Below are 41651 nucleotides of genomic sequence, written 5' to 3' on the forward strand. Positions count from 1 at the left end.
GCGATGCTCTCCCAGCTGAGCTAAGCACCCCAAGAAAGCGAGGCATTCTACAACATCTTTTTGAAGTTTGCTCGAAAAAAATGAAGAAATTTTTATCTTTGTTAGGGATTATTTTTAAGCAGATTAACTAAGTGATTGATTCACCGTTTAAAGCCTGATTAAAACCATTTCTTCCAACGGAATAAAATTAATAATATCAGAGCTACAACAGTCAGCATGATGATGACATCAGTAAAAGCATGACTATCATTCGCGCCTGGAATGCCACCCACATTAATCCCCAATAAGCCTGTCACAAAGCTTAGAGGTAAAAACACAGCCGCAATCACAGACAGCACATACATACGTGCATTGAGTTGTTCAGCGGTTTTACTATGCAGCTCTTCCTGAACCAATACAGCCCGTTCACGCACAGCGTCCAGATTTTCGATGTAACGAATCAGCGTGTCACTGATTTCATGAATCTGAATCCGATCATAATCAGATAACCAGGATATCTTCTCCAATGTCAGGCGAGCCAGGGCATCCCGCTCTGGTGCCAGATATCGGTGCATGCTAATCACTTGTCGACGCAACTGAGCAATATTATCGTGTAAGTTTTCTGTATTGCCTGCCAAGACAGCGTCTTCGTAGTCTGCAATCATATCTTCGAAACTGGCAATCGTATCTGACATGCCATCGACGGTCAGATCAATCAGCTTAATTAAAAATTCAGCACTGTCTTTCGGGCCGATACCTTGATTAAGTAATTTATCCAGCTCAGCAGCAGAAGACGACATTTCACGACGTGTTGTCACAATAATATGTGGGTCAATCCAGACACGAATAGAAATCATATCGTCACAATGAGCGTGCTGATTATGATTGATGCCACGTAAGGACATCAGCAAACCATTATTTATTGACGTCGTGCGTGGGCGTGTTTCATCTTCCAATAAGGCATTGGCAATAACGCTGTCCAGCCCAGACTGCTCAAGTAACCAGCGTTCTGCATCAGGATGGGTATAGTCAAAATGCAACCAGAGCACACCATGATCAGCTTGCCATGCCGGCAGATCCGTCTCATTCAGTTCGCTGCTTCCACCTTGACCATCCAGTAAATGTGCAAAAGCTAAACCTGATGAATTGGACATAACACGGATATTCCCAAGCAATTGAAAAAGTGAGCTTAGCATAACAGGGGAGTGGTAGAGCCAGACTAGAGCTCAAAAAGTTTTATCTCTTGAGACAATAAAAAAGGGAGCCAATGATGCCATTGACTCCCTTTAAAACTAAATAACTACGGCTATTTAGCGAAGTGTTCTACTGAACAGATTTAACGCCAGTTGATAACCGATTTGTGCCGTTTGTGCATCATAACGACCACCATCACCTTCATCACGCATAAACGCATGTTCGGCATTAAACTCATGCCAGGTAAAGGTGATATCCGTTGCTTTTAATTCCTGGTAGATTTTTAACAAACCATCAGCAGGCACATGGTTATCCTGTTTACCCCAAATCATTAATAACTCACCTTTGATGTCATCCAAGCGTTCCATGCTGTGCTGGCCAGGTTTGTTGGGGATTTTCTGAATATGTAAATCTGTGGCGTAGAAACACGCGGTGCCTTTAACTTCAGGTTGTAAAGCGGCACGGAAAGCCAGATGACCACCAATGCAATAGCCCATGGCACCAATGTGACCGTTACACCATGGTTGCGTTTTCACATACTCAATCATGGCGACGTTATCAGAGTCATAACCCTGAACATCTTTCGCTTCTTTATCTGCATTGCCTTTGTCACGACCAGCATCATCATAGCCCAATACAGTGCCGATAGGATTCAGCTCATGAAAGACTTCTGGTACTAACACGGCATAACCGTGGCTGGCCATCAATCTTGCGGCACGTTCAATGGGGCCGGTTTGTTGAAAAATTTCAGAGTAGAACAAAATGACTGGGTAACTACCTTCACCTACCGGGCGGTGAATATAAGTACGCATCACGCCAGTAGGGGTATCAAGATCGACAAAGTGGCTTTGAATTTTCATAGTAGGCTCGCTAGATTGCTTGAATGTCTGAAGAACGAAAGCACGCTATTGTACAAGAACTTGTCTGCTTCATCATGGCTGACTTCAGCCGCAAATTTATTAGCATCATTTATTGTTTCTATTAGAGTGCATATCTTCAGATTGAAAAAGTGAAAAATAGTTAATTTTTAAAAAGTCAGGGTAAAAACCTCCCGAAGCGCCTAAGCACCGATTCATTTTTTATAACTGGTTTAATCTCTGTAATTTTAGGAATATTTCCTATATTTACTCTGTGCGATGCGTAGTAAATTTGCGTAACCTTATGTGAATTTTTGTGAACATGCTCGCAGAGTTTACCCAGAACTTGTGACAAGCAATCTTACTGCAAACCATCACAAAACATAAGGTGTAGTTAATCTGGCAGCTTATCTAACAAGGGGAGCAGGCAATTGAGTGACATAGCCTTACACCATGAATCAGACGTAAGTATTCTGGGTAATTTTGAAGCAACACGTGACTCCATCGTCACCGACCTTTATCGTACACACAACAGCTGGTTAATGGGCTGGCTCCGCAAGAAAATCGGCTGTAGTTTTGATGCCGCTGATTTAATGCAAGATACCTTTTCCAAAATTTTGCAAAAAGAGGATCTGGGCAGCATCAAAGAACCTCGAGCCTACCTGACTACAGTTGCCCATGGCCTCATGGTCAACCATGTTCGACGCAAGGATATTGAAAGAGCTTATCTCGATGCATTGGAAAATATGCCCGAAGTTGATGTTCCCTCACCTGAGTCTCTCAATATTATGGTAGAGACCTTAGCTAAAATAGATGAAATGTTGGATGGCTTACCTGAACGAGTTCGCAGTGCCTTTCTATGGTGTCAGCTCGAAGGACTGTCACACGCAGAAATTGCTTCACGACTCTCGGTTTCAGTCAGCTCGGTTAGACAGTACATCGCTAAAGCACTGCTGCATTGTTTAAACATGGGTAACTAATTATTTTTTATGGCCCGTTACAGTAACGATGTTATCCACGAAGCAACCAACTGGTTTGTTGAACTGACTTCAGGCGAAGCGACAGACACAGATCGCAAAGAATGGCAAAGATGGCTAAATGCTTCACCAGAAAACAGACAGGCATGGCAACAAGTTGAAGCTATCACCAACCGGTTTATGGGGCTGGATTCAAAAACCAGTATCGCCGTATTAAATCGTCCGATTGATACCAAAGACATCAAATCACAAGAACGTCGCCAAGTCATTAAAACCCTCAGTCTTATGCTGGCTGCTGGAACGGCAGGGTGGTATGGCTATAAACAAAAGCCTTGGTATTTATTAATGGCAGATTATTCAACGGCAGTTGGTGAAATTAAACGCCTCACCTTAGACGATGGCAGTCTGCTTGTTTTAAATACTGATACCAAGGTAGCTATTGATTTTAGTAACCAAGCTAGAACAATCAGGTTACTGCAAGGTGAAATCTACATTGAAACGGCACAGGAGCAAGACCGGAATTATCGTCCTTTTAGTGTAGTTACTGATCACGGTACGGTCACAGCTTTAGGCACTAAATTTAGCACTCAAGTTAAGTCTAAACACAGCTGTGTCAGTGTGTATCAGGATGCGGTAGAGGTCAGACCTTGTGATGAGACAGACAACAATGTTGTGGTCAATGCGGGTGAATTAGTCACATTTAATACGGCCTTTTCTCAGCAGAAGCAGCTCATAGATAGGGCATCAATGGCATGGGTAAATGGATTTATTATCGCCGATAAAATGCCATTGGCTGACTTTGTTGATCATCTATCACGTTACCACTCAGGCATCTTACGTTGTGATCCTGCTGTTGCTGATTTAACTATCTCAGGTGCGTTCCCAGTCAATGATGTCAATGCCGCCTTAACCAGCACCAGTGAAGTCTTAGCAATACGAATAGAACGCTATACCCGCTATTTTGTGATGATTAAACCGGCCTGAAACATAAAAATAAGGTGGAGAGAGACTTGAATACAACAAATGAAAATAGTCTTAAGAGGCAAGTAAATACACTTTCTGAAACCGCACACACCTTAAGCCCTGCTTTGATATGGAATGATGCAAATTAGTTATGACTATCTCAACTATTGAACCGTTTAGCCAAACTTATGAAAACCACCATAGTTGGATATATAACTGGCTATGTAAAAAATTGGCCTCGCGTGATGATGCCGCTGATCTAACGCAAGATACGTTCGTCAAAGTATTGCAAAGGGACATGCCAGAAGACATTATCGAACCGCGAGCCTACTTAACCAAAATTGCTCATGACTTGATGGTGAATTTTTACCGTCGAAAATCCTTAGAACAGGCCTATATAGAAGCCATCAGCCAACTGCCCGAGGCTATTACGCCAAGTAGCGAAGAACGACTACTCTTGTTGGAAACCTTGCAAGAAATTGACGAAATGCTCACTACATTGCCAGATCATGTCAGAGAGACTTTTCTACTGTCACAACTTGACGGCATGCGTTATAAAGACATTGCTGCCAAGTTAAATGTTACAGAGCGTACCGTTAAACGCTATATGGCACTTGCCTTCACCCACTGTCTCACTTTCGCTGTTTAACGATGTCCTCAAATTCAGTCAATATTCCAGAGCATGTCATTAAAGAAGTCGTCATGTGGCTAGTCAAAGTACAAGATGACGATCTTACTTCGCAAGAACAACAAACATTACTTGCGTGGCGAAATGAAAATCATCTGCACGAACTTGCTTGGCAGCGTGCTGAAAATCTCGGCATGACTTTTCAGAAAATACCACCTGATTTGGGCAAACAGGTACTTGGCCGCTCAGCAACAATGGATAGGCGTGAATTTTCCAAACATCTTGCTCTGTTGCTGACGCTCGTTCCTATTGGTGGCATCACATATAAATATGCTCCATGGCAAGCCGTCTTGGCTGACATTAAAACTGCTACCGGTGAGCAAACAACAATTCAATTAGCCGACGGTAGCCAACTCATGCTTAACACGGATACTGCTGTCGATATAGCATTTAATAATACTCAACGTTTGCTGAAATTATACCGAGGTGAAATTTATATCAAGACGGCTAAAGATTCAGCTCAAAGACCTTTCTTGGTACAAACCGCACAGGGGCGACTCCATGCTTTGGGCACTGAGTTTGTAGTTCGTCAGCACACAGACTATAGCTATTTAGGTGTTATTGAGAATGCGGTTGATGTTTTACCCAAAGATGACCCAAAGCAAAATCAGATCATTGAAAAAGGTCAACAAACGCGGTTTGATTCAACTGGTATAGAAGCACCATCCCCATTAGAAGATAATGCCAATGCCTGGATAAACGGCGTTATCTACGCCGACAATATGCCGCTCAGCGAGTTTATTAGTTATTTAAAACGTTATCGAACAGGTGTCATCACCTGTGATGAATCATGTCATGACATTTATGTCTCAGGCTCATTTCAAATTAATGATCCTGACCACATCCTGCACGTATTAGAAAAAACTAGACCAATAAACATTGAATGGAGAACTCGTTTCTGGGCAAAAATCAGCAAAAAACAAGCTTAATTTAAAAAATCCTGTCCCTTTTTTAATTCTTAACTGACCTAGTAATTAAGAATCACTTAATTACCCAAGGTTAACCATGTCGAAACGAACAATCTCCAGAGACAACAGCTTTATTAAATTCACCATCATCATTGCGTTATTAGCTTTTTTCTATCTACCGCCACTTTTTGCCGAAACAGTGCAACTCGCTGACAATGAAAAAGGCAATGAAACAGAAAAAGCTAACCGCCAATATAATATTCCTGCTGGCCCACTCTCCAAAGCGTTATCGAATTATACTGGTATAAACGGCTTTACATTCTCGTTTGATCCTAGCCTTACCGAGGGCAAAACCACACAAGGGTTACAAGGTAGCTACAGTCTAGAAGAAGGCTTTGAACAATTATTAAAAGGCTCGGGCCTGATAGTTATACCTGATACAGATGGCGGCTACCTTCTGGCACCAGGCCAAGAAGAATTACCTGCCCTCGGTGATGACCGCTTAATTTTGGATACCGTCCAAGTCAGAGCACAGCGTTTTTATGAAGTGGGGCCACTTCCAGGGCTTGGTCTCACCAAAGAAGAAATTCCTGCTAACGTGCAAAGTATCTCAGCCAAAGAGATAAAAAATGCACGATCATTAAGCATGACGGATTTGTTTAATACGAAACTACAAGGCGTCACGGTGAATGATTACCAAGGTAATCCGTTCCAGATGGATATCCAATATCGAGGTTTCACGGCGGGACCACAAATTGGTACGCCACAAGGACTGAGTGTATTTATAGACGGTATCCGGGTTAATGAACCGTTTGGTGATGTTGTCAACTGGGACTTGATCCCCATGAATGCGATAGCAGGTGTGGATCTATTTCCTGGCTCAAATCCTATCTTTGGTTTAAACACCTTAGGCGGTTCATTTGCCTTAAAAACCAAAGATGGTTTTAACAATACCTCTGCAGATGCTGAGGTGCTTGCCGGCTCATTTGGTCGTAAACAGCTACAAATGGAAAATGGCTGGAACAATGGCACCATTGCCTTTTTTGGTGCGGCTAGTTTATTTGATGAAAATGGTTGGCGTGATAGTTCTCCGAGTGAAGTGAATCAGTTATTCGGTAAAGCTAGTTATCGAGGTGAAAAACTTGATTTACATTTCAGCACCTTAATAGTTGATACCAACTTGGTAGGTAATGGGCTTATTCCAAGTGAAGAATATCGACAAGACAGGGAAGGGGTCTTTACCGCACCGGATACTACGGAAAATAGATTACAGCAGTTTCAGTTAGCTGGTGCTTATCAGGTAAACGATACGTTTAGTATTACGGGTCAGGTTTACCGACGTACCAGTCGTCGTGATTCACAAGGAGCAGATGTTTTCACTGAATTTGACGGTCAGGTAGCTAGGCGTAACTTGAATGAGGGTGAAGAATTTACATGCTTATTTGAAACAACGAATGAGTATGGGCTACCTGATTATTATATTTTAAGCGAAGCAGATACCTTCAATCTCCTTAATCGTGCTTTTGGTGGAGAGCCTGGTAATGAGTTTACTAGTGTTGACGAATTGGTAGCAGCCATTCCAACTGAATATGGCGGTAAATTCAACGATACATTACCCGATGACTACGCAAATTATGCGATAGCAAACTTTTTAGCAAATATAAGTTTAGATCGTGATGTTATCGTTAAGCCAGGGACAGGGCCAGGGCCACAACAACCTGACTTCGACCCCAGTGATGGTTACTATCCTACAATCACCGAAATGACCCAAACAGCTAAAGCATCAGCCTCAGATCCTGCTACTTATGCATTACAAAACTATTTAAATTATTACTATGTTGATTCGGCTGGTGATACCAATTACATGTTCATTGCGCCAGCATTGAATGGCGATAAATGTGTAGGTGATACAGGAGTTGATCCAACAGTTGTTCTTACGGATGAAGGCCTTCCGCAAACTGTTGATGGGGCAGATTATAGTGAAACAAATCCAGGTGTTGTTGATGGTACTCCCACAGCAGTCTTGACAGATAACACTATCGACCAGGTTGTGGATGGTGTATCGCTTCAACTGAACTGGAATACAGATAAACATAAATTTATGGTCGGCGCATCGGTTGATCGTCCTACAGCCACATATGAGTCAACGCAACAGCTGGGTTTATTAACTGCTAATCGCGAATTTTATTATGCGCCCGATGAAATTCGCGATCAGTATCTTGCTTCAGACGTACCTATTGCCAACAATAACTTTGAAGGTGAGCAACTCACTAAAAGCTTATATTTCAGTGAAACCTGGAGTCCGGTTGAAACATGGCACTTTAATCTATCTGCACGATATAACGATACGCAGGGAGAGAATAGAATTCGTTCAAGAACCTATTCAGATGGGTATCTTCCAACCTTGGCTAGATTGGAAGCTCTTCCTGACGACTATAATGTTTGCCGACCTGGGGAAGAATGTCCAACGGGTTACTATATTCCAGATGGGATAGATCTTCTTAACCCAGAAGAAACAGAGTCTTTTAGTTATTACTCACTAAATCCATCGGTTGGTGCAGCATGGCAGGCAACCCCAGAGCTAAATCTTTACGCTAATTTCTCACAAGGCGTGCGTGTACCATCAGTTATCGAGTTGGGCTGTGCATTAGATAAAACCCCTGTATCAATAGGTACGGATGCAAATGGTGAAAAAAAATACATATATAAAAGTTTAAAAGAAAATCGTAGTTGCTCTTTACCTTCAACATTGTCAGGTGATCCCTACTTACCTCAAATTAAAGCTCAAACCGTTGAGGTCGGTGTCAGAGGTATTATTGATAATGATATCCAGTGGAACTTATCTGCCTATCAGACCAACATTAAGGATGATTTGTATTTAGTGTCTTACCCAGACAACAGAAACTTTTTCGATAGTATTGGCGCTACCCGACGTCAGGGGATTGAAGCTGGTTTGTCTGGGCAAAAAGGGAAATGGAGTTTTAGTGTTAACTATTCTTTAACTGATGCGACTTTTCAAGATAAATTTACCATTGCTGGCAATGATAACAGTAGTTCCTATGAAGACTATATAGGTAATTACAACTATAGTAGATTGATTGATGTAGAACCTGGTTCTCGTATGCCAGGTGTCTCTTTACATAACCTCAATGCAACTGTTAATTACCAAGTTACGCCAAAATGGACTCTTGGTCTAACTGCCGTTGCTCACTCATCTAGTTACGTCAGAGGCAATGAAAATAACAAACATCGCCCGGGTGTTGTTTTGTATGACACGACTGATAGAAGAGTGAATGGAGTGCCAGTTAAGGTTGCTCGAAAGGCAACTAACAACCCGGGAAAAGTACCAGGTTATATGGTGTTTAATTTTCAAAGTAATTATCAGCTCACCAAAAACTTTAGCGTTAACCTTTTGGTAAATAATATTTTCGATAAAGAATATTTTAGTGCAGGTACACTTGGACGCAATCCATTTTCGCCCAGTACCTATGGGGCTATTGGTCCCGATGGTTATAACCACAACTCACTTGAATGGAACAGCACAAACTTTGTGGCACCAGGTGCACCAAGAGGTGCATGGGTCAGTGTGAGGTGGTTATTTGATTAGAGAAATTAAAGGAATAAGTTGAGGCAAGTGTGACCGCCTCACAAGGAATTCATCTTCAATCAACGGAAGTTTAAGGCTCTCACCAAGATTGAAGTGAATAGGTGCTTCGGGCAGCCACAAATGCCCGTCTATTTCTTATAGGTGACTAGTCCATTGTGACCTGGACTAGTCCAACTCTTTACTCAAGACATTGTGGGGAAGATGGCTACGTGGCCCAAGATCATTGGCTAATATGATTAAGGATGGCTATGAACATAGTTAATGAATGTGACTGATAAAAATGAAAAGGACATCAAAAGTAGTGAATGGGATTAAAAACAAGCAGAGGCAAAGGCAGTTCGGGATTTCGATATATCAACTTCTCGTTATCTTCGTCATGCTTAGCATCATTTTTATAGCATTCATTAATAATTACGATACGACGGATACCAAACTCACGGCACAAGAGAATGTGCTCCGTCATGAACTCATCGTGATGCGTAGTGCAATCACCCAATACCACAGTGTCATGAACACCTATCCACACTCACTAGAGCAGCTTGTTGATACTGGCTATTTACGACACATTCCTGTCGATCCCATCACCAATAGTCATGAAACCTGGGAGTTAATAAGACACGCAGAAACTGACGAAGTTATTTCTGATGTCCGAAGTGGTTCTCGACTTATGTCATCAAAAGGCACCCCGTATTCAGACTGGTAAATCTATGTTTTACAAATAAATTTAAAAAAGTCTAAAAAATAATTGTCACTTTCCGATTCTCGATTGGCATACCTAATAGAACAACAAAAAAATAATAACTATTAGTCGGAGAGAAATATTGGAACTGCAAGCAAAGGGCCGAGTTCGCCTTAAGAAAAAACTCTGTCGCTGTCTATCTATCGCCACGATGAGCATGGTCGCTGCCATGTCAATCAATCATCTTGCCCTGGCAGAAGATAACGCAGCTGAACAAGTGAAACGTTATGACATTCCTGCTGGCCCTTTGGGCAAAGCTATCTCAAATTACGCAGCTGAAAATGGCGTTAGATTAACCTTTGACCCAGCCCTCGCAGAAGGAAAAGAAACCCAAGGTCTTCATGGTGAATATTCGGTCGAAGAAGGCTTCCAGCAATTATTAAACGACAGTGGCCTGGAAGCCATTGATGATACTGATGGTGGCTATTTTCTGGTGCCAGGACAAGAAGAATTACCTGCACTCGGTGATGATCGCTTAATTCTGGACACCGTCCAAGTCAGAGCACAACGCTTTTATGAAGTCGGGCCACTTCCAGGGCTTGGTCTAACCAAAGAAGAAATTCCAGGTAACGTGCAAAGTATTAGTGCTGAAGAAATCAGAGATGCTCGTTCATTGAGCATGACAGATTTATTTAACTCCAAGCTTCAAGGTGTCACGGTTAATGATTATCAAGGCAATCCATTTCAGATGGATATTCAATATCGTGGTTTCACAGCGGGACCACAAATCGGTAGTCCTCAGGGGTTAAGTGTCTTTCTGGATGGTATCCGTGTTAATGAACCGTTTGGTGATGTGGTCAACTGGGACATGATTCCGATGAATGCGATAGCAGCTGTCGATGTATTCCCTGGTTCTAATCCGATATTTGGGCTGAATACACTAGGTGGAGCTTTTACAATGAAAACCAAGGATGGTTTTAACTTTACGGAAACCGTTTTTGATGTGATGAAAGGTTCTTTTGGTCGTGAGCAATTATTGGCTGAAAGTGGCTGGAATAATGGCACCATTGCTTTCTTTGGGGCAGGCAGCTTTTTTATGGAAGATGGCTGGCGTGAAAACTCACCCAGCAAGGTCAACCAATTATTTGGTAAAGCCAGCTATCGTGGTGAAAAGCTTGACTTGCATTTAAGTACGCTGATTGTAAAAACAGACCTCGTTGGTAATGGCTTAATTCCGACAGAAGAATATCGCCAAGATAGAAACGGTGTATTTACTTCACCGGATACGACAGAAAATAAATTACAACAATTTCAGTTATCTGGTGCTTATCAAGTTAACGATGCATTTAGTGTAACAGGCCAAGTTTATCGTCGTAATAGTCAGCGAGATTCACTGGGAGCAGATGTTTACACAGAGTTTGAGAATCAAGCAGTAAGGCGTGACCTTGCCGAAGGTGAACAGTACACTTGCCTCTATGAGACGACTAATAAATATAACTTACCAGATTATTATGTCGTCGATGATGATCAGTTTTTTGCCTTTGCTTTAAGTGGTGGAACATTAGAGCAAGCTTTTGACTCTCTGCCACCAGAAACCTTTCTAGCTGATTTACCAGCTGATTATGTGCAATTTGCACAAGATAATATCAATCATTTTAAAAATCTTAATACATCAGCGCGGTATCAGCAGCTCGGTATCCCTGAACCGCAAGACCCCAATGATGGTTCTATGACCTATCAGGCTTATTCGAATTTAGAAAAGGGCTTAATAGGTATAACTGATCCACTAGATTATGCAATTTCCAGTACAGGGGCTTTCAATTTTATAGATAACGGCACACAGTATTATTTGATTATAAAACCAGCAATCAATGGTGATCAATGTATCGCTGGGTCTGACAACCTTGAGGTGACTGGCCCCGATGGCGGTAGTCAGAGTGTTGATGGTGCGGCTTATAGTCAAACTAATCCTGGTGTTGCTGAGGGCACACCAACAGGGGTATTGACGAAGAATACCATCGATCAAATAACAGATGGTTTTTCAATTCAACTCAACTGGAACCTAGATAAACATAAAGTCATGATCGGAGCTTCTGTTGATCGTCCGACAGCTGAATATACTAACTCACAACAGTTAGGTTTATTTGATGCAGATCGTGAATTCTTTTTATCACCAGAACAAATCCGCGATCAGTATATTGCTGCAGATGTGCCTATTAAAAATAATGACTTTGAAGGCGAGCAAACAACCAAAAGTCTCTATTTTAGTGAAACTTGGAGTCCTGTTGAAACATGGCATTTTAATGTGTCTGCTCGATATAACGATACACAGATTCAGAATAGAATGAAATCAAGGGAATATGGTATTGGTTATGTCCCAAATCTAGCCGAGTTAGAAGCTTGGCCTGATAGTTTCAATGTGTGTCGTCCAGGTGAAGATTGCCCTACAGGTTATGTTATCCCCGATACGTCGAAACTTATTAATGAAGAGGAAAAAGAAGATTTTAGCTATTACTCATTGAATCCGTCTTTTGGTGTGGCCTGGCAAGCCAAAGAAACCTTGAATGTCTATGCGAATTTTGCTCAAGGTGTCCGTGTACCCTCAGTAATAGAGTTAGGCTGTGCTCTGGATAAAACACTTCTTGGTGGTATTTATAAAAGTCTGAAAGAAAATCGCTCTTGTTCATTGCCATCAACTTTATCAGGTGACCCGTATTTACCTCAAATTAAAGCCGAAACATGGGAAATTGGGATGCGTGGTCTGTTGGGCGATAACGTCCAGTGGAATATCGCGGCCTATCAAACCAATTTAAAAGATGATTTGTATATGGTGACTTTTCCCGGCAACCGTAACTTTTTTGACACTATTGGCAAAACGCGTCGGCAAGGGATCGAGTTTGGTGTTTCAGGGCAAAAAGAGCGCTGGGGTTTCACAGTTAATTACGCTCTCACAGATGCCACCTTTGAAGATAACTTTACCATTGCCGGTAATGACAATAGCAGCTCATACGAACTATTTAGCGGTAACTATAATTACAGCCGCATGATTGATGTCGAGCCAGGTGATCGTATGCCTGGTGTATCGCTACATAACCTCAATGCAACGGTAACTTATGACGTTACCCCTAAATGGAATATCGGTCTCACAGCCATTGCTCACTCAGAAAGTTTTGTTCGTGGTAATGAAAATAACAAACATCGAAAAGGTGTTGTTTTGACTGAGACCAGGGAAATTTCAGGTAAGCAAGTAGTGGTTACTCGAAAACCCACTAGTAATCCAGGCAAAGTACCGGGGTATATGACCTTCAATTTTCAAAGTACCTATCGATTTGATGAGAATTTAAGCATCAACTTATTAGTGAATAATATTTTTGATAAAGAATATTTTACTGCAGGCACCTTAGGGCGGAATCCTTTTTCACCCGGTACCTATGGTGCTAGAGGGGCGGATGGGTACAACCATAATTCACTTGAATGGGATAGTACAAACTTTGTTGCACCAGGTGCACCAAGAGGTGCATGGCTGAGTTTGAGATGGCAGTTTTAATTGTTTGAGATATGGAAATAGGTAGTGCAATTGCGACTGCCTCAAAAGGAATTCAACCACAATCTTGGTAAGTATTAAGGCACGAACTAGAGATTATGGTGAATGGGTGCTTCGGGCAGCCACAAATGCCCGTCTATTGTACATGGATGGAGAAAAATGATGAAAAACTTCAAATTAAAATTAGCGTTGTTAAGTAGTTTAAGTTGTTTAGCATCGACTCAAGCAATGGCAGCTTGGGAAAACTTACCTGCAGCAGGTGTATCTGTAGGTAGTGATACCAGTGCATATATTTTATGTAATCCAACCGGTGATTTTGGTTCTGGTTCTGGGGCAGATGCGCCAGTACAGCCATCATCTACAGCCGATGAGTGTGCAGTTATGCCAATAAATGAGGCATTACCGCCAGATTCCAGTTTTACCGGGGCTAGCCGAATTCCAGTTGTTAATGGAACTCGTACAATCACAATGAATAATAGTTACACCAATAATACTAATGTTGTGATTGGTAATGTGAAGGAATATGTCTGGCGTAATTCCAGTACTAATATGTGTATTTATGGTATGCGAGTATCTTTAACAAACACAGACTACAACTTAACTGAGCCTGGTAAACAAACTTTTGAAGTGAATGACATAGCTCGAAAAGGTTGGAGTGGTAAAACCATTGATGTTGCATATTCTACGGTGCCTACTACTGCTTCACCAATCTACCGTATAGGACGAACCTTTACTTCAGTTCAACATCGTCCTGGTTTTGTTGATCAACCCATCACTGGTCTAGGTTCAAGTCCTGCTATTAATGGTGTAAATGTATGGCCTACGCCAGCAGGTCGTCCAACTGCAGCAGAGCAAAAAGCCGATATTGATACAGACTGGGTAGATTTTACTACCGATGCCAATTATCTCGATGATGACGGTAGTACTAATCCTTTATCAGGAATGAGTTATGTCAGATCGAGCTGTACAAGTGGCACATTTACAACTGCTGCGGATGCAATTCGTCTGCGTCAAACTTTCCAAGAGCTAAGTGCAGATGGTTCAACTGATAATCCATTTATTGAAGTAGAAGTAGAAGGTGTGATTCCAAACTAAGGATTGTTTGATTGATATGTTCAGAGCAGGTGGTGAGGTGTTTTGCCATCTGCTCCTGGACAAAAATCTACTTTTGACAAGCTTTTACTTATATTTAAGGAACGGATATGGCTATTAAAATTTTTAACTCAACTGAAACGAGTTACACAGGTAGCTCAGCCAATGACCTAGTGCTGGGGAATGATCTCGGTAACACTATAGATGGTGGTAATGGTAACAACATTATTCATGGTGGTGCCGGTGACGATATTATCTTTACCGGAACTGGCAATGACATCATTGCCGGTGGTGATGGAGATGATCTTATCTACTCTGAAGGTGGGGATAATATTATTTCCGGTGGTAAGGGTATTGATAACATTATCACTGGTAGTGGAAACGATATTATTTCCGGGGGAGAGGGTGATGATGTCATCTTTTCTGGTGATGGTGACGATATCTTATCTGGTGGTGCTGGATCAGATTACATAGATGGTCAGGGAAGTAGTGCAGGCGATGAAACCGTTACTGGCAATCTCTTTCACGTTACTTCGCAAGATGTCCTCATTGGTGGCAAAGGAAATGACACTTATGCAGTGGGTGATGAGTTTGAAGAACTGACCATCATCCAAGGTGGTGTTTCAGCTCAAGACCTTTCAGGCGATGCAGCAAGATACGTTGATTTGAACGAATCTGAAGGTGAAGAAGGCGAAGAAGAGGAAGAAGAAGGCGAGGAAGAAGAAGGGCCTTTATTCGGTTTCGACACGGTTAACAATGAGTTTGTTGAAATTGAAGATCAGGAAATGTCAGAACTAGCTGAAACGGATGTTCGCTTGAATCTGGTTACTCGTCCTGGTTCGACTGAAATTAATACAGCGGCCTCTTCCTTTGCCGGTTATAACGCTGTTGATACTTTGCAGTTTACAGAAAGTGGTGACTTTGATGAGTCTTTATCATTCTCTGGAATTGAGCGTCTTGAACTGGATAGCGGCGTTAATATCACCTTATCTTCTGAACAGTTGGAAGACAATGCTGAGTCATTAAGCACTGGCTTCTTAAATCCAGGACTGCAAATTCATGGCGTAGCAGGAGGTGATAGCGAGTCAGTCACGGTTGAAATGGAGTTCGAAGAAGCTGAGTTTGAACCTGAAGAAGATATCGTAGGTGCTGAGGAAGAGGAATATGACTATGCTGAGTTCTCTGTTGAGGAATTTGCAGTAGCGAATTTATTCCACAACGTTGACATGATCTACGATGCCAGTGAAGGTGAAGAAGGTAGCTTTACTCATGTTTACGGTGGCAATGAATCAGCAGGGGCGACTGAAACTGTATATGGCAGTGATGGCGTCGATTACGGTGTGATGAACGGTGGTAATGATACTTACTACGGTGGTGATGGCAACGATGTACTGGTTGGTGGTAGCGGTGCCGATAGCCTATACGGTGAAGAGGGTGATGATACTTTCCTTATCGGTGGTTTCGGTTCTGGTAACTCAGGCACAACCTCTGCGGCTGATGATGGTAATCAGGAATGGATTGCAACTGGCGCTGAACACGATCTGATCGTGGGTGGTGACGGTGTTGATACATTACGGATTACCACTGGTGTCGGTGCAGATACAAAAACCAACGGCACTGTTGTATTAAACGACGCTAATTTCCAAGGCATGGAAGTCGTTCAGGTGGGTGGCACAGTTGATCGACTGAATGTGGAAAATGATGCATTGCAAATGTTGAATGATCACTACTATTTCGCTGCCAATGGTACTGTCGATGACCTAAGCAATAGCCTGGGTAACAATGGCGGTACTATTGATAATGTCGTTGTGGATGCTTCTGGTGTTACTGCAAATGGACTGCGTTTTGAAGGTAATGGTAATGACAATACCTTTATCGGCACAACTCAGGATGATGTGTTTGTAGGTAACGGCGGTAACGATACGCTGACTGGTGGTAACGGTGCGGATACGTTCGTGTTTGGTCAGGTTCATGAGCAAGTGGTGACAGGCGATGATGATGAAGTGCAAACGTATGTAGACACTGCATTTGATTTAACTGGTATCGATACCATTACTGACTTTGTGAGTGGGCTGGATACGATTGCCCTGAACGTTGATCAGTTTACTTCTCTGACAGCAGGTAGTTTTACTGCTGATAATCTGGTTTGTAGCGTAGGTGCAGCTGCTGGTGATGCTAATGACTTCTTGTTATTCGATACATCGACGGGTGCATTGAGCTATGACGCTGATGGTAGTGGCGCTGGCGCTGCTGTGCAATTTGCGACTTTGACAGGTGTCACTTCATTAAGTGCATCTGACATTGACGTGTTTGCATAAAACGAATGGAGGGTGTGCCCATTGGGTACACCCTTTTTTCTTACCGGTCAGTCGTTGAGATTATTGTTATGTCAGAAGTGGTTATTCGTTTAACAGAAAAACACCGCCAAGCAGGGTTTACCTTACTTGAATTATTGGTGGTGATGGTTATTGTTGGTTTATTAGCCGGTTATGTCGGGCCGAAATATTTTGCCCAAATTGGTAAATCAGAAGTCAAAACAGCACGTGCTCAGATTGAAGCGCTGGGTAAAGCCTTGGATCAGTATCGTTTGGATGTTGGCCATTATCCAACCACAGAACAAGGCTTAGCGGCGTTAAATACCCCGCCGAACAATGAACGTAAGTGGCAGGGGCCTTACCTTAAAAAAGAAGTTCCAAGGGATCCGTGGGATAACCCGTATTTTTACCAGATGCCTGGCACACAAAGTCAATATTCCGATTATGACTTATGGTCTTTAGGCAGTGATGGTGCCAGCGGTGGCAATGATACCGCAGCTGATATTGTGAGCTGGCGTTAGGTTGCTGTCTATATGATTTTTACCATGAAAGTTATTCATGATAGTGCTGTCAGACTGATAGAGATAGAAGCCGGTAACGAAAATCAGGCGCGTTCTCTAGCAGAGATGCAAGGCCATCATGTCCTTTCAATCAACTCACATAAAAGTGGATCATTCAATTTTGGCTTACCACAGTTAAAAAAAGCCAAATTCAATGTGATGCTGTTCAGCCAGGAATTACTCGCCTTGATTGAGTCTGGACTCAGTCTGGTTGAGGCGATAGAAGCCCTGGCCGAAAAAGAAACTCAGGCCGAATCTAAAGCAGTATTGAATCAAATTAAAGCTGCTTTATTCGATGGCCAACCTTTATCTTCGGCACTGGAAAGTGTGCCAAACGTATTTACACCTTTATATATAGCCCTGATTCGTTCCAGTGAACGCACGGGTGATATGGCAACAGCTTTAGGCCGTCATGTGACCTATCAGTCACAGATTGATGCGATGAAAAAGAAAATCGTATCAGCAGCTATTTATCCGGTGTTATTACTGGTGGTGGGCGGCTTGGTCGTGTTGTTTTTATTGGGCTATGTCGTACCTAAATTCAGTGTGATTTATGAAAGCACCAATGCCGATCTTCCCTGGTTATCTCAACTATTACTGAGCTGGGGGCAGTTATTACACAGTCATGGACGTGAGGCGTTTATGGTGTTTATTGCCAGTGTTGCCGTGTTGAGCTATGTCTTTAGCCGGGCATTTGTACGCCGTTTTATTATGGCGAAAGTCTGGCAAATTCCTAAACTGGGCGAAACACTGAGAATTTACCAGCTTGCCCGTTTTTACCGAACATTAAGCATGTTATTGCGTGGTGGGATTCCGCTCACAACGGCCATGCAGATGGTGTCATCGTTATTGCAGCCATTATTACGTAGCAAATTAGCTTTAGTGGCTACTGATGTGAAAGAGGGTAAAACACTATCCAGTGCCATGGAACAACACGGCATGACCACATCGATTTCGGTTCGTATGTTACGCGTGGGTGAACGCACCGGCCAGATGGGCGACATGATGGAACGTATTGGCGTGTTCTACGATGATGAAATTGCCCGTGCCGTGGAATGGTTTACCAAATTACTTGAACCGACACTGATGATCATTATTGGTCTGGTGGTCGGTTTAGTGGTGGTGTTGATGTATATGCCAATTTTTGAATTGGCGGGGAGTATTCAATGAATACGGCCTATCACGACATTACCCCAGAACAAACAGAGCCAGTTGTAGAAGCCTTAACTGTTGAGCAGCTGAATCAGGCCAAGCAACTGGCACAGCAAAGCAAACAGCCTTTGCTTAAGGTACTGGAAGAAGTCAGTGATTTAAGCCCGGATGTGTTTGTGCAAGCACTGGGGTTATTAGTGCATTATCCGGTGTTGACAATTTCACAGCTTTATCAGTTACAGCCGGATTTTGATGTGGTGTCGTTTACCCAGGCAGAGAAAGTCGGTTGCGTAGCGTTGCGTGACAAACAGGGTGCCTTATTCCTGGTTCATGCCAATCCGTTTCAAACTCATCTTTATTCCAAATTAGATCTGTTAGTGAATGAATCAGCGACTTGGACACTGGCGCATACAGAAGATTTAAATGTGTATCTCTCTCATCATGAAGCCAATATGCGTGCATTGGGAGATGAAGTCACCACACAACACCATGAACGAAAAGATGATGAGCAGGGTATAGAAGATATTTCCTTACGCTCAATTAGCGAAGATACCAGCCCGATTGTGAAGTTTGTACGCTCGACTTTATATGATGCGTTAAAAGCTGGCGCCAGTGATGTGCACCTGGAAACCGACCAAAACGGGCTTAAAGTGAAATACCGTATTGATGGTGTATTAAGTCATGTTGGAGGCATTCAGGGACTGGCTCAGGCAGAGCAAGTTATTTCCCGTGTCAAAGTCATGTCTGATCTGGATATCGCTGAGCGTCGCATTCCCCAGGATGGCCGCTTTAAAGTCATGGCGCTGGGGCGGGAAATTGATTTACGTGTGTCGATTATGCCGAGTGTGTTGGGTGAAGATGCTGTTTTACGGGTATTAGACAGACAGGCGTTAAGTGAAGAAGCACAAGGTTTGAGTTTAGATATATTGGGTTTTGCTCCCGATATTATGGCGCGGTTTCGATTATTAGCCGAAGAACCTTATGGCATGTTGCTGGTAACAGGTCCAACCGGTAGCGGTAAAACCACCACGCTGTACGGCATTATTTCTGAAATTAATCACGGCACGGACAAAATTATCACCATTGAAGATCCGGTCGAATACCAATTACCGGGTGTATTACAGATCCCAGTGAATGAGAAAAAAGGGCTGACCTTTGCTAAAGGGTTACGTTCTATCCTACGACACGATCCCGACAAAATCATGGTCGGTGAGATTCGTGATGGTGAAACCGCCCAAATTGCCGTGCAATCCGCATTGACAGGTCACTTGGTACTCACCACCGTGCATGCCAACAATGTGTTTGATGTGATTGGCCGTTTTACCAATATGGGGGTTGACCCCTATAACTTTGTGTCAGCGATGAATGGCATTCTGGCTCAGCGACTGGTACGGGTGAATTGCCCACATTGCCTGACAGAAGATAAACCCGATGTCACACTGGTAGAAAAGTCTGGTTTAACGCCTGAACAAATAAAAGACTTTCAGTTTAAAAAAGGCCAGGGCTGTGGCCAGTGCCATGATTTGGGTTTCAAAGGCCGTAAAGCGATTGCCGAATTATTGTGCTTTAACGATGAAATTCGCGAAATGATTGTGACCCGAGAGCCGGTACGCAAAATCAAAGAAGCAGCTTATGCCAATGGCACCAGAACCATGCGTGAAGCGGCATTATTACTGGTGAAAAATGGTGAAACGACTCTAGAGGAGATTAATCGTGTTACCACATTGGCTTAGCATCATGACTGACGAGCTGAATGTGTGTATTCGGCCTAATAGTCTTGTTATCAGACGCTTTCAAGGTGTGGCTGGTAAAACACGCTGTGTTGATCAACAGAAAATCATGTTCAAAAAGGCTGTCGACCACAGGGATGTGGACGTGGCTTATCTTGCCAAGGTTTTACAGACCACACTTAGTCTGGATCGCTGGCAGGCAAAAACAGCGCGTATTGTCTTAGCCAATAGCTTTGTGCGTTACGCCGTGCTGCCATGGAATCCAGCGATTAAGACCAAGGAAGAAAAGCTGGCGTATCTACAACATCTGTTTGTCAGCATGTATGGCGATGTCGTGAAAACATGGAATAAAACCCTCAGCCCGGCTGGCTTTGGACAGTCTGCTGTTACCAGTGCAATACCCACACCGATTATTCAAACCATAGATGAAGTGTTTGCCACATTAGCCATCAAACTTGTTTCTGTTCAGCCGTATCTGATGTCGGTGATGAATGAGGCTATCAGCGTCATTAAGGAGCAGCAGTTACAGACTTTGTGCTGGCTGACCGTGGTCAGTGATGGCCGTTTATGTCTGGGCTTGATGGAAGAAGGTCAGTGGCTGTGGCTTAAAAATGTGCAGCAGGAAAGTGATGTGATTGGCCAGATTGAACTGCTGATAGAGCGTGAGCGTTTGGTGAATAGCGAGTTTGATAAAGCGCTACAACAGCGTTATGAGCAACCCATGTTATTACACTGGCCGGATATCTCATCATCTAATGCAATAAAAATAGCGACATATCGCGTTATTCGTCTGCCATCGTCAAAACTGTTTGCTAATGAACAGCCTGACACTCAGGTCACGAGGTTAATTGCCTCATGAAAACGATACAGCTAAATCACAGTTTGCAGCCATCTGTACAAAAACCGGTAGCGTCATTTTTATTATTTGTTGCTGTTCTGCTGGTAATGCTGAGTTTGTTCTTTTTACAGCAGAGTAATGCACGGCTGGCTGAATTACATCAAGAAAAAGCGGCTTACACCAAAACCACACAATCGACGGCTGCAACAGAGCCATTAACAGAACGTGAACAGGCTGAACTGGATGCCGTGAATGTCGCCATTAACGAGATTATCCGTCCGTGGCCACAGTTGTTTTTTGCACTGGAAGAATCCCGGCTCGACAGCATCCAACTGGTGGCGATTGAGCCGAATGTAAAAAATAAGACTGTGCAGATTATTGCTATTACCTCACCGGTGGATGAGATTCTGGCTTATATCAGCAACCTTAAACAACAGGCCATTGTGAAGTCAGTGAGTTTGGTATCCACCGAATCGGTAAGGCTGAATGGCCAAGAAGCCACACAGTTTGAATTATTAGTGACATGGTAGGACGCTGATGCAAAAAGTCATGATGCAACATTATGGACAATGGCTGCTCTACCAGCTTCGGCAGTGGGGCTGGCAAGGTCATCTGGTGGTCGCTTTACTACTGGCGAGTCTGGTGATGGTGTTGATGATTGAGGCCAATGATCAGCAGGCAGAAAAACTGCGCTTAACAATTGATGATCTGGCGCAACATACCCCCGTCGATATTCAACCCGAACCACGCTCTACTCAGATTACACAACGCTTTTATCAAGCCTTGCCAGCTCAAAAAGACGCTAATCAGAAAATTGCTGATGTATTAAACGTGATTGAACAGCATGGCTTAAGACTCGATCGTTCTGATTACTCTACACGCGAAGTACCACAATCAAGCATGGTGCTATATCACATCAAATTTCCGTTGGAAGGCTCGTATCCTGCCATTCGCAATGTGGTGACGGCGATTATGAACCGTCAGCAAAGTATGGCCTTAAATCATATTAATTTTAAGCGCGACAATATGCGTAGCGAGCAGGTGAAAGCCAATATCGAATTGGTGCTCTACACAAAAGCGGAAGGTCACCACTGATGCACAAGCTAAAAGACAATCTGGTATGGGTCGGCTTAGCATTGACATTGCTTTTGGTGGTGTTTGTGGAAATGCAGGATGGGCCGGATAACAGCGAGACAGATGTTTTTGTAGTGGCCCCCGATCATGTGCAGACACAGTCTGTTCAGACACAAGCTACTCAAACGCAAACAATCCAGTCACAAACTATTCAGCCACAAAAAAGCTTAGCTATTGCCAAGACTGATAACAGCACAGAATTTGCGTTAAGAAAAAAAATCATTGATGTCCCCGTCAATGTCTTCGCATTACCTAAACCAAAACAGGAAATCCAGCCTGTCGCCGTAGCTCCCAGAGCACCGGCAACGCCTGTTAACCCATACACCTATGTCGGCAAGCTGATTGAAGATGGAGAAATGCGTGTATTTCTGACCAATGGACGTGACAACTACGTTGTGCGGGCAGGCGATACATTGGAAGAGGTGTGGCAGGTAAAAGCAATTCATTCAACAGAAATGATTTTACTCAACTTACCAACACAGACACAGATTCGTGTGGCAATTGGAGCAGTACTTTGAGAGTAGTTAAGGATAAACGGGGTTCACGAGTCATAAGACGTTCGGTCTTGTTAGTGGCTTTGGCATGTTTACAAAGCTGCAGCAGCATGCAGGTAACGCAACAACAGCAACAAACGAATGCTGATTTTATAGACGCAAAACGTCTGATTGCCTATGGTCAGGTGGATGAAGGTATCAACAAATTAAAGCAGTTAACCACGCAATATCCGCTTAATCCGGAATATCGTAATACCTTAAAACTCCAACAGGAGATGAAAATAGCCGGTTTACTTCAATCCGCTCATGCGGCGCTGGATAATCAGCAACCATTAGAGGCTGAAGCCATATTTAATCAAGTACTGGCATTGGCACCGGAAAATCAACGGGCTTTAAACGGCCTGAAAAAAGTGGCGATTGCACAAAAGCATGAAAGCATTATGCAAAGTGCTGAACAGGCTTTTAATAAAGACGACTTTGATACGGCGCGTAACCTGGTTCGTCTGATGCTGGCAGAAGACTCGACCAATGAAGCCGCCAGGAAATTATTTGAAAAGCTCGATGAGCAGGCTATTGAGAAAGTCACTACGGTGCCACACATCAAGTCGGCATTTAAAAAGTCGGTCAGTCTGGAATTTAACAATGCACCTATCAAGTCGGTGTTTGAGTATATCGGCAAGGCAGGGGATTTAAATTTCACCTTCGATCGTGAACTCAGTGATGCCATGCAAACCAGCATTATGTTGCGTGATACGCCTATTAAAGAAGCGATTGACACCATCCTGACCACCAATCAATTAGGTAAAAAAATCCTCAATGAAAACACCATTCTGATTTATCCCTTAAGCCGCAGTCAGGAGTATGAGGAGTTATATGTACGCAGTTTTTATCTGAACAATATGGATGCCAAACAAGCCCTGGCACTGCTGCAAACTGTATTGAAAGTGGAAGATGTCTACGTTGATGAAAAGCTGAATACGCTGGTGATGCGAGACAGTCTGGCGTCAATAAAAACTGCTGAAAAACTGATTGCATCACAGGATTTGGTTGAACCGGAAGTGATGCTGGAAGTGGAGGTGATGGAAGTTAATCGCCGAAACCTGGAAGAGATAGGTATTCGATATCCAACCAATGTCGCGCTCGGTGTGCGTGGTGAAGATGATGTCGATGGGCGCCTGACCTTAGCCGAGCTGAAAGAATTCAATTCTGGAATGGGGGTGTTTACGGTGACCGATCCTGTGCTGGCATTGAATTTGATGCAGAAGGACACCGATACCAATCTATTAGCGAATCCGAAAATACGAGTGAAAAACCGGGATAAAGCCAAGATCCATGTTGGCGATAAAGTGCCGGTCTTAACCAGTGTGTCGAACTCAACTGGCTTTGTTTCGCAGTCGGTCAGTTACATTGAAGTCGGTATCAAACTGGAAGTGGAACCGATCATTCAGATTCAGAATCAGGTCTCCATTAAGGTCAAACTTGAAGTCAGTAATATCATTGACCAAATCACCTCCAGCAGTGGTGTGGTGGCGTATTCCATCGGCAGCCGTAATGCTGATACCACTTTGTCGTTAAAGGATGGGGAAACGCAGATCCTGGCGGGTCTATTCAAAGATGATGAGACCAATACTGACTACAAAGTACCGGGCTTGTCGGGCTTACCCTTTATCGGTCGATTCTTTACTGACAAGAATAAAGACAGACAGAAAAATGAGATTGTCTTACTGATTACGCCACGCATTCTGCACAACATCGTACCGGCCAATTCAGTCTATACCGCTTTCCCATCTGGTATTAACCATTCGGCGAAAAACAGGCAGGGGCAGTACGCAATGCCACAAGCTCAGTCTCAGCCAGCCTATCAACCATCGTATTCATCAGCACCACCACCTGTGGTGCCAACGGATGACGAAAAACAACGTGACAATGCCAAGACGGCACAGGAATTTGCTGATCAAATCCTGCAAACAGATAGTTACGGAGGCATGTAAGCATCATGCCTAAGCGTAGTACACAGCAAGGTTTCACACTGATTGAACTGTTGGTATCGCTCACATTATTGGCTCTGATAGTCAGCTCGGCAGCGCCTTTAGTACAGCTCAGTGCACAGCGAAATAAAGAGCAGGAATTGAAGCGGGCATTATGGCAAATCCGCGATGCGATTGATGCCTACAAACAGGCTGTTGATGATGGTCGAATCGAGCTTTCTGATGATGTATCCGGTTATCCGCAAAGCCTGCAGATATTGGTTGACGGTGTGGAAGATGCCCAAGATCCAGAACATAAAAAAATCTATTTTCTCAGACGAATACCACGTGATCCGTTTGCCAGTGACCCAAGTTTAAGTAATGCCGAAACCTGGGGATTACGCAGTTATGAAAGTTCGTTTGATGACAACTCTGCCGGCGAGGATGTGTACGACGTGTATTCACTATCCAATGGAATGGGTATTAATCAACAGCCTTACAAGGAATGGTAATGAAGACGAGTAAAGGCTTTACCTTAATTGAAATCTTAGTGGTGCTTACTATTATCGCGATTCTATTGAGTCTGGTGGCACCCCGATATTTTGCTTCCATTGACCGCTCAAAAGAAAAAGTGCTGCGTCATGATTTGATCGTCATGCGTAGTGCCATTGATCAGTATGTCGCTGACAGAAATGCCTATCCAGATACATTGGAACAATTAGTTGAAGGACGCTATTTACGAGAAGTCCCGGTGGACCCCATCACGGATCGTCGTGATACCTGGGTATTTACCCCACCTAAAGACAGTTATTACGAAGGCGAGATTGCCAATGTCTATAGCGGTTCGGAGTTGATCTCCTCGGAAGGCACCCCGTATGCCGAGTGGTAAGCAACAAGGATTTATCTTGCTTGGCATGCTGTGTTTGCTGGTGATAGCTGGTTATGCATTAACACAGGCAAGTGCACGTTGGAGTGATGTGATTCAGCGACAGCGAGAACAGGAGTTATTAAAAGTGGGTGACACTATTCGCAAAGCCATTGGCCGTTATTACAACGCCACACCCGGTGTCGTGAAACAGTACCCGCCCAATTTGGAAGCTCTGTTGTATGACGACCGGTTTCCGACGCCACAACGCTATCTCAGAAAACTGTATATCGACCCTATGACGCAACGTGAAGGCTGGGGCATTGTCGTCGCCCCCAGTGGAGGAGTGATGGGGATTAATAGTCTGTCGGGTGAAAAACCATTCAAACAGAAGAACTTCAGGCCTATCTACCAGGAGTTTGAGGATAAGGATTATTACGCGGAGTGGTTTTTTGTTTACGTAGAAGACTATCGCTCATAAAGAGAACTTCTCTAGTTATACGCAAGAAAAATGAAGGTGAATAAGGTGAAAAAGCCGTTAAAAACTACCAGGAATGAAATCGCCGAGTCATTGCTCGCCTTTAAATCTGTCTTTATTACGGTCGGTGTGTTCAGTGCTATTTTGAATATTCTGATGCTGACACCCTCGTTGTATATGTTGCAGGTCTATGACCGGGTGCTGACCAGTCGTAATGAATCGACTCTATTAATGTTAACTGTGATGGTGGTTGGCGCCTACCTGGTGTTAGGTGGTCTGGAGTTTGTTCGTAGTTTTGTGTTAATTCGCGTATCAGCCAAGCTGGATATGATGCTCAATAAACGCGTCTACACCGCGGCGTTTGAGCAAAGTCTAAAAAGAGCCGGTGTGAATGCCGGTCAGTTTCTGCAAGACCTGACCAGTATTCGGCAATTTATGAGTGGTAATGCCTTATTCGCCTTTTTTGATGCACCGTGGTTTCCGATATACATCTTCATCATTTTTTTATTTGATACATCACTGGGATTGTTTGCTTTATTTGGTTCGTTGACGCTGATTGCGTTGGCGATTGCCAATGAACGGTTATCTAAAAAGCCATTATCAGAAGCTAACGAAGCCTCTATCGCCGCAAATAATCTGGCCACCAATAATCTACGTAATGCTGAAGTGATTGAAGCGATGGGCATGCTGCCGAATCTGATGTCACGCTGGTACAAATTGCAGTGTCGATTCCTGTTATTACAAGGTGATGCCAGTGAAAAGTCAGGCGTGGTATCCGCTATCAGTAGGTTTGTCAGGTTGTCATTACAGTCATTAATTCTGGGACTGGGTGGTTTATTAGTGCTGGAAGATAAAATCACTCCCGGCATGATGATTGTCGCCTCTATTTTAATGGGCCGTGCACTCAGCCCAGTAGAACAATTAATGAGTGTCTGGAAAACATGGAGTGGGGCAAAAAGTGCCTATGGCCGTATTAATGAACTACTGACAGCGAATCCGGCACGTGATGTGAATATGCCTTTACCCAAACCTCAGGGGCTGGTGACAGTAGAAGCCATTACCGTGATACCGGCAGGTGGCACAGTGCCTACCATCAGAAATGTCAGTTTTTCGATTGCACCAGGTGATGTGCTTGGCATTATCGGGCCCAGCGGTGCAGGTAAATCGACACTGGCTCGCGCGCTTGTCGGCATTGCACCGACAGCTGCTGGTCATGTGCGTCTGGATTCGGCTGATATTTTCCAATGGAATAAACATGAGCTTGGTCCTCATATTGGTTATTTACCGCAAACCATTGAACTGTTTGCTGGCACCGTCAGTGAGAATATTGCCCGCTTTGGTGAAGTGAACCCTAATAAGGTGATTGCAGCCGCACAGCAGGCAGGCGTGCACGACATGATTTTACGATTACCTGAAGGTTATGACACGCGGTTAGGTGATGATGGTTCAGGACTTTCTGGCGGTCAGAAACAACGTCTGGGTTTAGCGCGAGCAATTTATGACGACCCTGCCTTGTTGGTATTGGATGAGCCGAATTCTAATCTTGATGAAACGGGGGAGAAAGCACTGGTTGCCGCGGTAAAACGTCTGCAACAACGTGGCAAAACCATTGTGATGATCACCCATCGTTCTAATGCTTTAGCCGCGACAAATAAATTATTACTGTTAGTTGAGGGCACTGCACAGCTATTTGGCCCCACCAAGGAGGTCATGACGGCACTGGCTAATAAACAGAATGGCAAAACCTCCACTGTCAAAGCAACATCGGCGGCCTAACAATGAGTGAAACCATGAGCACAACACAGCCTGAATCCCAATCTGACCAACCCGATGCTGTTAGTAAAACCATCAGTACGGACATTAAAAAATATACCCGCATGGGGTGGTTAATCGTACTGGCCGGGTTTGGTGGATTTCTCATCTGGGCTTTATTGGCCCCTTTGGATAAAGGGGTGCCATTAAATGGCAAAGTCTCTGTCGCCACCAATAAAAAGGCGGTGCAATATCAAAATGGGGGCACAGTCGATGCCATCCTGGTAAAAGAAGGATCGAAAGTTAAAGCAGGTGATGTCTTGGTCAGAATGAACAATGTTCAGGCTAAAGCTGATGCAGAAACCAACCGGGTACAGTATTACATTGCTAAAGCCACAGAAGCACGACTGATTGCAGAACGAGACGATCAAGATCAGATTGCGTTTCCAGCCATGTTATCGGATATGTCAGATAACCCGCGGGTCATGAGTTATCTGGAAACACAGAAAGAGGTGTTTTTATCACGACGAAATACCTTACATAGTGAGTTATCTGCCATTAGTGAAAATATTAATGGACTGATCTCACAAACCAAGGGTTTACAAGCCTCGCGTAAAAATAAAGAAGAACAACTGACCTATATCAATGAACAACTGGAAGGGATTCGTGAGTTAGAAAAAGAAGGGTATGTGGCCCGTAACCGTCTACTGGAACTGGAGCAAACGGCGGCACAAATCAATGCCACCATTTCAGAAGATATTGGCAATATCGCCCGTGCTCAAAGTCAAGTGAGTGAACTAAAGCTAAGTCGCTTACGACGCCAACAGGAATATAAAGAGCAAGTCAGAGAGCAGCTTTCTGAGGTACAAAAACAAGTGGATGCCTTGGCAAGCCAGTTAACTGGTCTGGATTATGACCTTGAAAAAGTACTGGTCAGGGCACCGGCATCCGGCATTGTCGTAGGCTTAAAAGTCTTTACTGAAGGTGCGGTGGTCGCGCCTGGTTTTAATATGATGGACATTGTGCCTAGCGAAGATTCGCTGGTGGTTGAAGGGCAATTACCGGTGCATTTGATTGATAAAGTGCGTGCTGGTTTACCCGTAGAGCTGATGTTTACCGCGTTTAATCGAAACCTGACGCCACATGTACCGGGAGAGGTCACTCAGATATCGGCAGATCGTTTGATTGATGAGATAACCGGTGAGCCATATTACCAGTTGATCGCCAAGGTCTCGCCGGAAGGTATAGAGATGATGCCGGATCTCACTGTGAAACCGGGTATGCCGGTGGAAATGTTTGTTAAAACCGGTGAGCGAACCATGATGAATTATTTGCTCAAACCGTTTATTGACCGCCTCAAACTGTCCATGACTGAAGAGTAACTGAGTATGAAGTTATGGATGAAATCGCTATGTGGTGTCGCACTCGGATTGTTATCGACGTTTCAGACTCAGGCGCTAGATTTAGTCGAGGCCTATACGCTGGCGCGAGCGAATGACCCCACCTTTAAGGCGGCGTATCACGCCTATCAGGCTGGTAAAGAATACAAAACCTTGGGACGAGCCAATTTATTACCGATGGTAACAGCCAGTTATTCCCGGTTTCGAAATGATGCGGATATCGAGTATCAAAACAGTCTATTCAGCCGAACTGAAGAGCGTGAATATAACAGTGAAACCGCCTCCGTTCAGTTACGGCAGCCATTGATTAACTTTGATGCGTATGCACGTTACAAACAAGGACTGGCACAGACCTCAATGAGTGAACAAGAGTTTGCCATACGTGATCAGGAACTGATCTTACGGGTATTTAATCGCTATGCAGCCGTTTTGTATGCGAAAGATATGTTGTCACTGGCTGAACGTAAAAAAGCCGCTTATGAAGAACAGATGCAGGCCAATTTGGTGATGTATAAACATGGCGAAGGCACCAAAACCGATATCCTGGAATCACAAGCGAGATATGATTTGGCTGACGCGGATATTGTAGAAGCCAGAGATAATGTCAGCGATGCTCAGGCAGCCTTGGATCAAATTTTGGGCAGAACTACACGGGATATTGATCCCTTGATCGATAACTTTACGTTGCTGCCGTTGAATACCGAGGATTTATCCGAATGGGAAGCGGTGGCGTTACAGAATAATGTCGAACTCAACATTCAACGCTATGCCGTTGAGGTGGCCCAGCAAGAGCTAAAACGCAGCCAGGCGGGACATTTACCCACGCTTGATGCTGTTGCCAGTTGGAATAACAATACCTCGGATACCACCAATACCTACAATCAAGAAGCCACTATTCGTTCTGTTGGTTTACAAGTGACGGTGCCGATTTTCTCAGGTGGCGCGACCTCTGCTCGTGTGCGTCAATCACAAGCCAATTTATACAGGGCTAAAGAGCAGTTTGATGAGACCGCAAACAAAGTCACACTAGAATTACAGCAGCAGTTTAATCTGGTTTCTAATGCCAAACGAAAACTAAAAGCCTACAGAACCGCCGTTAACTCGGCAGAGTTACTGGTTCATGCTACCAAAAAAAGCATCAAAGGCGGCACCCGTACCAATGTCGATGTGCTTAATGCCGAGAGTCAGTTATTTGAAGCCAAAGCCGATTTATTGCTAGCCCGTTATAACTATTTACAAAGCTACCTGAATTTCAAAAAAGCAGCAGGGACATTGGTGTTTGATGATCTTGAGGATGTCTCATCACGTTTCCAAGGACGTTAAGAACACAAGCTTAGCGCTGAGAAAAAAGACTTAGAAATATATGCCTTTTAAAAAAATGTAAAAAAAATGTCACTTTTTCATTTTCGATTGGCATATAGAGTAAGAGCACAAGAAAGAAGTGCTCTTTGGTCAATGGTTGGTTTAACTTTTTAGTTCGTCATTGCTTGTTATCTTGATTCTAGGGAAAGTGGTTTTTTATGGATGCAGTTCCAGATATTGTTGATGCGGTACTTATCTTTCTTGTTATTTTATCGGTACTTATCTGGTCAGTAGGGATTAGTAAATACCTGGCCTTTTATCGTAATAGCCGTTTTGATAGAGAATTTCTGGCGGTTTTCTCCAAAGCTCGTGATATTCAGGATTTGTTGGCGGTGATGTCTTCAACAAAAGGCCGTCTTGCTCGTGTTTGTCAGGCAGGATTGGATGAGCTGGTTTCATGGCAATATCTGGCTAACTCTGTTGCGCCAGATGATAAACGTGAAATGTTGATGCACTCGCTGAAACAACAAGCGCATGCTGAGCAAACCCGCATGGAAAATGGCTTGTCTATTCTGGCCAGTGTGGGGTCAACTGCCCCCTTTATCGGTTTATTCGGTACGGTCTGGGGGATTATGAATGCACTCAAAAGTATTACGGCATCGGGTTCAGCGAGTCTGGATGTGGTGGCGGGACCGATAGGGGAAGCGTTGATTGCAACAGCCATTGGTATTGCTACCGCTGTACCTGCCGTTCTGGCGTACAACTACTTTTTACGTAAAGTCAGGTTGTCTGCGGCCACCATGGATAATTTTGCGTCAGCATTTCATCTGTTAGTTCTCAAATCTCGTATCAAACACGATTAGGCGGCTCAACAGGAGTAATGCCTGCTGAAGGCATCAACCTGTTGCTCGATAATGCATAAAGGAAATTTGTTATGGCGATGAATACTGGCGGTGATGACAATATGATGAGTGAAATCAATGTGACGCCCTTAGTGGATGTGATGTTGGTGCTGCTGACCGTTTTTATCGTGACAGCCCCGTTATTGATGAATTCGGTACCAGTCAATTTACCTAAAGCCAGCTCAGACTTAACACTCACTCAACCCGAATCTATCAACATCAGTGTGACAGCTGACGGCACCATGTACTTCAGTGATGAAACGGTGAATGCTGAACAACTGGATATGGCGCTGATGGAGGCGGCACAAAACGTGGACACTAGTGTTGAGATTTTTGCTGATGAAAAAGCGGAGTACGGCACAGTGGCTAAAGTCATGGCGGCCATTCAACGTGCTGGCATCAGTAAGTTTACCTTTGTGATACAACCTGAGTCTGGTCAGTAATGCTGTTTATTGATTGGCTTTGTGACGCGTTAATATGACGGCTTTGGTCGCTGATTTCTCTTCAAATCGTTCGGTTGGATCAGAACGCTTTCTACCTGGTTTTTTATGGGCAGTGCTGATTCATCTGTTATTGATTTTATTATTTATGCCCACACTGGAGCCAGCAGCACCGGCTGCACCAACAAGAATCACGGTGCAGGTAAGCCAGCTTGAACCCATCGTTGAAGAGGTGGTTGAACCTGAACCAATCCCAGAACCTGTCGCTCCGATAAAAAAACCAGAAACAAACAAAAAACTGCTCGTTGCTAAAGATGATACCCCTCCAGAGCCAGAGGAAATGGTGGTGATAGAGCAGCCACCTGAAAGTGAGCCGGTAGAAGAGATAAAATCCGAACCACCCAAGCCTGAACCGAAAAAAGTTGAACCTAAGCCAGAACCTAAAAAGGCAGAGAAACCTAAGCCAAAGCCTGAACCTAAAAAGGTTGAAAAACCTAAACCAAAACCTGAGCAGAAAAAAATTGAAAAGCCTCAGCCCAAACCTGAGAAACCGATTGAAACGGTGAAGCAGGAGCAGCAAAAACCGATGGCTGAACCTGAGGTTGTAGAAAAGATTGAGCAAGTCGAGACGCCAAGCGAAGTGGTTAAGGGTGTGGTGACTGATACACCAGCAGCATCCTCAACGACGGCATCCGGTAGCTCGACCTCATCTCAAGCTGACGCCACTGGCACGGGCAATGCAGCTAATGGTAATGGTAATGGTAGTAACCCAGGTGGTACTGGGGAAGTGGATCGAAATACCGCCTGGAAAGGTTATGGACAGTTGCTTTATGCCATGGTGTCTAAGAATAAAACCTATCCACAATTAGCGATTCGCCGTCACCTTGAAGGCACAGTGATGGTGAGTGTCCGTTTTGAGCAAGGCAGGATGGTGAGCATGTCCGTTGTTGGTCAGGGTAGTGGACATAGTGTTTTAGATAGAGCCGCGCATGAGATGGTCGAAAAAGCGGTGAAAGCCTTACCCGTTCGCGGTGATTTATCGAGAAAATCCTTTAGTGTGGTGGTGCCTGTTAACTTTCGTTTAACAGACTAAACTTATTCGTCAGCTTTTATCATGGCTATAGTGATGTATAGCGCCAATCAAGATATGATAAAGTGTGTCAGCCAAAATTATGGAAACCCAGCGTTACACAGTCTCTTAATCAACCTTGCCATTGAGGGAGGGGTGATTAAGGCAGTAGTCGAAATGTCTCTCATATTTCAAACGAGCTATTGTCGCCAGCCTTACGCGGGTATGCGAGGTCATCAGTGCATGAACTTGCGATTCAAAATCACGTATTTTTAAGGGTTTAGAATGTCGAAAATTATTTATACCAAAGTAGATGAATCACCTGCATCAGCAACGTACTCTTTGTTGCCCGTTATTCGTGCTTTTACAGCCAATGCGAATATTGATATCGAAAGCCGGGACATTTCACTTGCAGGACGTATCATTGCTAACTTTCCCGATAATCTAAGCGACGAACAAAAAATTCCTGATCACCTGTCACAACTCGGTGCCTTAACTCAGGACCCGGCTACCAACATTATCAAGCTACCGAATATTTCTGCTTCCATCCCACAGTTAAAAAACGCGATTGCAGAATTAAAATCAAAAGGTTATGACCTGCCTGATTATCCTGAATCACCTAAAAACCCTGCTGAACAAGCGATTAAAGATCGTTATGCCAAAGTATTAGGTTCTGCTGTGAACCCCGTGTTACGTGAGGGTAACTCTGATCGTCGAGCACCCGCAGCGGTGAAAAACTATGCACGTAAAAATCCGCATAGTATGGGCGAATGGAAAGCTGATTCAGCCACTGACATCGCGCATATGGATGCGAATGACTTCTATGGCAGCGAATTATCCATTACCTCTGCTCAGGCCGATGACTTTAAAGTGACGTTTGTCGATACAGCAGGCAATGAAACGGTACTGAAAAAGTCGATTCCGGTATTAGCGGGTGAAGTAGTAGATGCGACGCGTATGCGTGCAAGCAGCCTGCAGGCGTTTTATGCCGATGCCATTGCGAGAGCAAAACAAGACAATGTGCTGTTATCTCTGCATTTAAAAGCCACCATGATGAAGGTATCTGATCCTTTGATGTTTGGTTTTGCTGTCAGAGTGTTTTTCAAAGATTTAATTGAAAAACACAGCAATTTATTTGATGAACTGGGTGTGGATTTCAATAACGGTTTAGGTGATTTATACAGCCGTCTCGCCAATGTTGATGAAGCGACCAGAAAAGAAGTCGAAGCGGATATTGAGGCAGTCTATGCCAGCCAGCCTGATGTGGCGATGGTCGATTCAAACAAAGGTATTACCAATTTCCATGTTCCTTCAGATGTGATTGTTGATGCTTCTATTCCGGCGATGATTCGTGCCGGTGGCAAAATGTGGAATAAAAAAGGCGAGCAACAAGATACGCTGGCGATGATTCCGGATCGCTGCTATGCCGGTGTGTATAAAACAGTGGTGGATGACTGTAAACAAAAAGGGGCTTTGGATCCGGTCACCATGGGTACCGTACCGAATGTGGGCTTGATGGCTCAAAAAGCCGAAGAATATGGCTCGCATGATAAAACCTTCCAGGCTAAAGGCGATGGCAAAATTATTGTCACTAACCAACAGTCTGAAACGGTATTTGAGTTTGATGTGGAAGCAGGGGATATCTTCCGTATGTGTCAGACCAAAGATGAGCCGATTCGTGACTGGGTGAAATTAGCCGTGAGTCGTGCTCGTTTATCCGATACACCGGCGATTTTCTGGTTGGATGAAAACCGGGCACATGATGCTGAATTGATTAAAAAGGTGAATGACTATTTACCTGAGCATGATACAGCTGGATTGGATATTCGCATTCTAAATCCGGTCGTGGCCACACAACTCTCTTTAGATAGAATTCGAGCCGGTAAAGACACGATTTCGGTGACCGGTAACGTATTACGTGATTACAACACCGATTTATTCCCGATTCTGGAGTTAGGAACATCGGCGAAGATGTTATCTGTAGTGCCACTCATGCAAGGTGGTGGTTTATTTGAAACCGGTGCAGGTGGCACAGCGCCAAAATTACTGGATCAACTGATTGATGAAAATCATTTGAGCTGGGATTCTTTGGGCGAATTGATGGCTTTGGCGGCTTCGTTGGAGCATCTATCTAATACCCAGGATAATCCAAAAGCAAAAGTGTTAGCTGACACCTTGGATGCCGCAACGGGCAAATTACTGCAAGAAAACAAATCGCCCAAAGAAAAAACGGGTGAGTTAGATAACCGGGGTAGTCATTTCTATTTAGCCATGTACTGGGCTGAAGCACTGGCAGAGCAAACAGACAATGCCGAGTTAAAAGCGGTGTTCACACCTGTCGCTCAAGCCATGGCTGAAAATGAAGCTGCCATTGTGAACGAATTGAATGAGGTGCAGGGTAGAGCGGTTGATATGGGCGGTTACTACCTGCCTGATGATGAGATGATGAATTCTATTATGCGTCCAAGTGCCACATTGAATACCATTCTGTCTCAGCTTGTTTAAGCGTCATCATTTAATAAGAAAAGCCCCGAATGTCGGGGCTTTTTTGTTTTTATCGCATTCTCAGTAACGACTGTGATGATAGTACCGATCATGTTGGTATTTTCTATGTTGATGTTCAACCGCTTTTCGATACTTGCGATATTCTCGAGCCCTGTCTTGACGGTATTTGGACTCTAAACGTGCCATTTTTTGTTTGTGTTTCCAGTATTTTTTATCGTAGTGATCATTGTGATAACGGTGGTGATGATCATCACGATACCGGTTTGATGAGACCTTGCTGGTGGCAACTGACCCGACAGCGCCACCAATGGCAGCACCCAAGATAGCGCCGTTTTGACCTCCCATTTCGTGTCCTACTGCAGCACCGACTGCACCCCCAATACCTCCGCCCAAAGCGGCGTTAATCGTATTGTTATCTGCCATGGCTGCACCAGAAATCAGTGTTGATGACAGTAGTAAAGGTATTAATCGCTTCATATCTACCTCCTGATGTTTGGTATTCACTTAAGTAAAAAGTGAAAAAAGAAGCTAGACACCGCGGCTATCTATTAACAGCATAGAAGACCGTGATGTCATGATGAGTTGTAACAATCAGGAGGTTAAGTCTTGGTTAAGTGAGTGAAACCTTAATCCACAATATTCTTTTGTAGCAGGTCGGTCACAATTTCAGGTACGAATGTCCGTTTAATGGTGATGGCGTAAAAGTGTTCATAGACATTGGGTAACACTTGGTACTCAGACAAATTGCCACTGGATATTTCATCTTTGACGACAACCGGTGGCAGGGCAGTAATGGCGCCGGTATCACGTACTAATAGTCGTAACATCGCCATATCATCAGCTTCAGCAATAATATCGGGCTCATACCCGAGCGTGGCACAGTAGGCATCAAAAGCCGAACGAATTTCAGTGATTTTGGTAGGCAGCACCCATTTCAGTTTTTCATAACCGTGTGGAAAGGTTTTTTTGGGGTTGTGTTTTGCTGGACCAATAATAGATACCGATTGCCTGGAGACCAACTGACTTTGCCAGATTGCATCATCATTTTGTTGGCTTACAGAGCGGTTGGTCAGCACCAGATCCAGTTCATGACTACTGAGGCCATTGAGTAGATTGGTCATGCCTCGCGTGGTGAGTGTAAAGCTGACATTGGGCTCTTGAAGTAAAGGACTAATAAAGCTCTCTGTGAAGTTTCTGGAAAGGGTGGTCAGTACACCGATTTTGATGTGTTTTTGTGTCGCTGTACCGCCTTTGCTGATAAAGGATTGTAACTCTTCACCTGTCGTAAAAATTTCATCCGCATAGGTCAGAATTTTTTTGCCCATATCCGTTAATAAAAGTTGTCTGCCTGCACGCTCGAATAATTTGAGGTTCATCGTGGTTTCGAGTTGTTTGATTTGCTGTGATAATGCCGATTGTGAAACATGACATTCTTCAGCTGTCTTGGTGATACTGCCAGACAGGGCAACGCGCCAGAAATAATAAAGATGATGGTAGTTTATTTTTGCCATACTTAATTAAAACTTATTTATTTGTTAATAAATATCTATTTTATTTATGTTAAAGCATTTGCCATACTTTCACCATCTTAAGGAGGTATGTGTGTGAATTTTGAACTGACAGCCGTTTTCCCAGCGCTTATCCCATTAACCTTAGCCATTGCTAGTCTTTTATCCGGGGCAAGTCGACTCAGTGACAACACCCGTCAAGGCATTCTCAAATCTATCTCGGTGGCTGTTGTCATCTCCGCCATATTAATCACTGTTTGTCATATAGAAAAATCAGAAGACCCACACGCCTTACTGGCCATGAACAATGTCAATCTGATTGTGCTGTTGCTAGTGTGTTTTATGACTATTGTGCTGGTGAAGTTCTCTCAGCGTTATTTATCCGGTGAGACAAAAACACATCGTTACTGGCGTTGGTTATTTTTAAGCCTTACCTCTGTATCCATAGTGATTGTCAGTAATCATCTGTTGATTTTCTGGCTGGGCTGGGTGTCCATCAGTTTATGTTTCCATCGTTTATTATTATTTTATCCAGACAGACCTCGCGCTGTACTGGCCGCCCATAAAAAATTCATCTTGGCGAGAGTGTCTGAGCTCAGCTTACTCTCAGCCTTTGTTCTTTTATATACCCAACACGGTACGTTTTACCTCAGTGAAATAAGCCATTACTACCTGACATCGGCATCGGCTGCTGAGTTGAGTGTCGCAGAGACTGTAGCGGCTATCCTACTGGCCATTACTGCCTTAATTAAATGCGCTCAGTTACCGCTACATGGCTGGTTAATTCAAGTGGTTGAGGCTCCCACGCCGATTAGTGCATTGTTGCATGCCGGTATTATCAATCTGGGTGGTTTTTTATTACTGAGCTTTGCACCATTGATTGCGTTTAGTGTTGATGCACAATGGGTACTGCTTATTATTGCTGGTTTGAGTACGCTCATCAGTGCCTTAGTCATGATGACGCGTATCAGTATTAAGGTAAAACTTGCCTGGTCAACCTGTGCCCAAATGGGATTAATGTTAATTGAATGTGCTTTAGGGTTATATGAGCTGGCATTACTTCACTTAATCTCTCATTCACTCTATAAAGCTTATATGTTCCTCAGTGCAGGTGATGTGTTGCAGGAATACAGCCTTAAGCAATTAGCACCGCAGAAAAACGTCACTTTTCTCTCTGCTATGTCGAGTCTATTACTGGTCATCATCAGCACTTATGGGATTGTCTATTTCACTTCCTATTCAGGGCCGTTGAGTGTCTGGTTATTAGTGAATACTGCATTAGCCTTATATCTGGTGTCTGCAGTAAGAAACGGCACTCTATTGCAGTTCCTCACTTCTTGTCTGACTGTGGCGTTACTGGTTGGCTTTTACATGGGTGGCAAAGCGATGTTTACTTGGGTCATGCCGCCTGTGTATGCAAGTACGATGTTTGATGCCATGGACATCTGGTTGTCTGCACTCTTTATCGCATTATTTTTACTGGCTGTGCAGATGCGTGTGTTTCCTCAGGCTAAAGCCACCAGAACCTTATATCGTTGGCTGTTTTCAGGTTTGTACTTAGATGAATTGATGACCCGACTGACTCTATTTCTGTGGCCAATCACATTAAGACCAGAAACCAGAGTGGAATCTAACAATCAGCCACTTAGCAAGGAGACTTCATGAATACTGTGAATCTGTCATTGTCTGGACTCAGCGTCGAACATACCGCTGCCATCCATCAAGCGAGTTCATATATTGCTCCAAACTGGCCATTGGATCGGTTCATTGCGGTCAATGCTTTATGGGAATTTCGTGAGCAAACGATCGAGTCGGCTTCAGCCAGAATAGGGGCATTACAAGGTCTGAACACAACGATGTCAGCTGACTATTACCACGGCTTGTTTCAACAAGGCCAAATCAGTGAGTCGGCATTACTTGAATCGGCTAAGACATATGGTGCCAACACGGCGACAGTTGATGAGTTGAAGGCCTCACTTGAACAGCCACAGCCAGACGCAGCATTGAGCATCGCCGAAATTGCGGATTTAAGCCGTGATCATCACAAAATGCGTTGGCAGGATGAAATTGTTCATCAGGTCAGTCAGTTTTGTGGCGAGTTTGTGAATCAAGAACCAGAGACTTTCGATCATCTATATTCTGCCTGGTTGGATTTCACTCGCCATGATTACGGCATGTCACTACTGATGGGTGAGAAAAAACTGCGCCACGCTTTCACTCAGCTGCCTGATGACCTGGAAAGTTTGTTTGCCCAAGCGGTTGCTGAGTTGGAATTGACGCCACAGCAGCTCGAGTTATATGCACATAAGTTACTGATGTGTATTAATGGTTGGGCCAGTTACTTTGCCTGGCAACGTTGGGAAAACCGTCTCAATAATCAACAGACCGCCTGTGTAGAAGCGCTGCTTGCCATCAGAATCGCTTGGGATTTAATTATCTGGCGTCAGTTAAAAAGCAAGCCTGGGCAAGTTGAATTTAAGGCATTAAAACAACAGTGGGAGCATCAAAAAGAATCCCTGATGGCGCGTATAGCCGCCCATCATGAATATGCCTGTCATTATTGGGTTTGGGCTTATGCTGCAGAACTGACTTACCAGCAACAGCTACAGAAAACGCTAACCCAAACACCCATGCCGCTTGATTCAAGACCGGTCTTACAAGCCGCATTTTGTATTGATGTACGCTCTGAACGTATTAGACGCAATCTTGAATTACAGAATGATGCTATTCAAACCATTGGCTTTGCCGGTTTCTTTGGTTTACCCATCACCTATCAACCCGCCAACACGCAGGTTAAGCGTCCACAACTGCCAGGATTGATTGCACCGTCAGTGAAAGTGAGTGAGCAAACACCGAACCATAAAAAATTGACCAAAGTCAGTAATGCAAGTACCTGGAAAAACTGGGCCAGTTCACCGGTATCTTCATTCACCATGGTTGAGACCATGGGCTGGACCTACGCTTATAAACTGATAAAAGATAATTTCTTTAGCAAGAAAAAAGAAAAACTAATTGATGAGTTTACTCACCATCATCAATGGCACATAAGCCATAACCATGCTGAGCTAAGCTTGTCTGAGAAAGTCAATATGGTTACGGGTGTACTCAAAGGCATGGGCCTGACCAACACCTTTGCATCAACCATTTTACTGCTAGGTCACGGTAGTGAAAATCGCAATAACTTGCATGCATCAGGTCTGGATTGTGGTGCTTGCTGTGGTCAAAGTGGGGAAGTGAATGTCCGTGTTTTAACCAGCCTGTTAAATGATCCCGCTGTCAGAACAGAGCTGCACAAAGCGGACATCCACATTCCTGAAAACACACGCTTTATATCTGGATTACATAACACCACAACGGATGAAATCGTATGTTTTGATGCATTAAATAATGCTGACATTGATACTTGGTTAGAACAGGCTTCTAAACAAACCCGTCGCGAACGCATTCAGTTAATGGATGCAGGCTTAAAGGACCTGGATGATGTTGCATTAGAAAAGTCGCTAAAAGACAGAGGTAAAGATTGGTCAGAAGTTCGTCCTGAATGGGGCTTAGCGAATAATGCCTCATTTATTGTAGCACCGCGTGAGCGTACGCGTGGACTGGATTTACAGGGCCGTTCCTTTTTGCATGACTATGACTGGCACAGCGATGCCGAGTTTGCATTACTGGAGCAAATTATGACGGCACCGATGATTGTGACTCAGTGGATCAATATGCAGTACAACTTATCGGTCACAGATAATACATTTTTTGGTAGTGGCAATAAGCTGCTACACAATGCCGTCGGCCAGCATATCGGTGTGTTTGAAGGGAATGGGGGGGACCTGCGAATTGGTCTTGCGATGCAATCCATCCATGACGGTGAGAACTGGCGTCATCATCCATTGAGAATTAGTGTGTATATTGCTGCGCCAAAACAAGCGATTGAAAATGTGATTGCCAAGCATCAAACCGTACGCGACCTTGTCGACAATGGCTGGTTGTTTCTTGTGCACTGGTCTGATGACAATACTTTCGAACGCTATCAAAAATCAGGTTGGAAGTACATTGACTAAGTAGCTGACATGGATAACAGAATGAGACAGTTAGGCTATCGACTGTTTCATTCTGAATCAGTCAGTTTATTCGCGATCAGTTGATCTTTTCTGAGTTGAAACTTTCTCCAGTCAGCGTTGGCTAAAGTTAAAAGAGGAGAGAGTATGAGAATTGAAAAGTTATCGTTTGTCGTGTGTTTATGTCTGCTTTTTGGCTTCAACACCGCTCATGCACAGAAAGACGAAAAATCTGATGTGCTCCTGCTTGGCTTCGAGTTACGTGGTGATGATACGGTTCAGTCATTACAAGAACATGATGCCGAGGTAATAGAAACATCTAATCAGTATTTACAAGAAACTCTGAATAATGACACTTCGTTTGAGGTTATTGATACGCCAGAATCACAGGCATTACTGGCTGAAGCAAGGCAGAAGTTTAACCTTGAAAGGTGTAATGGTTGCGAGTTTGATCTTGCTGAAAAAGTCGATGCCAGATACGTGGTGGTGCCATGGGTATTTCGTATGAGTGTGTTGATTCAGACACTTTATATAGAAGTCCGTGATGTAAAAACGCAAAACACCGTTCTGCGTGTTGTGCGTGACTATAGAGGCAATACGGAGAAAGCCTGGCAAAGAGCGATTGATAGTGCCGTGCTTGAAATCAACGAGTCTTATCAATAAAACAACCTTATTTATCGGGGTATACGGATTTAATGGT

General features: G+C 43.8%; 34 protein-coding genes. 30 read left to right on the forward strand and 4 right to left on the reverse strand.

What is annotated here, in order from left to right; all coding sequences use genetic code 11:
• Positions 1-158: 158 nt before the first annotated feature.
• Positions 159-1133, reverse strand: coding sequence for a zinc transporter ZntB (locus B3014_RS03670; RefSeq protein WP_286304793.1), 975 nt, complete (start codon positions 1131-1133; stop codon positions 159-161).
• A 156-nt stretch (positions 1134-1289) separates the two neighbouring features.
• Positions 1290-2033, reverse strand: a complete 744-nt coding sequence (locus B3014_RS03675; protein WP_289245369.1) for a dienelactone hydrolase family protein — start codon at positions 2031-2033, stop codon at positions 1290-1292.
• A gap of 428 nt (positions 2034-2461) precedes the next feature.
• Between B3014_RS03675 and B3014_RS03680 the strand changes: the two genes are divergently transcribed.
• From B3014_RS03680 to B3014_RS03810, 27 genes are all read left to right on the forward strand, one after another.
• Positions 2462-3010 (forward strand): sigma-70 family RNA polymerase sigma factor, encoded by a 549-nt coding sequence (locus B3014_RS03680; RefSeq protein WP_289245370.1) that lies wholly within the window; start codon positions 2462-2464, stop codon positions 3008-3010.
• A 9-nt stretch (positions 3011-3019) separates the two neighbouring features.
• A complete protein-coding gene (locus B3014_RS03685) occupies positions 3020-3991 on the forward strand; it encodes a FecR domain-containing protein (RefSeq protein ID WP_289245371.1) in 972 nt (323 codons plus the stop codon).
• 130 nt (positions 3992-4121) lie between these two features.
• Positions 4122-4619: a sigma-70 family RNA polymerase sigma factor gene (locus B3014_RS03690; protein ID WP_289245372.1), complete on the forward strand. Its 498-nt coding sequence runs from the start codon at positions 4122-4124 to the stop codon at positions 4617-4619.
• Positions 4620-4621: 2 nt separating this feature from the next.
• A complete protein-coding gene (locus B3014_RS03695) occupies positions 4622-5587 on the forward strand; it encodes a FecR domain-containing protein (RefSeq protein WP_289245373.1) in 966 nt (321 codons plus the stop codon).
• Positions 5588-5663: 76 nt separating this feature from the next.
• Positions 5664-9173: a TonB-dependent receptor domain-containing protein gene (locus B3014_RS03700; protein WP_289245374.1), complete on the forward strand. Its 3510-nt coding sequence runs from the start codon at positions 5664-5666 to the stop codon at positions 9171-9173.
• A gap of 376 nt (positions 9174-9549) precedes the next feature.
• Complete coding sequence (locus tag B3014_RS03705; protein ID WP_289245375.1) at positions 9550-9876, forward strand: type II secretion system protein G; 327 nt, start codon at positions 9550-9552, stop codon at positions 9874-9876.
• Between the two features lie 118 nt (positions 9877-9994).
• A complete protein-coding gene (locus tag B3014_RS03710; protein ID WP_289245376.1) occupies positions 9995-13399 on the forward strand; it encodes a TonB-dependent receptor domain-containing protein in 3405 nt (1134 codons plus the stop codon).
• A gap of 156 nt (positions 13400-13555) precedes the next feature.
• Complete coding sequence (locus B3014_RS03715; protein ID WP_289286909.1) at positions 13556-14491, forward strand: hypothetical protein; 936 nt, start codon at positions 13556-13558, stop codon at positions 14489-14491.
• A 107-nt stretch (positions 14492-14598) separates the two neighbouring features.
• Complete coding sequence (locus B3014_RS03720; RefSeq protein WP_289245378.1) at positions 14599-16806, forward strand: calcium-binding protein; 2208 nt, start codon at positions 14599-14601, stop codon at positions 16804-16806.
• Between the two features lie 68 nt (positions 16807-16874).
• On the forward strand, positions 16875-17324 hold the full coding sequence (gspG, locus tag B3014_RS03725) for a type II secretion system major pseudopilin GspG (RefSeq protein ID WP_289245401.1): 450 nt from the start codon (positions 16875-16877) through the stop codon (positions 17322-17324).
• A 24-nt stretch (positions 17325-17348) separates the two neighbouring features.
• Positions 17349-18533: a type II secretion system F family protein gene (locus B3014_RS03730; RefSeq protein ID WP_289245379.1), complete on the forward strand. Its 1185-nt coding sequence runs from the start codon at positions 17349-17351 to the stop codon at positions 18531-18533.
• Positions 18530-20248, forward strand: coding sequence for a GspE/PulE family protein (locus B3014_RS03735; protein WP_289245380.1), 1719 nt, complete (start codon positions 18530-18532; stop codon positions 20246-20248). Before B3014_RS03730 ends, B3014_RS03735 begins: the two co-directional genes overlap by 4 nt.
• Positions 20229-21104 (forward strand): hypothetical protein, encoded by an 876-nt coding sequence (locus B3014_RS03740; protein WP_289245381.1) that lies wholly within the window; start codon positions 20229-20231, stop codon positions 21102-21104. The genes B3014_RS03735 and B3014_RS03740 overlap by 20 nt, the downstream gene beginning before the upstream one ends.
• Positions 21101-21613 (forward strand): hypothetical protein, encoded by a 513-nt coding sequence (locus B3014_RS03745; protein WP_289245382.1) that lies wholly within the window; start codon positions 21101-21103, stop codon positions 21611-21613. Before B3014_RS03740 ends, B3014_RS03745 begins: the two co-directional genes overlap by 4 nt.
• A gap of 7 nt (positions 21614-21620) precedes the next feature.
• Entirely contained in the window at positions 21621-22178 is a 558-nt protein-coding gene (locus B3014_RS03750; RefSeq protein WP_289245383.1) for a hypothetical protein, read from the forward strand.
• Positions 22178-22735: a hypothetical protein gene (locus B3014_RS03755; protein WP_289245384.1), complete on the forward strand. Its 558-nt coding sequence runs from the start codon at positions 22178-22180 to the stop codon at positions 22733-22735. The genes B3014_RS03750 and B3014_RS03755 overlap by 1 nt, the downstream gene beginning before the upstream one ends.
• Entirely contained in the window at positions 22732-24702 is a 1971-nt protein-coding gene (locus tag B3014_RS03760; RefSeq protein WP_289245385.1) for a type II and III secretion system protein, read from the forward strand. The genes B3014_RS03755 and B3014_RS03760 overlap by 4 nt, the downstream gene beginning before the upstream one ends.
• A 5-nt stretch (positions 24703-24707) precedes the next feature.
• Positions 24708-25190: a type II secretion system protein gene (locus tag B3014_RS03765; protein ID WP_289245386.1), complete on the forward strand. Its 483-nt coding sequence runs from the start codon at positions 24708-24710 to the stop codon at positions 25188-25190.
• Positions 25190-25567 carry a type II secretion system protein gene (locus B3014_RS03770; RefSeq protein WP_289245387.1) on the forward strand — a complete coding sequence of 126 codons (378 nt, stop codon included), beginning with the start codon at positions 25190-25192 and terminating at the stop codon, positions 25565-25567. The genes B3014_RS03765 and B3014_RS03770 overlap by 1 nt, the downstream gene beginning before the upstream one ends.
• A complete protein-coding gene (locus tag B3014_RS03775) occupies positions 25554-26024 on the forward strand; it encodes a type II secretion system protein (protein ID WP_289245388.1) in 471 nt (156 codons plus the stop codon). The genes B3014_RS03770 and B3014_RS03775 overlap by 14 nt, the downstream gene beginning before the upstream one ends.
• Positions 26025-26069: 45 nt before the next feature.
• Positions 26070-27797: a type I secretion system permease/ATPase gene (locus B3014_RS03780; RefSeq protein ID WP_289245389.1), complete on the forward strand. Its 1728-nt coding sequence runs from the start codon at positions 26070-26072 to the stop codon at positions 27795-27797.
• A gap of 14 nt (positions 27798-27811) precedes the next feature.
• Positions 27812-29155, forward strand: coding sequence for an HlyD family type I secretion periplasmic adaptor subunit (locus B3014_RS03785; RefSeq protein ID WP_289245390.1), 1344 nt, complete (start codon positions 27812-27814; stop codon positions 29153-29155).
• Between the two features lie 6 nt (positions 29156-29161).
• Positions 29162-30496 (forward strand): TolC family outer membrane protein, encoded by a 1335-nt coding sequence (locus tag B3014_RS03790; protein ID WP_289245391.1) that lies wholly within the window; start codon positions 29162-29164, stop codon positions 30494-30496.
• Positions 30497-30693: 197 nt separating this feature from the next.
• Positions 30694-31338 (forward strand): MotA/TolQ/ExbB proton channel family protein, encoded by a 645-nt coding sequence (locus tag B3014_RS03795; protein ID WP_289245392.1) that lies wholly within the window; start codon positions 30694-30696, stop codon positions 31336-31338.
• Positions 31339-31409: 71 nt separating this feature from the next.
• A complete protein-coding gene (locus tag B3014_RS03800) occupies positions 31410-31820 on the forward strand; it encodes an ExbD/TolR family protein (RefSeq protein WP_289245393.1) in 411 nt (136 codons plus the stop codon).
• Positions 31821-31854: 34 nt separating this feature from the next.
• Complete coding sequence (locus B3014_RS03805; protein ID WP_289245394.1) at positions 31855-32910, forward strand: energy transducer TonB; 1056 nt, start codon at positions 31855-31857, stop codon at positions 32908-32910.
• Between the two features lie 261 nt (positions 32911-33171).
• Positions 33172-35391 (forward strand): NADP-dependent isocitrate dehydrogenase, encoded by a 2220-nt coding sequence (locus B3014_RS03810; protein WP_289245395.1) that lies wholly within the window; start codon positions 33172-33174, stop codon positions 35389-35391.
• Between the two features lie 60 nt (positions 35392-35451).
• Here the strand turns inward: B3014_RS03810 and B3014_RS03815 are convergent, their stop codons facing one another.
• Together B3014_RS03815 and B3014_RS03820 are read right to left on the reverse strand one after the other, a co-directional pair.
• Positions 35452-35868: a YMGG-like glycine zipper-containing protein gene (locus B3014_RS03815; RefSeq protein WP_289245396.1), complete on the reverse strand. Its 417-nt coding sequence runs from the start codon at positions 35866-35868 to the stop codon at positions 35452-35454.
• Positions 35869-36017: 149 nt separating this feature from the next.
• Entirely contained in the window at positions 36018-36902 is an 885-nt protein-coding gene (locus B3014_RS03820) for a LysR family transcriptional regulator (RefSeq protein WP_289245397.1), read from the reverse strand.
• 93 nt (positions 36903-36995) lie between these two features.
• Between B3014_RS03820 and B3014_RS03825 the strand changes: the two genes are divergently transcribed.
• From B3014_RS03825 to B3014_RS03835, 3 genes are all read left to right on the forward strand, one after another.
• A complete protein-coding gene (locus tag B3014_RS03825; protein WP_289245398.1) occupies positions 36996-38564 on the forward strand; it encodes an NADH-quinone oxidoreductase subunit L in 1569 nt (522 codons plus the stop codon).
• Positions 38561-40954, forward strand: a complete 2394-nt coding sequence (locus B3014_RS03830) for a YbcC family protein (protein WP_289245399.1) — start codon at positions 38561-38563, stop codon at positions 40952-40954. The genes B3014_RS03825 and B3014_RS03830 overlap by 4 nt, the downstream gene beginning before the upstream one ends.
• 144 nt (positions 40955-41098) lie before the next feature.
• Positions 41099-41614 carry a DUF2380 domain-containing protein gene (locus tag B3014_RS03835; protein WP_289245400.1) on the forward strand — a complete coding sequence of 172 codons (516 nt, stop codon included), beginning with the start codon at positions 41099-41101 and terminating at the stop codon, positions 41612-41614.
• Positions 41615-41651 lie beyond the last annotated feature (37 nt).

Source organism: Methylophaga sp. UBA678 (genome assembly GCF_002299105.1).
GTDB classification, from domain to species: domain Bacteria; phylum Pseudomonadota; class Gammaproteobacteria; order Nitrosococcales; family Methylophagaceae; genus Methylophaga; species Methylophaga marina.

Coding starts and splice junctions, on each gene's coding strand:
- B3014_RS03755 (WP_289245384.1), top strand. CDS start 22,178: ATGCACAAGCTAAAAGACAATCTGGTATGGGTCGGCTTAGCATTGACA.
- B3014_RS03835 (WP_289245400.1), top strand. CDS start 41,099: ATGAGAATTGAAAAGTTATCGTTTGTCGTGTGTTTATGTCTGCTTTTT.
- B3014_RS03685 (WP_289245371.1), top strand. CDS start 3,020: ATGGCCCGTTACAGTAACGATGTTATCCACGAAGCAACCAACTGGTTT.
- gspG (WP_289245401.1), top strand. CDS start 16,875: ATGTCAGAAGTGGTTATTCGTTTAACAGAAAAACACCGCCAAGCAGGG.
- B3014_RS03695 (WP_289245373.1), top strand. CDS start 4,622: ATGTCCTCAAATTCAGTCAATATTCCAGAGCATGTCATTAAAGAAGTC.
- B3014_RS03820 (WP_289245397.1), bottom strand. CDS start 36,902: ATGGCAAAAATAAACTACCATCATCTTTATTATTTCTGGCGCGTTGCC.
- B3014_RS03800 (WP_289245393.1), top strand. CDS start 31,410: ATGGCGATGAATACTGGCGGTGATGACAATATGATGAGTGAAATCAAT.
- B3014_RS03705 (WP_289245375.1), top strand. CDS start 9,550: ATGCTTAGCATCATTTTTATAGCATTCATTAATAATTACGATACGACG.
- B3014_RS03770 (WP_289245387.1), top strand. CDS start 25,190: ATGAAGACGAGTAAAGGCTTTACCTTAATTGAAATCTTAGTGGTGCTT.
- B3014_RS03790 (WP_289245391.1), top strand. CDS start 29,162: ATGAAGTTATGGATGAAATCGCTATGTGGTGTCGCACTCGGATTGTTA.
- B3014_RS03815 (WP_289245396.1), bottom strand. CDS start 35,868: ATGAAGCGATTAATACCTTTACTACTGTCATCAACACTGATTTCTGGT.
- B3014_RS03720 (WP_289245378.1), top strand. CDS start 14,599: ATGGCTATTAAAATTTTTAACTCAACTGAAACGAGTTACACAGGTAGC.
- B3014_RS03795 (WP_289245392.1), top strand. CDS start 30,694: ATGGATGCAGTTCCAGATATTGTTGATGCGGTACTTATCTTTCTTGTT.
- B3014_RS03735 (WP_289245380.1), top strand. CDS start 18,530: ATGAATACGGCCTATCACGACATTACCCCAGAACAAACAGAGCCAGTT.
- B3014_RS03765 (WP_289245386.1), top strand. CDS start 24,708: ATGCCTAAGCGTAGTACACAGCAAGGTTTCACACTGATTGAACTGTTG.
- B3014_RS03750 (WP_289245383.1), top strand. CDS start 21,621: ATGCAAAAAGTCATGATGCAACATTATGGACAATGGCTGCTCTACCAG.
- B3014_RS03775 (WP_289245388.1), top strand. CDS start 25,554: ATGCCGAGTGGTAAGCAACAAGGATTTATCTTGCTTGGCATGCTGTGT.
- B3014_RS03730 (WP_289245379.1), top strand. CDS start 17,349: ATGAAAGTTATTCATGATAGTGCTGTCAGACTGATAGAGATAGAAGCC.
- B3014_RS03700 (WP_289245374.1), top strand. CDS start 5,664: ATGTCGAAACGAACAATCTCCAGAGACAACAGCTTTATTAAATTCACC.
- B3014_RS03810 (WP_289245395.1), top strand. CDS start 33,172: ATGTCGAAAATTATTTATACCAAAGTAGATGAATCACCTGCATCAGCA.
- B3014_RS03675 (WP_289245369.1), bottom strand. CDS start 2,033: ATGAAAATTCAAAGCCACTTTGTCGATCTTGATACCCCTACTGGCGTG.
- B3014_RS03830 (WP_289245399.1), top strand. CDS start 38,561: ATGAATACTGTGAATCTGTCATTGTCTGGACTCAGCGTCGAACATACC.
- B3014_RS03690 (WP_289245372.1), top strand. CDS start 4,122: ATGACTATCTCAACTATTGAACCGTTTAGCCAAACTTATGAAAACCAC.
- B3014_RS03670 (WP_286304793.1), bottom strand. CDS start 1,133: ATGTCCAATTCATCAGGTTTAGCTTTTGCACATTTACTGGATGGTCAA.
- B3014_RS03785 (WP_289245390.1), top strand. CDS start 27,812: ATGAGCACAACACAGCCTGAATCCCAATCTGACCAACCCGATGCTGTT.
- B3014_RS03805 (WP_289245394.1), top strand. CDS start 31,855: ATGACGGCTTTGGTCGCTGATTTCTCTTCAAATCGTTCGGTTGGATCA.
- B3014_RS03715 (WP_289286909.1), top strand. CDS start 13,556: ATGATGAAAAACTTCAAATTAAAATTAGCGTTGTTAAGTAGTTTAAGT.
- B3014_RS03745 (WP_289245382.1), top strand. CDS start 21,101: ATGAAAACGATACAGCTAAATCACAGTTTGCAGCCATCTGTACAAAAA.